The 56,633-nt window shown below is 68.3% G+C and carries 52 protein-coding genes (2 of these 52 only partly in view); 24 read left to right on the top strand and 28 right to left on the bottom strand.

Annotation, left to right across the window (positions count from 1 at the left end; genetic code table 11):
• The 3 genes from NF20_RS05730 to NF20_RS05720 all read right to left on the bottom strand — a co-directional run.
• Positions 1-370: the 5' portion of a nuclear transport factor 2 family protein gene (locus NF20_RS05730; protein WP_009975863.1), read on the bottom strand. 56 nt of this gene lie to the left of the window's left edge; the window shows 370 of its 426 coding nt (coding positions 1-370); its start codon is at positions 368-370; its stop codon lies beyond the left edge, outside the window.
• 61 nt (positions 371-431) lie between these two features.
• Positions 432-1,997, bottom strand: coding sequence for an AMP-binding protein (locus NF20_RS05725; protein WP_009975862.1), 1,566 nt, complete (start codon positions 1,995-1,997; stop codon positions 432-434).
• Positions 1,997-3,124 carry an aromatic ring-hydroxylating oxygenase subunit alpha gene (locus NF20_RS05720; protein WP_011724265.1) on the bottom strand — a complete coding sequence of 376 codons (1,128 nt, stop codon included), beginning with the start codon at positions 3,122-3,124 and terminating at the stop codon, positions 1,997-1,999. Before NF20_RS05720 ends, NF20_RS05725 begins: the two co-directional genes overlap by 1 nt.
• 96 nt (positions 3,125-3,220) lie before the next feature.
• Between NF20_RS05720 and NF20_RS05715 the strand changes: the two genes are divergently transcribed.
• Positions 3,221-4,516 (top strand): cytochrome P450, encoded by a 1,296-nt coding sequence (locus tag NF20_RS05715; protein ID WP_019732497.1) that lies wholly within the window; start codon positions 3,221-3,223, stop codon positions 4,514-4,516.
• A gap of 1 nt (position 4,517) precedes the next feature.
• Here the strand turns inward: NF20_RS05715 and NF20_RS05710 are convergent, their stop codons facing one another.
• Both NF20_RS05710 and NF20_RS05705 read right to left on the bottom strand, forming a co-directional pair.
• Positions 4,518-4,709: a ferredoxin gene (locus tag NF20_RS05710; protein ID WP_003877411.1), complete on the bottom strand. Its 192-nt coding sequence runs from the start codon at positions 4,707-4,709 to the stop codon at positions 4,518-4,520.
• A gap of 19 nt (positions 4,710-4,728) precedes the next feature.
• On the bottom strand, positions 4,729-7,149 hold the full coding sequence (locus NF20_RS05705; protein ID WP_011724263.1) for a CaiB/BaiF CoA-transferase family protein: 2,421 nt from the start codon (positions 7,147-7,149) through the stop codon (positions 4,729-4,731).
• Between the two features lie 95 nt (positions 7,150-7,244).
• Between NF20_RS05705 and NF20_RS05700 the strand changes: the two genes are divergently transcribed.
• On the top strand, positions 7,245-8,066 hold the full coding sequence (locus tag NF20_RS05700; RefSeq protein ID WP_003873121.1) for a FadR/GntR family transcriptional regulator: 822 nt from the start codon (positions 7,245-7,247) through the stop codon (positions 8,064-8,066).
• 19 nt (positions 8,067-8,085) lie between these two features.
• The gene (locus tag NF20_RS05695) at positions 8,086-8,802 is read left to right on the top strand and encodes an SDR family oxidoreductase (RefSeq protein ID WP_011724262.1); all 717 of its coding nucleotides are present in this window, start codon (positions 8,086-8,088) and stop codon (positions 8,800-8,802) included.
• Between the two features lie 3 nt (positions 8,803-8,805).
• Here the strand turns inward: NF20_RS05695 and NF20_RS05690 are convergent, their stop codons facing one another.
• Positions 8,806-9,657, bottom strand: coding sequence for an LLM class flavin-dependent oxidoreductase (locus NF20_RS05690; protein WP_011724261.1), 852 nt, complete (start codon positions 9,655-9,657; stop codon positions 8,806-8,808).
• Between the two features lie 79 nt (positions 9,658-9,736).
• Here NF20_RS05690 and NF20_RS05685 point away from each other — a divergent pair, with 79 nt between their 5' ends.
• The 8 genes from NF20_RS05685 (at position 9,737) to NF20_RS28015 (ending at position 18,375) form a co-directional block, all read left to right on the top strand.
• The gene (locus tag NF20_RS05685) at positions 9,737-10,807 is read left to right on the top strand and encodes an acyl-CoA dehydrogenase family protein (RefSeq protein ID WP_011724260.1); all 1,071 of its coding nucleotides are present in this window, start codon (positions 9,737-9,739) and stop codon (positions 10,805-10,807) included.
• A gap of 26 nt (positions 10,808-10,833) precedes the next feature.
• Positions 10,834-11,931: an acyl-CoA dehydrogenase family protein gene (locus tag NF20_RS05680; protein ID WP_011724259.1), complete on the top strand. Its 1,098-nt coding sequence runs from the start codon at positions 10,834-10,836 to the stop codon at positions 11,929-11,931.
• Positions 11,928-13,085, top strand: coding sequence for an acyl-CoA dehydrogenase family protein (locus tag NF20_RS05675; RefSeq protein WP_019733178.1), 1,158 nt, complete (start codon positions 11,928-11,930; stop codon positions 13,083-13,085). Before NF20_RS05680 ends, NF20_RS05675 begins: the two co-directional genes overlap by 4 nt.
• Entirely contained in the window at positions 13,082-14,017 is a 936-nt protein-coding gene (locus NF20_RS05670) for an acyl-CoA dehydrogenase family protein (RefSeq protein WP_019733179.1), read from the top strand. The genes NF20_RS05675 and NF20_RS05670 overlap by 4 nt, the downstream gene beginning before the upstream one ends.
• Complete coding sequence (locus NF20_RS05665) at positions 14,014-15,510, top strand: class I adenylate-forming enzyme family protein (RefSeq protein WP_011724256.1); 1,497 nt, start codon at positions 14,014-14,016, stop codon at positions 15,508-15,510. The genes NF20_RS05670 and NF20_RS05665 overlap by 4 nt, the downstream gene beginning before the upstream one ends.
• 92 nt (positions 15,511-15,602) lie before the next feature.
• Positions 15,603-16,634, top strand: coding sequence for a hotdog fold thioesterase (locus NF20_RS05660; RefSeq protein WP_019733180.1), 1,032 nt, complete (start codon positions 15,603-15,605; stop codon positions 16,632-16,634).
• A 99-nt stretch (positions 16,635-16,733) separates the two neighbouring features.
• Positions 16,734-17,942 carry an amidohydrolase family protein gene (locus NF20_RS05655; RefSeq protein WP_003873130.1) on the top strand — a complete coding sequence of 403 codons (1,209 nt, stop codon included), beginning with the start codon at positions 16,734-16,736 and terminating at the stop codon, positions 17,940-17,942.
• Between the two features lie 61 nt (positions 17,943-18,003).
• Positions 18,004-18,375 (top strand): hypothetical protein, encoded by a 372-nt coding sequence (locus tag NF20_RS28015; RefSeq protein ID WP_019733181.1) that lies wholly within the window; start codon positions 18,004-18,006, stop codon positions 18,373-18,375.
• Here the strand turns inward: NF20_RS28015 and NF20_RS05650 are convergent.
• The 3 genes from NF20_RS05650 to NF20_RS05640 are packed head-to-tail and all read right to left on the bottom strand — an operon-like array spanning position 18,320 to position 20,637.
• Entirely contained in the window at positions 18,320-18,622 is a 303-nt protein-coding gene (locus tag NF20_RS05650) for a hypothetical protein (RefSeq protein WP_019733182.1), read from the bottom strand. The two genes, NF20_RS28015 and NF20_RS05650, sit on opposite strands and share 56 nt — an antisense overlap.
• 1 nt (position 18,623) lies before the next feature.
• Positions 18,624-20,114, bottom strand: coding sequence for a molybdopterin-dependent oxidoreductase (locus tag NF20_RS05645; RefSeq protein ID WP_019733183.1), 1,491 nt, complete (start codon positions 20,112-20,114; stop codon positions 18,624-18,626).
• A 13-nt stretch (positions 20,115-20,127) separates the two neighbouring features.
• Positions 20,128-20,637: a hypothetical protein gene (locus tag NF20_RS05640; RefSeq protein WP_019733184.1), complete on the bottom strand. Its 510-nt coding sequence runs from the start codon at positions 20,635-20,637 to the stop codon at positions 20,128-20,130.
• Positions 20,638-20,883: 246 nt separating this feature from the next.
• Here NF20_RS05640 and NF20_RS05635 point away from each other — a divergent pair, with 246 nt between their 5' ends.
• A complete protein-coding gene (locus NF20_RS05635; protein WP_033712549.1) occupies positions 20,884-22,851 on the top strand; it encodes a SpoIIE family protein phosphatase in 1,968 nt (655 codons plus the stop codon).
• Here NF20_RS05635 and NF20_RS05630 read toward each other — a convergent pair.
• From NF20_RS05630 to NF20_RS05620, 3 genes are all read right to left on the bottom strand, one after another.
• The gene (locus NF20_RS05630; protein WP_009975825.1) at positions 22,848-24,089 is read right to left on the bottom strand and encodes an acyl-CoA dehydrogenase family protein; all 1,242 of its coding nucleotides are present in this window, start codon (positions 24,087-24,089) and stop codon (positions 22,848-22,850) included. The genes NF20_RS05635 and NF20_RS05630 overlap by 4 nt on opposite strands.
• The gene (locus NF20_RS05625; RefSeq protein ID WP_011724251.1) at positions 24,086-25,234 is read right to left on the bottom strand and encodes an acyl-CoA dehydrogenase family protein; all 1,149 of its coding nucleotides are present in this window, start codon (positions 25,232-25,234) and stop codon (positions 24,086-24,088) included. Before NF20_RS05625 ends, NF20_RS05630 begins: the two co-directional genes overlap by 4 nt.
• Before the next feature lie 213 nt (positions 25,235-25,447).
• Complete coding sequence (locus NF20_RS05620) at positions 25,448-26,407, bottom strand: alpha/beta hydrolase (RefSeq protein ID WP_009975823.1); 960 nt, start codon at positions 26,405-26,407, stop codon at positions 25,448-25,450.
• 293 nt (positions 26,408-26,700) lie between these two features.
• On the opposite strand from NF20_RS05620, the gene NF20_RS05615 reads away from it, so the two are divergent.
• Positions 26,701-27,933, top strand: coding sequence for a cytochrome P450 (locus NF20_RS05615; protein WP_009975822.1), 1,233 nt, complete (start codon positions 26,701-26,703; stop codon positions 27,931-27,933).
• Positions 27,930-29,087 (top strand): Zn-dependent alcohol dehydrogenase, encoded by a 1,158-nt coding sequence (locus NF20_RS05610; protein WP_009975821.1) that lies wholly within the window; start codon positions 27,930-27,932, stop codon positions 29,085-29,087. Before NF20_RS05615 ends, NF20_RS05610 begins: the two co-directional genes overlap by 4 nt.
• Positions 29,088-29,094: 7 nt before the next feature.
• On the opposite strand, the gene NF20_RS05605 is transcribed toward NF20_RS05610, so the two are convergent.
• The 5 genes from NF20_RS05605 to NF20_RS05585 all read right to left on the bottom strand — a co-directional run bounded on the left by NF20_RS05605 (position 29,095) and on the right by NF20_RS05585 (position 34,499).
• Positions 29,095-30,999: a YhgE/Pip domain-containing protein gene (locus tag NF20_RS05605; RefSeq protein ID WP_011724248.1), complete on the bottom strand. Its 1,905-nt coding sequence runs from the start codon at positions 30,997-30,999 to the stop codon at positions 29,095-29,097.
• A gap of 3 nt (positions 31,000-31,002) precedes the next feature.
• Positions 31,003-31,680, bottom strand: a complete 678-nt coding sequence (locus NF20_RS05600; RefSeq protein WP_019732717.1) for a hypothetical protein — start codon at positions 31,678-31,680, stop codon at positions 31,003-31,005.
• A 23-nt stretch (positions 31,681-31,703) separates the two neighbouring features.
• The gene (locus tag NF20_RS05595) at positions 31,704-32,321 is read right to left on the bottom strand and encodes a TetR/AcrR family transcriptional regulator (RefSeq protein WP_003873142.1); all 618 of its coding nucleotides are present in this window, start codon (positions 32,319-32,321) and stop codon (positions 31,704-31,706) included.
• Between the two features lie 75 nt (positions 32,322-32,396).
• Positions 32,397-33,221 carry an SDR family NAD(P)-dependent oxidoreductase gene (locus NF20_RS05590; protein ID WP_023897878.1) on the bottom strand — a complete coding sequence of 275 codons (825 nt, stop codon included), beginning with the start codon at positions 33,219-33,221 and terminating at the stop codon, positions 32,397-32,399.
• Between the two features lie 57 nt (positions 33,222-33,278).
• Positions 33,279-34,499 (bottom strand): cytochrome P450, encoded by a 1,221-nt coding sequence (locus tag NF20_RS05585; RefSeq protein ID WP_020371241.1) that lies wholly within the window; start codon positions 34,497-34,499, stop codon positions 33,279-33,281.
• Positions 34,500-34,680: 181 nt separating this feature from the next.
• On the opposite strand from NF20_RS05585, the gene NF20_RS05580 reads away from it, so the two are divergent.
• The gene (locus tag NF20_RS05580; RefSeq protein ID WP_009975813.1) at positions 34,681-36,177 is read left to right on the top strand and encodes an acyl-CoA carboxylase subunit beta; all 1,497 of its coding nucleotides are present in this window, start codon (positions 34,681-34,683) and stop codon (positions 36,175-36,177) included.
• Positions 36,178-36,249: 72 nt separating this feature from the next.
• Here the strand turns inward: NF20_RS05580 and NF20_RS05575 are convergent, their stop codons facing one another.
• The 4 genes from NF20_RS05575 to NF20_RS05560 are packed head-to-tail and all read right to left on the bottom strand — an operon-like array spanning position 36,250 to position 40,425.
• On the bottom strand, positions 36,250-37,290 hold the full coding sequence (locus NF20_RS05575; protein WP_019732716.1) for a TIGR03857 family LLM class F420-dependent oxidoreductase: 1,041 nt from the start codon (positions 37,288-37,290) through the stop codon (positions 36,250-36,252).
• A complete protein-coding gene (locus tag NF20_RS05570) occupies positions 37,287-37,667 on the bottom strand; it encodes a nuclear transport factor 2 family protein (protein ID WP_003873147.1) in 381 nt (126 codons plus the stop codon). The genes NF20_RS05575 and NF20_RS05570 overlap by 4 nt, the downstream gene beginning before the upstream one ends.
• Entirely contained in the window at positions 37,667-38,788 is a 1,122-nt protein-coding gene (locus tag NF20_RS05565) for a PHB depolymerase family esterase (protein ID WP_009975810.1), read from the bottom strand. Before NF20_RS05565 ends, NF20_RS05570 begins: the two co-directional genes overlap by 1 nt.
• 14 nt (positions 38,789-38,802) lie before the next feature.
• Positions 38,803-40,425 (bottom strand): flavin-containing monooxygenase, encoded by a 1,623-nt coding sequence (locus NF20_RS05560; protein WP_011724246.1) that lies wholly within the window; start codon positions 40,423-40,425, stop codon positions 38,803-38,805.
• A 116-nt stretch (positions 40,426-40,541) separates the two neighbouring features.
• Here NF20_RS05560 and NF20_RS05555 point away from each other — a divergent pair, with 116 nt between their 5' ends.
• The 8 genes from NF20_RS05555 (at position 40,542) to NF20_RS05520 (ending at position 49,123) form a co-directional block, all read left to right on the top strand.
• Positions 40,542-41,555: a Rieske 2Fe-2S domain-containing protein gene (locus tag NF20_RS05555; protein WP_011724245.1), complete on the top strand. Its 1,014-nt coding sequence runs from the start codon at positions 40,542-40,544 to the stop codon at positions 41,553-41,555.
• Positions 41,552-42,181 (top strand): cysteine hydrolase, encoded by a 630-nt coding sequence (locus NF20_RS05550; RefSeq protein ID WP_019732715.1) that lies wholly within the window; start codon positions 41,552-41,554, stop codon positions 42,179-42,181. The genes NF20_RS05555 and NF20_RS05550 overlap by 4 nt, the downstream gene beginning before the upstream one ends.
• Positions 42,178-42,810 (top strand): PaaI family thioesterase, encoded by a 633-nt coding sequence (locus NF20_RS05545; RefSeq protein ID WP_011724244.1) that lies wholly within the window; start codon positions 42,178-42,180, stop codon positions 42,808-42,810. The genes NF20_RS05550 and NF20_RS05545 overlap by 4 nt, the downstream gene beginning before the upstream one ends.
• Positions 42,811-42,818: 8 nt before the next feature.
• On the top strand, positions 42,819-44,471 hold the full coding sequence (locus NF20_RS05540; protein WP_011724243.1) for an acyl-CoA synthetase: 1,653 nt from the start codon (positions 42,819-42,821) through the stop codon (positions 44,469-44,471).
• Between the two features lie 41 nt (positions 44,472-44,512).
• A complete protein-coding gene (locus NF20_RS05535) occupies positions 44,513-45,355 on the top strand; it encodes an SDR family NAD(P)-dependent oxidoreductase (RefSeq protein ID WP_009975804.1) in 843 nt (280 codons plus the stop codon).
• Between the two features lie 128 nt (positions 45,356-45,483).
• The gene (locus NF20_RS05530) at positions 45,484-46,686 is read left to right on the top strand and encodes a cytochrome P450 (RefSeq protein ID WP_009975803.1); all 1,203 of its coding nucleotides are present in this window, start codon (positions 45,484-45,486) and stop codon (positions 46,684-46,686) included.
• Between the two features lie 22 nt (positions 46,687-46,708).
• Positions 46,709-47,923 (top strand): CaiB/BaiF CoA transferase family protein, encoded by a 1,215-nt coding sequence (locus tag NF20_RS05525; RefSeq protein ID WP_011724241.1) that lies wholly within the window; start codon positions 46,709-46,711, stop codon positions 47,921-47,923.
• A 54-nt stretch (positions 47,924-47,977) separates the two neighbouring features.
• Positions 47,978-49,123: a thiolase family protein gene (locus NF20_RS05520; protein WP_009975800.1), complete on the top strand. Its 1,146-nt coding sequence runs from the start codon at positions 47,978-47,980 to the stop codon at positions 49,121-49,123.
• A 116-nt stretch (positions 49,124-49,239) separates the two neighbouring features.
• Here NF20_RS05520 and NF20_RS05515 read toward each other — a convergent pair whose 3' ends face one another.
• Genes NF20_RS05515 through NF20_RS05490 form a run of 6 tightly spaced genes read right to left on the bottom strand, consistent with a single transcriptional unit; the run spans position 49,240 to position 56,016 of the window.
• Positions 49,240-50,433 (bottom strand): acyl-CoA dehydrogenase family protein, encoded by a 1,194-nt coding sequence (locus NF20_RS05515; protein ID WP_011724240.1) that lies wholly within the window; start codon positions 50,431-50,433, stop codon positions 49,240-49,242.
• On the bottom strand, positions 50,434-51,480 hold the full coding sequence (locus tag NF20_RS05510; RefSeq protein WP_003873159.1) for an acyl-CoA dehydrogenase family protein: 1,047 nt from the start codon (positions 51,478-51,480) through the stop codon (positions 50,434-50,436).
• Between the two features lie 2 nt (positions 51,481-51,482).
• Positions 51,483-52,313 carry an amidohydrolase family protein gene (locus NF20_RS05505; protein WP_009975797.1) on the bottom strand — a complete coding sequence of 277 codons (831 nt, stop codon included), beginning with the start codon at positions 52,311-52,313 and terminating at the stop codon, positions 51,483-51,485.
• Positions 52,310-53,947, bottom strand: coding sequence for an acyl-CoA synthetase (locus tag NF20_RS05500; RefSeq protein WP_009975796.1), 1,638 nt, complete (start codon positions 53,945-53,947; stop codon positions 52,310-52,312). The genes NF20_RS05505 and NF20_RS05500 overlap by 4 nt, the downstream gene beginning before the upstream one ends.
• A gap of 22 nt (positions 53,948-53,969) precedes the next feature.
• The gene (locus tag NF20_RS05495; RefSeq protein WP_003873162.1) at positions 53,970-55,172 is read right to left on the bottom strand and encodes an amidohydrolase family protein; all 1,203 of its coding nucleotides are present in this window, start codon (positions 55,170-55,172) and stop codon (positions 53,970-53,972) included.
• A 19-nt stretch (positions 55,173-55,191) separates the two neighbouring features.
• Positions 55,192-56,016, bottom strand: a complete 825-nt coding sequence (locus tag NF20_RS05490) for an enoyl-CoA hydratase (protein WP_009975795.1) — start codon at positions 56,014-56,016, stop codon at positions 55,192-55,194.
• A 311-nt stretch (positions 56,017-56,327) separates the two neighbouring features.
• Here NF20_RS05490 and NF20_RS05485 point away from each other — a divergent pair, with 311 nt between their 5' ends.
• The gene (locus NF20_RS05485; RefSeq protein ID WP_003873164.1) at positions 56,328-56,570 is read left to right on the top strand and encodes a hypothetical protein; all 243 of its coding nucleotides are present in this window, start codon (positions 56,328-56,330) and stop codon (positions 56,568-56,570) included.
• A 53-nt stretch (positions 56,571-56,623) separates the two neighbouring features.
• Here NF20_RS05485 and NF20_RS05480 read toward each other — a convergent pair whose 3' ends face one another.
• Positions 56,624-56,633, bottom strand: partial view of a dihydrodipicolinate synthase family protein gene (locus NF20_RS05480; RefSeq protein ID WP_011724239.1) — the 3' end only. Its footprint extends 1,007 nt past the window's final position; 10 of the gene's 1,017 nt are visible here — the last part of the coding sequence; its start codon lies off the right edge, out of view; the stop codon is at positions 56,624-56,626.

Here is a 56,633-nt window from a genome sequence, read left to right as displayed (position 1 = left end):
TGAAATACCAGCCGCCCCGCTCGTAGATCAGCTCGTCGCGGAACACCCCGGTGGCCCGCAGCGCCGCGTCACCGAACATGGCCGCGAACAACACGGCGACGCACTGCTGCGTCGCGGTCACCCCGTCGACGTGGATCTCGTGATCGACGGTGACCAGGCGCTGGTCGTCGCCGCCGTCGAACGCGGCGCGCAGATCGGTGAACGCCTCTCCGTCGCGGGTGTAGCTCGCGCCGGAGTGGCGGAAGGTGGCGATCCAGCCATCGCGGTCGCCGTCCGAATAGGCCCGATCGTGCCGGGCGTTCAGGTTCAGGATGGCGGCTCGGCTCGTCGCGGCCTGAAGAAACTGTTCTTGTTGATAGGTCAGGGACATCTGCTTGTGAACCCTCTCCGGGAAACCCGACGGCGAACTGCGCGGTTGACGCTAACTCTACTTAGCGCCGGACGACATAGCCATGCTTCTCCCGATCCCAGACGTTCGTCGTTAATCCTCGGGCGCGCAACAAATCTTTACGTATTCGGCCGATGGCGTTCTTCGGGAGTTCAGGCACCGTTTCCACATATCTCGGCACACAGAAGTACGGCATCCGGTCCGCGCAGAAGTCGAGCAACTCCGCGCAATCCAGGGTGGCGCCCGGCCGCAGGGTCACGACCACCAACACGTCGTCCTCGCCCAGTTCGCCGGGCACGCCGACGGCGGCGGCCTCGGCCACCGCGGGGTGACCCATGACCACCGTCTCCACCTCGACCGAGGAGATGTTCTCGCCGCGCCGGCGCAACGCGTCTTTGATGCGGTCCACGTATGTCAGGTTCTGGTCGCGATCCAGCCGACCGAGATCGCCGGTGCGAAACCATTCCGGGTGCGGCCGCACCGCCAGGTCGTCGCCGATGTACCCCTCGCTCATGACGTGCGGATGTCTGGGGCGACAAGCGATCTCACCCACCGTGTCGGGAGGCAGTGAATTCCCGTGCGCGTCGAGGATTCGCACCTCGAAATCGGGATTCGGCCGGCCCGAGGTGCCCGGGATGCCGGCGTCGGCCAGCGCCTTGACGGCGATCGGAAACGCCTCGGTCATCCCGTACATCGTGACAATGCGGCAGCCGTAACGCTTTTCGATGTCGCGGTAGGACCTCGCATCGATCGGCGCGGCGGAGATGAACCGCAAGGGCAGCCGCGCGTCGCCCGGATCGGCAGGCAGGTTCTGCAGCATCGACACCATCGCCCCGGCTCCGGCGAATCCGACGGCGCCGTGCGCGCGGATGTCGTCCCACACCTCGCGGGGATGAAAAGCCGCCGCCAGCACCGTGGTTGCGCCGACCAGCATGGGTGCCAGCACGCTGGGCGCCGCGCTGAGATGAAACAACGGCATCGCCGTCCACAGCACCTCGCCCTGGCGGAACTCCCAGGCCGCCGCGACGGTCGCCGCGACCGAGAACAGGTAGTGCCAGGTGGTGGCGACCGCCTTGGACGGGCCGGTGGTGCCCGAGGTGTAGAACAAGCAGCCCAGCTCGCCCGCGTCCCCGCGGTCCTCGGCCGGTGCGCGGTCGGCGGCTCGACTCAGCGTCGCCGTCAGCGAATCCCCTTGCACCACAATGCGTGCGGGGCCCTCGAGCGCGGCGGCCGCTCGTTCGGCACGGGACCGATGTTCGGGGTCGGTGAAGATCACCGCGGGCCGGCACAGCCGCAGGGCGTGCAGCAGGAAATCGCCCTTGTGCGCGGCGTTGATCGCCGCGCTGACCGCCCCGATCCGCGCCGCGCCCAGCCAGAAGTAGACCCACTCGGGGCAGGTGCCGGAGAACAGCGCCACCCGGTCGCCGCGCCCAACACCCAAGTCGCTCAACATGTTCGCCGCCGCGCAGGACCGCTGCCGCATCTGCGCGAAGGTCACATCGACACCGGCGATCGACATCATCACCCGGTCCGGATGCTGCTCGGCGCGCCGATCCAGCACGGCGGGCACGGTGAAACGGTCCACGCCGAAGTCGGCCGGTGCCCGCATCAGGCCTTCGCGGCTGCCGGGTCGGGCTCGCCGTCGGCGGTGTAACCGAAATCGGTCGGGGCGGGTTGGGGTCCCGGGTAGAACCGGTGCGCCCAACGGCGAAGCGCCGCATAGTCGTGCGCCTCTTCCGGCGCCAGATTCGGCTTCTCCAGGTACTTCATGTTCTCCCACGTGAAGAAGTCCTGCTTGATGACTTCCTTCTGAAGCGCCAGGAACCGGGCGGCACGTCCGGTGGGCACGTCACCGGTGTCGCCCGGTTCACGCACGGACGCCTGGGTGTAGAAGTAGTCGGTGTAGTCCTCGTCGACCGGCGTCTGACCGGTGACCTGGACGGTGGCCACCAGCTCGCTGGGGAAGCGCACCACGCCCAGGCCCAGCGAGTAGTTGTCGTAGATGATCTTGGCGTCGACCGGCCCGTTCGGCGTCAGCCAGGTCTGCGCCCGGCCCCCGCCGAAATGCGCGTTGACCGTCGCGTGCAGGTGGTAGCCGGACACCTCGAACGACGCGGTGGTGGCCGGATTGGCCGCCTTGTGCACGTACTGGACGTGGTAGGGGTCGGCGGCGTTCTCGATGATCATCTGCGGGTGCACCTTGACCCGGTTGACCATCTGGGTGTGCGGATGCAGCGGGTAGTACTCGCCGGTTTCCAGCTCCGGCAGCACCGGCGGCTGCCAGTACGGGGCCCGGCCGTGCCGCTCGTGCCAGGCCAGCACGAAGCCGTACCACTCCATGCTCGGGTAGGTGCGGATGCGGACGTTGTTCTTGCAGCCGATCTTGCTGTAGGGAATCAGCGCGTTGCTGCCGTCGCCGCGCCACTGCCACCCGTGCCAGGGGCAGACGATGTTCTCGCCCTCCACGGTGCCGCCGACGCCGAGGTTGGCGCCCAAATGCTGACAGTAGGCGTCCATCACGTGCACCCGCCCCGACGCGGTGCGGAACAGCACCAACTCCTCGCCGAAGTAGTGCGCGCGCTTGACCTGGCCGGGGGCCAGGTCGGATCCGAACGCCACGATGAACCAGCCCGTCGGGAACCGGTAGGTCGACAATGCGATGCCGGCCTGCCCGAACTCCCGCTCCGAAGGATCCTCGGCCGAATCGGGGGCCGAATCCGAAACTGTACGCGCCACTTGCACTCCGTATCCCGTCCGGACCAAAGGCTAGCCGGGCGCCGCCCGGCGCTCACCGCGGTTCGACGACCAGGTCTATTTTTACTATTTTAAGCATTGAACGTCAACGCGGCCACCGCCGCGTGCGGCGACGATCCGGCAGAACGGGGTTTGGCGATGACGACGGCAGCGGTCGACCTTTCGGATTTCTCCTTGTGGTGCAACGGCTTTCCCGACGAGCTCTTCACCGAGCTGCGCCGCACCCGGCCGCTTTTTCACCACGACCTCACCCCGGGCGTGGCGGCGACCGTGCACCGGGATTTCTGGGTGGCGACCAAGCACCGGCACGCGGTCCGCCTGCACCGCGACACCGAGTCGTTCACCGCGGCCGACGGCCCGCTCATCCAGCCGGTCGCCATGTTCTCGTCGTCGCCGACGATCATCACCATGGACCCGCCGGAGCTGAACAAGCGCCGCAAGCTCATCTCGAACGCGTTCAATCCGCGGGCGATCGCCAAGCTGGAGGACGGCATCCGGGCGCGTGCGGCGCGGATGATCGACAACCTGCTCGCCCACGGCGGCGGCGACTGGATCGAGGACGTCGCCGACGCGTTGCCGATGACGGTGATCGGCGACATCCTTGGCATCCCCGAGCGGGACCGACCGCGAATCTTCGACCTGTTCGACCGCATCCTCAAGGCGCTGGCACCCGAGGCGCACCCGCGCGGCGGGGTGGAGCTCGAGCTGTTCGCCTCGGTCTTCGACTATGCAATGCAGCTGACCGCCGACAAGCGGCGCAACCCCACCGGCGACATCTGGAGCACGCTCGCGACCGCGGTGATCACCGGGGAAGACGGCGAGGAATTCCGGCTGCCCGCCAATGAACTCGAATTCTTCTTCTTCGTCCTGGCTTTCGCCGGCAGCGACACCACCAAGAACGCCCTGGCCATCGGGCTGCAGGCGTTTCTGGCCAACCCCGGGCAGGTCGAGCGCTATCGCGCCGACGAGGCGCTGCGGCCGACGGCCATCGAGGAGGTGTTGCGCTGGGCGTCGCCGGTGGCGTACTGGACCCGCACCGCCAAGGTCGACGTCGAGATGGACGGCCAACGCATCGCCAAGGGCGAACGGGTGGTCTCGATGCTGCGGTCGGCCAACCGCGACGAGGAGGTCTTCGACGCCCCGTTCACGTTCGACATCGGCCGTCAGCCCAACCCGCACGTGGCGTTCGGCGGCGGCGGGCCGCACCACTGCCTGGGCGCCATGCTCGCACGCGCCGAGCTTCGCGCGGTGTTCGACGAGCTGTTGCTGCGCTGCGACGACATCGAGATCGGTCCGGCCAAGGCCGCCTATCCGAACCTGATCACCAACATGTCGATCTACGACGAGATGCCGATCTCGCTGCGGCGGCGATAGGTCAGTCGATCAGCCGCAACGCGGCCTTGGGACACTGGTCCACCGCGGCGCGCACGTCGATTTCCAGCCGCGGCGGCACCGGCCCGTCGGCGATCTGCACCACGTCGGCGTCCCCCAACTCGAACACGTCGGGCGCGAGCGATTCGCAGAAGCCGTTGGCCTCACAAAGGTTTTCGTCGACCGTCACGCGCATCAGCTACCCTCCACTTCTCTCAGAGGCCCTTGGGTCGGGTCCCGATCACCCCGCCGGCCGCGAGGTGGGTCAGTTCTTCGTCGGTCAGCCCGCACCGATCGCGCAGGATCTCTTCATTGTGCTCGCCCAGCTTCGGCGGGGGCCGCAGCAGCCACTTGTCCTGGCCGGTGAGCAGCGCGAAGGGCGGGCACGGATACAGGCCCACCCCGGTGCTGGGATGGTGCAGCGCTTCGAAGAACCCGCGCGCGAGCAGTTGCGGGTTGTCGGTGACCAGTGACGGCGACACCACCGGCGCGGCGGGAATGCCCGCGCCGGCCAGCAGCTCCACCGTCGAGTCGAGGTCCTGCCGGCCGAACCACTGCGCCAGCCGGGCGTCGATGTCGTCGGCGCGTTGCCGGCGCCCGTCCACGGTAGCCAGATCCGGATCCGCACACCACGCGGGCCGATCCATCACGTCCACCAGCGCCCGCCACTGCGCGTCGTCGCCGACGCTGACCGCGATCCAATCGTCTTTGCCCCGTTCGGCTCCGGCGCAGCGATAGATGTTCTGGATCGCCGCGCCGTGCCCGCGGTTGCCCCGGCGGCTCAGCGTGACGCCGAAGACTTCGGCCTCGATGGCCTGGATCGCGGTGGCGTTGAGCACCGTTTCGAGCATCGGCAGCTCGACCAGTTGTCCGGTGCCGGTGCGTTCGGCGAAATTGAGCGCCGCCAGCACGGCGAACGCGGCGTGCACACCGGCCAGCGGGTCGCACGCTCCGCGCGGTGTCACCGGCGGCCCCTCGGGCAGCCCGGTGATCCAGGCCAGGCCGGCGATCTGTTCCATGGTGGGAGCGAACCCGACCCGGTCCCGCCAGGGGCCCTCGACGCCGAACGCGGGCATCCGGGCGAACACCAGCCGGGGGTTGATGTCGAGCAGCACGTCGGCGGTCAGCCCGAACTGGTCCATCACCCGCGGCGAGAAGTTTTCGATCACCACGTCGGCGTCGGCGACCAGCCGGGTGAACAAACCGCGGCCTTGCTCGGAGCCCAAATCCAGTGTGACCGAACGCTTGTTGGTGTTCATCGCGTGGAACACCCAGCCGTACTCCCACCAGTCGTCCACATCGGTGCGCATGCCACCGGAGTACCGGATGCCGTCGGGGCGCTGGATCGATTCGATCTTGACCACGTCGGCGCCGAACGCGGCCAGCAGATGTGTTGCCGACGGCCCTGCCCAAAACGCGGTGAGGTCGACGATGCGCACCCCGGCCAGCGGCAGCGGCGGCAGCGTCGGGTCCGGAGCGGAACCGGAATCGTCTCGGCGCCAAGGTAATTCACGGTCTGCCTCGCCAACGGCGGGGGTGTCCCCGACGGGCGCGGGCGCACACGCCGACATCAGCCACGGCGGGCGGGGCTGGTGGAAACCCGCGGGATTCTCGACGAACACGTCGCGCTCGCGCACGTATTCCAGATCCCGGATGGTGGAACCGTTACCCAGCGCGGCGATCGGCAGCCGGAAAAGCTGCCCCAATTCCACGATTTCGGCGACGGTGCGTTCGGCCAACCAGGGATGGATCAGTTCGCGGATCAGGTCGCGGTATTGCCACCGGCCGATCTGGAACCGCAACTGTTCGATCTCCTCCAATTGCGGGCATTCGACCATCGCGGCGAAGTCGAGCCACTGCTGACCGGTGACCATGGTGATCCCGACGTAGCCGTCCTTGGCGGGTTCGATCGACGGGACTTCGGTGGTGCGACGGATCGGCGGGACGCGCAGCAGCTGCGAATGCAGCCATTCGCTGCTCTGCATCGCGGTCAACGCCTCCAGCATGGACAGGTCGAGGTGTTCGCCGGGGCCGCCGCGCTCGACGCGGCGGCGCAGCGCCAGCACGCCGAACGCGGCGAACACACCGCCCATGTACTCGCCCAGATCGCCCCCGATGGCGATCGGCGGCCCGGCCGGGTCGCCGCGGAACCCCGGCGAGCCCGCCCACGCCTGCAGCGTGAACTCGGTGGCGGCCCGCTGCGCGAAGGGGCCGGTCCAGCCGAAGTCGGAGATGGTGACGACGATGGCGCGCGGCGACTGCCGCAGCAGTCGGGACGGGTCGATGCCCAGCGCCGCGGCCCGCGACGGGCCGGCGGTGACGACGATGACGTCGGCGCCGGCCAGTTCGGCGCGAAACCGCGCCGCGTCGTCGCCGCCGGAGCCGAACGTCACGCTGCGTTTGCCCGCGTTGAGGTAGCTGAAAAACGGCGCGTCGGCGCCGGGGGCGACGGGCGAACCGCTCGCCGAATACCGGCGCAGCCAATCCCCTTGCGGCGGTTCGATTTTGCGCACCTGCGCGCCGGCGTCGAGCAGCAGCTTGCCGCAGTAGCTGCCGGCTATCCGGTCGCTGATCTCGACGACACGCAAATCCCGTAGCGGTGTCGGCCGGCTGTCGGACCGCTCGCTCAAGTGCACCCGCCCTTCCGATCGTCGCGCGATCAGGGAAGCTATTTATATCATTACTGTTAAAATAGCTAAGCCAGCGAGTTGCTGTTCGTTTCGAGGATCGGATGACCGCCTTGGGAATTGGCCCCGACGCCCGGCGCCGGTTGTCGGCGCCGCGGATCGCCGAAATCGTAGCCGACGAGCTGCGCCGTCAGATCATCAGCGGCGAGCTGGCCGACGGCGATTTGTTGCCGCGCCAGGAGGTCCTGGTCGAGCAATTCAACGTGAGCCTGGTGTCGCTGCGCGAGGCGTTGCGGATTTTGGAGACCGAGGGCCTGGTTTCGGTGCGACGGGGCAACCGCGGCGGCGCCGTCGTGCATGCCCCGGCGAAGACCAGCGCCGCCTACATGCTGGGCCTGCTGCTGCAGAGTGAATCCGTGGCGGTGGCCGACCTGGGTATGGCGCTGCAGGAACTGGAGCCCGCCTGCGCCGCGTTGGCCGCGCGGCGACCCGACCGGGCGGACACGCTGGTGCCCGAGCTGACGAAGATCAACGAGTCGATGGCCACCCACCTCGACGACGGCCGGCTGTTCACCGAAATCGGCCGCCAATTCCACGATCTCGTGGTCCGCGGCTGCGGAAACCACACCATCATCGCGGTGGTCGGCAGCCTGGAGACGCTGTGGACCAGTCACGAACGGCAGTGGGCCGACGAGAGCTCCTCCCGCGGCACCTACCCCTCGCTCGCGCAGCGCCGCGCGGTGCTCAACACCCACGTCAAGCTGACCGAGACCATCGCCGAGGGCAACGTCGACCGCGCCCGCCGGATCGCCGGCCGACATCTGGCCGACACCCAGACCTACGTGCTCTCCGGTCAGCCCGATCAACGGATTCACGCGTTCTCCCCGCAGGCGCTGGCGCGGCCGCGGGACCTCCGGCGCTCCTGAAGGGCGGCCTGCGATCCTCATGCGAACCGCATTGGTCACCGGTGGCAGCGGCGGGATCGGTAAGGGGTGCGCTCGCAAGCTGGTCGAACGCGGCTACGACGTGTTGCTGTGCGCCCGCCGCGAAGCCCCGTTGCGCGCGGCGGCCGAGGAGATCGGTGCCCGCTACATGGTGGCCGATGCCTCCGATCCGATCGGATTCCCCGCTGCCCTAAGCACATTGGAGACGGTCGACCTCGTCGTCCACGCGGCGGGCGCGCTGGGCGGAACCTACGCGCGCAAGCAGACCTTCGAGCAGTGGCGGGCCATCATCTCGGCCAACCTGGATTCGTGCTTTGTGGTGACCTCGGCGGTGCTGCCCAAGATGAAAGCCGGCTCCCGGCTGGTGTTCATCTCGTCCTCGGCGGCGCACGAACCGATGCCGGCCCGCACCGCCTACTCCGCGTCGAAGGCCGGCATGAATGCGTTCGCGCGGGCGCTGGCGCTCGAGGTCGACCGCGACGGGATCAGCGTGCACCTCGTCACGCCGGGCCCGGTGGCCACCGAGATGCTGCAGGACGTGCCGTTCGAGATGTATGCGATCGCGGTGTCCGACGTCGCCGAGGCGGTCGTCTTTCTGGACACCGTCGACCCGTCGGTCGATCTGCCCGAGATCCGGTTGTCCGCCGTCCAGCGCGGCCCGTTCGCCCGCCCGCCGGTGGTGCCCACCGAGGCCCGCCGCCGCGCCCAACGGGGTTGACGCTCACCGGGCCGGAAAGGCCGTGATCACCGATTCGCCGAACTCGCGCAGCGAATCCGGGGCGGCGAAGTCGGCGAACCACACGTAGAACCGCTCGACGCGTTGGGCGGCCAGGCCGCTGAAGTGCCCGATGAGTTCGTCGGCGTCCCCGCAGACCAAACCGGACCCCAAGTTGCCGAAGCGCCGGGTGCTCACCTCGCGCACCTTTTCGGGATCCTGGCCGGCACGGACGAAGCCCACCATCTGCTGAATGGACAGCCGGGCGCTGCCCGCGGCCGGCGCCAGCGCCGGCAACTTGTCGAGCTTGTTGGCCGGCAGATTCCACCAATCCGCATGAGTGCGAACAAGTTCCATCATCCGCGGGCCGCTTCCGCCCAGCACCAGCGGTATCGGATGCGAGCGTCGCGGGGCCTGCGCCTCGCCGCGCCCGTCGTCGCCCCAGTACCGCTTGATGAGTTCGAGGTGCCGCGCGAGCTGGGCCACCCTGGCCTTCGGATCCTGCTGGCCGACATCGAATCTGGCGAATTCGGCCGGCCAGGATCCGGCGCCCAGGCCCAACTCGAATCTGCCCTCCGACGCCTCGGACAGCGTGACCGCCTGTTTGGCCAGCACCGCGGGATGCCGGAACGCGTCGCACAGCACCAGGTGGCCGATCCGCAGCCGCTCGGTCTTGGCCGCCACCCAGGTGGCGATGCCCATTGCCTCCCAGATGTTTTCGTCCCGAAGTCCGGGCGCTTCCAGGTGATCGATGAAGACGATGCCGTCGAAACCACTGGCCTCGGCGCGGCGCGCCCGTTCCGCGATGTCGGCGGCCGACAACCGGACCTGGGGCAGGAACAGATACCACTCGACCATGCGCGCCACCTCAAGCGTGAGATTCGGTGCGATTGCACCCGCCCGGCTAGTTTATTATTTTTACTATGTTAGAGGTCTTATGGATGTCGGACTGAACTCGGAGCAGTTGTCGCTGCGCGACGCCGTGCGCGACATATTACGGACGGAATGTCCGCCCGACGCCGCCCGGCAAGCGATCACCGATCCGGAGCGCTGGCGCGCCCTGTGGAAGACGGTCGTCGACCTGGGCTGGACCGAGCTGGCCGCCGCGAACACCGGCGACTACGGACCGATGGAACTGGTCGTGGTTCTCGAGGAGTGTGGTGCCGCCATCGCGCCGATCCCGTTGTTGTGCAGCGTCGGTCTGGCCGCCGGGCTGTTGCGCGGCAGCGGCCTCGACGCTGTCCTGGCCGACATCGCCGGCGGCGCCGTCGCCACCGTGGCCGTCCACGCCGAAAAGTCCCGGCTGCCCGGGGCGCCGATGACGCTGCGCCAGGGGCGGCTGCGCGGTCGCGCGGTCGCGGTGCCCAACCTGGCCCGCGCGGAGCTTCTCGTCACGCTGGCCCGAACCGACGACGGCGGCACGGTGGCCGCGGTCGCCCGGTGCGGCGACGGGGTCACCGCGCTGCCCGCGGCCGAGTGCACCGATCCCGCCCAGCCGTTGGCCTGGGTGGAGATCGACGCCGAGCCGGTCGCGGTGGCGCCGGTCGACCTCGAGTCGGCGCTGCCGGCGCCGTGGGTGGCGTGCGCCGCCGACCTGGTGGGGGTGGCCGGCGCGGCGCTGCGCCGCTCCGTCGAGCACGCCAAGACGCGCCGCCAATTCGGCAAGCCGATCGGCGCGTTCCAGGGCGTCAAACATGCGCTGGCCGACAACTACGTCAGCGTGGAACGCGCCCGCAGCCTTACCTACGCCGCGGCGGCCCGGCTCGCCGATCCCGGCACGGCGCCCGGCGATGCGTGGACCGCCGCGGCCCTGGCCAAGGCGGCGGCCGGTGAGGCGGCCACCGGTTGCGCGCGCACCGCGGTCCAGGTGCACGGCGCGCTCGGGCAGACCTGGGAGCACGACGCGCATCTCTATGTCCGGCACGCCTGGCAGACCGCCGCCCTGCTGGGCGACAGCCGCGCGCTCTACCACGAGGTGGGCCGCCGGTTCTGCGGAGGCGCGGCGTGACGAGCGGGGTAAGCACTCGATCCGAGGTGGTCGCCGAGTTCGCGGCCTGGCTGGCGGCGTTCCTGCCGAATGACTATTACGAGAACTACCGGCGGTACCGCTGGGACCTCACGCTGCGCCGCGATTACCAGCGGGCCGCGTTCGAGGCCGGGTGGATCCAGCCGACCTGGCCGCGCGAGCACGGCGGCCGGTCGCTGGGCCTGCGCGACGCGATGGAGGTCCGGCTGGAGGCGGCCCTGCGCTCGGCGCCCAAGCTGCCCAACATCGCCGGCCCCAACGTCGCCGCCCCCGGCATCCGCCAGTTCGGCACGCCCGCCCAGATCGAGCGGCTGCTGGTGCCGCTGCTGCGCGGTGACGAGTGGTGGGCGCTGGGCATGTCCGAACCGGAAGCCGGCTCGGACTTCGCCGGTCTGCGCACCCGCGCCGTGCGGGACGGCGACGTGTTCCGGGTCAACGGCCACAAGATCTGGACCACCCAGGCTCACGAGTCGCGCTGGTGCACGCTGTATGCCCGCACCGATCCCGAGGCGCCCAAGCACCGCGGCATCTCCTGCCTCATCCTGGATCTGCATTCGCCCGGGGTGCGGATCGAACCCATCCGGATGGCGTCGATCTCCGACGAAACATTCTGCGAGGTGTTCCTCGACGACGTCGAGGTGCCGACGGAAAACCTGTTGGGGCCGCTGCACGGCGGCTGGGACGTCGCGCTGTCGTCGCTGCACCATGAACGCCAGATGATCTGGATCATGAACTGGGTCGAGATCAACCGCGGACTCGACGCGGTGCGAACCGCCAACGGCGCGGGGCCGGGCCACGACATCCACACCGAGCTCGGTTCCCTGCTGGCCGACGCCGAAGCCCTGCGCGCCACCGGGTATCGGGCCCTGGCCAACGAACTCGCGGGCCGGCCCAGCCCCGAAGCCGACACCATGAAGCTGCTGGGATCGCTTACCCTGCAACGTGTTTGGGAACTCGCGGCGGCCGCCGCGGGCCCCGATTCGGCCACCGACCCCGATCTGCTGTTCGAACGTCAGGACGCGCTGGCCGCGACCATCTACGGCGGAACGTCGGAGGTGCAGCGCAACATCATCGCCGAGCGGCTGCTCGGGCTGCCGAAGGGATGACGACCATGGACTACGACCTCGGCGACGACGCCGCCCAACTGCGAAGCCACCTGCGCGAGCTGGTCGCCAACCACATTCCCGCCGACTTCCTGGGCGCCTGCACGGAGAACCCGCAGGACCTCGCCACCACCGAGACGTTCTGCAAACTGCTGGCCGCCGAGGGGCTGCTGGCGCTTGCGTGGCCGAAAGAGCATGGCGGCGGCGGTGGTTCGGTCTGGCAGCAGACCGTGCTGCGCGAGGAGATGTGGGCCCAGCACGAGCCGCGCGGCCCGCAGTACATGGGCATCAACTGGGTCGGGCCGGCCCTGATGCGGTACGGCACCGAGGAACAGAAGACCAAGCACCTGGCGGCCATCGCCGCCGGCGACGTGATCTGGTGCCAGGGATTCTCCGAGCCGGAGGCCGGCACCGATCTGGTGTCGTTGCGCACCCGCGCCGTCGCCGACGGTGACGGTTGGCGGATCACCGGCCAGAAGGTGTGGACGTCGTACGCGCTGATGGCATCGTGGTGCGTGCTGGCGGCCTGCACCGACCCCGACGCGCCAAAACACAAGCGGCTCACGCTTTTTCTGATACCGATGGACCGGCCCGGGTTCACCGTCCGGCCGATCCCGTCCATGCTGGGGCCGCATCACCTCAACGAGATGTTCCTCGACGACGTCCCGGCGTATCCCGGCGACGTGCTGGGCGAGGTCGGCGACGGGTGGCGGGTGATGCGCGAGGCGCTGGCCTACGAACGGGTGGGGATCGCGCGCTACGCGCGCTGCGAGTCACTGCTGGAGCGGATGCGCGGCCGGCTCGGTGACGAGTGGGAGCAACTGCCCGAATCGATCCGGGCCCGCTGGGTGCGCGCGCTCGTCGACCTGCGGGTCGCCCGGCTGCTGGCCTATCGCGCCGTGTCGCTGCAGGACGACCCGGCCGCCGGGGCAGCGGCCAGCGCCGCCCGCATCGCCACCACCACGTGCGATCAGCAGGTCGCCGAGCTGTTGTTCGACGTGCTGGGCCCGACCGCGCTGGATGCCGGGTCCGGCGCGCCGCTGCACGGGGCCATCGAAGATCATTGGCGTTACGCACAGGCAGCCACCGTCGCATCGGGCACCATCGAGGTGCAGAAGATGTTGGTGGCCCGAGACGTACTGGGAGGGCACCGGTGAAAACCGATCTGCCGCAAGATATCAGCGACTTCGCCACGGTCGCCGCCAAACGGTTCACCCGATTGGGCGGGCCGCCGGCGGCGCTGCGCGCCGAGACCGACGACACCGTGCGAGAGGCGGCCCGCACCGCGCTGGCCGAGGTGGGCGCCTTCGATCTCGACGTGCGCACGGCGCCCGACGATCTGCTGGCCGCCGCGGTGCTGTGCCAGGCCGCGGGGGCCGCCGCGCTGCCCTACCCGCTGGTCGAGGAGCTGCTGGCGATCGACGGCGCGCGACTGACCCTGGTGAACCCCGCCGCCCCCCGCATCGACCACGGCGACCTGGCCGGCGACTGGATCGCCGCCGACATCGACGGCAATCGCTACCGTCCGCGGCCGGGATCGCGGACGGGCGCCAAACTCGGCCCCTTCCTGGTGCCGGCCACCGTGAGCGCCCCGGAGGGGACCGTGCCCGGCGCCGACGTCAATCTGCACCTGGTGCTGGGGGCGTGGCGCATCCTGGGCGCGGTGCAACAGTCGCTGCGCATTGTCACCGACCACGTGCAGGCCCGCATCCAGTTCGGCAAGCCGCTGGCGGACTTTCAGGCCGTCAGGTTCGCCGTCGCCGATGCCGCCGTCATGGTCCGCGGCCTGCACGAACTCGCGAAGTACACCATCTGTCGACCGGAATCGCTGCCGGCGCAAGTCCATTCGGCCGACGCGCTGGTGCTTCGGCTCAAGGCCGCCGACACCGCGCGGCAGGTCATGCGCACCTCCCACCAGTTGCTCGGAGCGTTGGGATTCTGCGACGAGTCCGACGTCAGCGTGCTCGACCGGCACACCCAGCCGCTGATCCGGCTGCCGCTGAGCACCGAGGAACTCGCGCTGCGGCTGATCCCAAGCGTGGCCGACGGCGCCTTCGAGACGCTGTTCAGCGAGCCGGTGTCGGCATGACCGAGTCGGCTCCGGCCGAACTGGCGGCCAACCCGTTAGCCGACGGAATCCCGTTCGGCGCCAAGCTGCAACAGCTCGCCGGGCAACGCGGCGACGACACGGCGGTGACCGTCGTCGCGCTCGACGGCACCGCCACCTCGCTGACGTTCGCCGAGCTCGACGCCCGCGCCAACCAGTGGGGCCGGGCCCTGGCCGCCACCGGCGCCCAAACGGGTTCGCTTGTCGCACTTGCCATTCCCAACTCGCAGCATCTGGTGCTGGCCACGCTGGGGTGCTGGAAGATCGGCGCGGTGCCCGTGCCCATGCATTGGGATCTTCCCGAGTGGGAACGCGACCGGGTGCGCGAGGTGATCAACCCCGCCGTCGTCGTCGACGAAACGAACCGCTGGGGGCTCGAGGCGCGCGCGGCCGGCGAGTCCGAGGCCGCCCTGCCGGTCGCCGTCTCCCCCACCGCCAACGGCATCTGCAGCAGCGGTTCCACCGGGGTGCCCAAGGTGATCCTCAACCTGGCGCCCTCGCTGTGGATCCCGCAGCACGGTGAGCCGTTCCTGTCGAACTGGACGCCGGTGGCCCAGCCGCAGACCATCATGGTGCCCGCACCGATGTATCACACCAACGGCTTCGCCCCGCTGCTCATGCTGCTGGGCGGCGACCATCTGGTGATCCTCGAAAAGTTCGATGCCGCATTGGTTCTCGACGTGATCGAGCGCTTCCGGATCACCAACTTCACCGCCACACCCACCATGCTGGCCCGCATCGCAGCCCGGCCCGATGTCCGGCAGCGCGACCTGTCCAGCATCGTGTTCATTCTGCAGGGGGCCGCGGTGATGCCGCCATCGCTGCTGCACACCTGGTTCGAGCTGCTGTCCCCCGAGCAGATCGTGATGGCCTACGGCATGACCGAAAACCTGGGGCTGACCGCGCTGCGCGGCGACGAGTGGCTCGAACACCCGGGCAGCGTCGGGCGTGGTTTCCGGGACACCGAGATCCGCATCCTCGACTCCCAGCAGCGACCGCTGGGCCCCGGCGAGGACGGCGACGTGTACCTGCGGGCGCCGATGAGCGCGGGGTACCGCTACCTGGGTGGGGCGCCCCCGCTGCCGTCGACCGAGGACGGCTTCCGCTCCGCCGGGGACATCGGCCACCTCGACGAGGACGGCTACCTCTACATCGTCGACCGCCGGGTCGACATGATCATCAGCGGCGGCGCCAACGTGTTTCCGGCCGAAGTCGAGTCCGCCCTGGCCGGCCATCCCGCAATCGCCGACGTCGTCGTGATCGGGCTGGCCGACCCGCAGTGGGGACGCCGGGTGCATGCGGTGGTCCAGCGCGCCGACGGCGCGTCGCTGACCGAGCAGCAGGTGATCGACTACGCCAAGGGCCGGCTGGCCCCCTACAAGGCGCCCAAGACCGTCGAATTCGTCGACGCCATCCCGCGCACGGCGGCGACCAAGGTCAACCGCTCGGCGATGATCGCGGCCCGGGGCGGCTGACCGGCGTCGACGGGCTCCGCGGTTCCGCCGCCCAGCGCGGTAACCTCATTCTCAGAGCGCCGGCAGCGCGCGACGGAAGGGACCAACCGCTCATGGCCGAGCCCAACGAGGACGTCGAGATCACCCGCGGCGACCGCTTCATCAAGACGGCCGTGGCGATACTGGGCGAAACCGGGCGCACCGACTTCACCGTGCAAGAGGTGGTCGCGCGCTCCAAGACGTCGTTGCGCGCCTTCTACCAACACTTCAGCAGCAAGGACGAACTGCTGCTGGCGCTGTTCGACCGGACCATCGCCCAGTCGGCGCAGACCTGGCGCGCCGAGACCGCCGGGCTGGACAGCACCGCGGCGCTGAAGTTGGTGATCGACCGGGTCAGCCAGCAACCGGAATCGAGCACCCAGGACAGCCTCAATCGGGCGTTGACCCTCTACAACCAGCACCTGGCCGAAACACGTCCGCGCGAATACGCCCGGGTGCTCTCCCCGCTGCACCGGCTGATCCGCGACATCGTCGGCCAGGGCATCACCGAGGGAGTGTTCAACCCCGGATTGGACGTCGGGGCGGCGGCCGCCATCGTCATGCAGACCATGATGGGTGCGCAGCGATTGCACTGGCTGGGTGCGGAATTGAACGGCACCCCCGTCGACGCCGGCCAGCTCTACGACTTCTGCAGCCGGGCGCTGGGCATCCGGGACACCGACGAGGACTCGAGCGCGCCGTCGCTGGCGGAGTTGTTCGGGCAGATCGGCATGCGCCCCGGCACCCGCAACGGTCAGTTCGCGATGACCATGCCGGTCAGCCCCGCGGTGGTCAACACCTCCGGGGCGCTGCAGGGCGGCCTGATCGCCACGCTGGTCGACGTGGCGGGCGGGCAGTTCGGGCTGGACTATCTGCGGCCCGGCACCACGATGACCACCGCGGACCTGTTCGTCCGCTACCTGCGGCCGGTGCGGCAGGGTTCGGCCTTCGCGGTGCCCAGGATGCTGCGCTCGGGACGGCGGGCGATGGTGATGCAGGTGGACATCTTCGGCGACGGCGACGACGAGCTGCTCGCCACCGCCACCGTGAACTTCGCCATCATCAACGGCGACACGCCGAGCTCCGGGCTACCCCCGGCCGAATAGCGACGAATAAGGCCGAACGGGCAGGTACACCTTGTTCCGCACAAGTGGTAACGTCATTACCACACAGTGAGAATTACAGCCTTCTGCAAGGAGATCGCCATGCCGTCTCGCGAGCTTCCCTTCCCGGTGTTCGATGCCGACAACCACATGTACGAGCCGCAGGAAGCGCTGACCAAGTTCCTGCCGGACCACCGCAAGCACGTCATCGACTACGTCCAGATCCGCGGCCGGACCAAGATCGTGGTGCGCGGCCACATCAGCGAATACATCCCCAACCCGACGTTCGAAGTGGTGGCCCGTCCCGGCGCCCAGGAGGAGTACTTCCGAAACGGCTCGGGTGGCAAGAGCTACCGCGAAATCCTCGGCGAGCCGATGAAGGCCATTCCGGCCTTCCGCGAACCCGGCGCCCGGCTGGAGGTGATGGACGAACTCGGCATCGACTACGCGCTGATGTTCCCCACCCTGGCTAGCCTGGTCGAGGAGCGCATGAAAGACGACCCGGAGATGACGCACGACGTCATCCACGCGCTCAACCAGTGGATGTACGAGCAGTGGTCGTTCAACTACAAGGACCGCATCTTCGCCACCCCGGTGATCACGTTGCCGATCGTCGACCGCGCGCTCGAGGAGCTCGAGTGGTGCCTCGAGCGCGGCGCCCGCACCGTGCTGGTCCGGCCCGCGCCGGTGCCCGGCTATCGCGGCAGCCGCTCGTTCGGCTTCGAGGAGTTCGACCCGTTCTGGCAGGCCTGTGTGCGGGCCGAGATCCCCGTCTCGATGCACGCCTCGGACAGCGGCTACTCCGAGCTGCTCAACATCTGGGAACCCGGCGACGAGTTCCTGCCGTTCAAGCCCACCGCCTTCCGCAGCCTGGCCATGGGGCACCGGCCCGTCGAGGACGCGTTCGGCGCGTTGATCTGCCACGGCGCGCTGTCCCGCAACCCCGACCTGCGCATCCTGTCCATCGAGAACGGCGCCGACTGGGTGCCGCACCTGTTCAAGGGCCTCAAGGGCGTGTACAAGAAGATGCCGCAGGCGTTCGCCGAGGATCCGATCGAGACGTTCAAGCGGTGCGTCTACGTCAGCCCGTTCTGGGAGGACCGGTTCGCCGAGATCGTCAACATGGTGGGCACCGACCGGGTGGTGTTCGGATCGGACTGGCCGCACCCCGAGGGTTTGAAGGACCCGATCAGCTTCGTCGACGAGCTGGCCGATTTCAGCGACGAGGACAAGGCGAAGATCATGGGCGGCAACCTGATGAAGCTGATGAAGGTGTCCGCGCCGGCCGCCAAGAAGCCCGTCTCGGCCTGATCTCGCGCCCCTGCCGCGGCGCGGCGTGTAACCGAGGCCGCGGCAGGGTATCCGCCGCAGCGTGGCATCCCCCGGCCGGGAACGGATCGACATCACTGACGACCTTGCGTTCGTCGGTGAGCAGATCGAGGCGCTCGAACGACTCGGGGGGCGCGAGGACGTCGATGACGAACGGGTTTACGACCTGAGCATCAGGTGGGGCGCCGCGCTCGCCGGGCGGCTGCCGCGCATGGCGCACTACAGCGCGCTGGGACAACTCGTCGAACAAGACGAGCGCCGATTCCAAGCGTTGTGCGATCGGCTGCGCGAATTGTCGCCCCTGATCGACAGATTCGGCTTGGCCCGGCCCCGACTCCCGGGAGCGGCGGACGCCTCGGCTAACGGCCGGCGGCGCCGCGGCCGCTGGTCAAAAACTCGTTCTCGGACAGCCTGATCGCGGTCCGCGGCGCGGGGCATTGCGGATTGGCACAGGTCAACGCCACCAGGTAGGCGTCGGCCTCCTCGTTCAGAAAGAGGAAACCCAGGTAGAGGGCGTCGCCGACCACGAAATCCGTTGCGCCGCACGCCTCGCAGTGCCCACCCTTGGCCGCGACCTGCTCGCGCACCCGATGGGCGGCCGCCGCGTCCAAGCTGATCAGCTCGGGCCGCACCCCGATGCCGTTGGCCGCCGCGTCGGACATCTCAGATCTCCACGTCCTTGTCGTAGTACACGCGGTCCTCACGCCAACCGCCGGTGCCCATGCCGATCCCGGCGAAGTCGTCGACGAACTCGATCTGGTTGATCCACTTGGCCATCTTGAAACCCACCTGCGTTTCCACCCGCAGCCGCAACGGTGCGCCGTGCTGGATCGGCAGTGGGGCGCCGTTCATTTCATAGGCCAGCAGGGTCTGCGGCTTGTCGGCGAATCCCAGGTCGAGCACTTCGTAGAACTGGCCGCCGCCGTGCGAGGCCGGCTCGTCGGTGCTGTTGTCCTGCATGGTCAGAAAGCAGATGTAACGCGCCTGCGGCAGCGGCCGCACCAGATCGACCAGCTGGCGCAGGTGAACTCCGGTCCACTCCCCGATGCTGGTCCAGCCCTGCACGCAATTGTGCATCACCCGTTGGGTTTCCGGCTCGGCCAGCGAACGCAGCGCGGCAAGGTCGAGGATCACCGGGTTTTCCACCAGTCCGCCCACCCGCAGCCGCCAGTCGACGAAGTTGTGCACCGCCATCACCTTGTATTCCGTGCTGGTGGGCGGCTTTCCGTTGATGCGATGCCGCGGGGTGATCTTGCTCGCCGGGTAGTTCTGCCGCGAATTAAGCGGGCGCAGCAGCATCAGCCGGGCCGCGGTGACCACCCGACCCAGCACCCGCTGCACGGAGCGTGGATGCCGCAGACTCCACAGCGTGGCCGCCACATGGATCCCGACGATCGCGGCGATGATCAGCAGCGAGATCGCCGTCGCCCAGTAGGTGTTGCGCACCGAGCCGAAAATCATTGCGGCGGTGAGCCTTCCCCAGCCCCAGAAGAAGATCATCGACAGGTGGATCACGATGAATACGACAAAGGCGACCAGCCCCAGGAAATGCAGGCTGCGGGCCCATTGCCGACCGCCCCACATCCGCACGTACCACGGGAAGCGCGCCTCGATCGCCGGGGACTGCGCGGCGCCGGTGAGGATCTGGAACGGCGCCAGCACGAACACCACCCCCGCGTACGTCAGCTTCTGCATGGCGTCCAGGGGCTCACCGGGCAGCACCGGCGGCAGATTGAACGTCAGATAGGTGACGATGTCGTTGAACGCCTCGGGGAAGATCGACCAGGAATAGGGCCAGTAGCGGTGCCATTGGCCGGTGGCGAACAGCAGGACGTAATAGGAAAGCCCCACCAGCACCCAGCCGATCACCGCGAAGAAATGCCAGTGCCGGCCCATGCCCAGCTGCGCGTGGCCGGGCAGGGAAATCAACGGGTGATAATCCTCCTCCTCATCGAGGGTGTCGTAGATCCGGTCGCGGGGCATCACCTTTCGGGTAAAGCGCGCCCACTCGGTGCCCGGCTTGCTGTCGTCGTGCCAGTACAACTTCGGGTGGGTGGAAAGTATCTCGATGCCGCTGCGAATTATCAGCGTCACAAACAGCACGTTGAGCCAATGATCGACGCGCAGCCATACCGGATAGTCCAATACCGTCATCGCCTGCGCTTCGTCAGTCGTACCACTGCTGACGCTGCGGATAGGCCACGTTGATGCCCGACAACACCGTGGTATGCACCGCGAGGAAGGCGCCCGCGAACGCGATGCCCAACGTTCCCGGCGCGAAGTCCCATCGGGTGGTCACCCCGATCAGCCCGGGCAGCTGGACCCACCGGGTTACCAGATACGCGCAAAGGAACGCCGAGCAGACCAGGCTGCCGAAATACCAACCAGCCTGGGGCACAATCGGTTTGAGAGCGAACACCATGGCGCCGGCCGCCAGCGCGCAGGCCGCGCTCAGCCCCAGCACGTAGGCGGCGAAATATCGCGGCAGACCCGGTTCGGTGGTCAGCACGTAGATGTGCACCAGCACCAGTCCGGTCAGCAGCGCGCCACCCAGCGCGGTCACCGTGCGCGGCAGGTTGAACGCCACCCAGCCGTTGAGGGTGAGTACCCGCGAAGACAGCAGGCGCCGCCGCAATCCCTTCGCGCCCTTCGTGCTTTGCGCCAGCGGATCGGCCACGCCAGCGACATACCCGACCGTCACATCCGCAAACGCGCTTTCAGGGAGTCCACAGCAGCGTTTTTCGGCGGCGTCAATTGCGCTGCGTCGACGAATCGGGCGACGATTAACGGGCCGGTATCAAAGCCGTTGCAATGCCGGGCCGGCAACCATTGCTAATCTGAACAACTACGTGTGCAAATTGGTCAATCGATTGACCCGGTTTTCGCCACGGTCGCACCGGACGGAGACCGCTAGGAGGGCCAAATGGTGGCCGAAAAGGACTGGGACAGAATCGTCGGCGCGGCCGATGACGTGCGCCGCGTCTTCGACAACGTCCCCGCGCTGTTGGTCGGCCTGGAAGGGCCAGACCATCGATTCGTCGCGGTCAACGCCGCCTACCGCGCGCTCAGTCCGCCGGTCGACCCGATCGGGCTGCTCGCCCGCGAGGTGTATCCCGAGCTGGAGAGCCAGCAGATCTTCCAGATGTTCGACCGGGTTTACCAGACCGGTGAGCCGCAGTCGGGAACGGAATGGCGGGTACAGGCCGACTTCGAAGGCGTGGGGAAGGCCCAGGAGCACTTCTTCGATTTCATCGTCACGCCGCGCCGCGGCGACGACGGCTCGATCGAGGGCGTGCAGCTCGCCTTCGTCGACGTCACCGACCGGGTGCGCAACCGGATGGCCGCCGAAGCGCGCCTCGAGGAGCTGTCCGAGCGGTACCGCAACGTGCGCGACTCCGCCACCGTCATGCAGCAGGCGCTGCTGGCGCCGTCGGTGCCGGTGACCCCCGGCGCGGATGTGACCGCGGAGTATCTGGTGGCCGCGCAGGACACCGCGGCCGGCGGCGACTGGTTCGATGCGATCCCGCTCGGGGATCGGTTGGTGCTCATCGTCGGTGACGTCGTCGGCCATGGGGTGGAAGCGGCCGCGGTGATGTCCCAGCTGCGCACCGCGCTGCGGATGCAGATCCTGGCGGGATACCCGATCGCCGAAGCGCTCGAGGCGGTCGACCGCTTCCACAAGCACGTCCCGGGGTCCAGCTCGGCCACCATGTGCGTCGGCTCGCTGGACTTCGGCAGCGGCGAATTCAGTTACTGCACAGCCGGACACCCGCCGCCGCTGCTGGTGACGGCGGACGCGACCGCGCGCTACGTCGAGCCGTCCGGCGCGGGCCCGCTGGGCAGCGGCACCGGCTTTCCGGTCCGCACCGAATTCCTCGACGTGGGCGACTCGATCCTGCTCTACACCGACGGCTTGATCGAACGGCCGGGCCGGCCCTTGGGCGCCAGCACCGCCGAATTCGCGGACCTGGCCGCCAACATCGTCTCCGGTCAGGGCGGCTTCGTCATCGAATCGTCGGTGCGAACGGTCGACCGGCTCTGCGCGGAGACGCTGGAGCTGCTGCTGCGCTCGACCGGCTACAGCGACGACGTGACTCTGCTTGCGGCGCAACGCCGCACACCGCCACCCCCACTGAACTTGACGCTGGACGCGACGATTCACGCCGCGCGCACGGTGCGCACCCGGTTGCGGCAGTGGTTGTCCGACGTCGGCGCCGACGCCGACGACATCTCCGACATCGTGCACGCCATCTCGGAGTTCGTCGAGAACGCGGTCGAGCACGGCTACGCCACCGAGGTTCCCGACGGCGTGGTCGTCGAAGCGATGCTGGCCGGCGACGGCAACCTGCACGCCTCGGTGATCGACCGGGGACGGTGGAAGGATCACCGGGAAGGCGAGACCGGCCGTGGCCGAGGCCTGGCCATGGCCGAGGCCCTGGTGTCAGAGGCGCACGTCAGTCACGGCCCCGAGGGGACGACCGCCAGCGTGACGCACCGGCTTTCGCGCCCGGCCAACTTCGTCGCCGACTCACTGGTCAGCCGGGCCGGCGACCACGGGGTGCGCAGCGCCGAATTCGTCTCCACGGTCACCGAGCCGGGCCGCATCGTCGTCAGCGGCGACGTCGACTCCAACACCGCGTCCACCCTGGACCGGCAGATCGCCGTCGAAAGCCGTTCCGGCGTAGCGCCTTTGACGGTCGATCTGAGCGCGGTCACCCACCTCGCGTCGGCGGGCGTCAGCGCGCTGGCCGCCGCACGGGAGCGGGCGCTGCGCCAAGGCAGCGACTACGTGCTGGTGGCCCCGCCGGGAAGCCCGGCCCACCATGTCCTGTCGCTGGTGCAGATCCCGGTGGTCAGCGGCCTCGCCGAGAACGTCGTCGCCGAAGGTTAGGACCGATCCGAGCGCTGCCCGTGCCGCACCTGGTTGAACGGCACCCCGCGGTCGGCGGCGTATTCGCGGGGGAAGCCCAGCACCCGCTCGCCGATGACGTTGCGCGCCATTTCCGTTGTGCCACCGCCGATGGCGACGGTCTGCCGAGAAAGGTAGCGCAGCCCGGTTTCCAGTCCGGCGCCCGGCTCCCCGACCACACCGGCGCTGCCCGCGATCGCCAGCGCGGTGTCGACGTCGGTAGTGACGGTTTCGGAGTGGAACAGCCGGATCAGCGTTCCGGCGGCCGGCGGCAGTGCGCCGTCCCGGACGCTGCGGTACACGTGGCCGATCAGCTGCTCGGCCACCGCGCGGTGCACCAGGACGCGACCGGCCATCTCCTGCACGCGCGGGTCGTCGGCCTGTCCGGTCTTCTCGGCCAGGCTCACGTAGTCGACCGGGATCGTGTGGCCGCCCTCGCTGCCGCCGCCGCTGGCGAATTCGGAACCCTGCCCCACGGCCCGGCGTTCGTGGTAGAGCTGGCGTGAGGCCACCGCCCAGCCGCCGTTGACCTCCCCGACGACGGCGTCATCCCCCACGTCGACACCGTCCAGGAACTCCTCGCAGAACTCGGTGGAGCCGCTGAGCATGGTGATGCGCCGCAACGTGATTCCGGGATGGTTGATGGGCACCAGGAACATGGTCAGGCCTTCGTGCTTGGGCACGTCCCAGTTGGTGCGGGCCAGGCACAGGCCGTAGTCGGCGGCGAACGCGCTCGTGCTCCAGGTCTTGGCGCCGTTGATGATCCACCGGTCGCCGCGCCGCTCGGCCCGGGTGAGCACACCGGCCAGATCCGACCCGCCGCTGGGTTCGCTCAACAGCTGCACCAGGATTTCCTCGCCGCGCAGTGCCGCGGCGATGTGCTGTTTCTTCTGCTGCTCGCTGCCGGTGTCGAGCAGCGTCGCGCAGCAGATGGTGAAGGTCGGGGTGTTGAGGATCAACGGCATTTCATAGTCGAGGCTTTCGGCGTCGAATGCCTTCTGGTATTCGTAGTCCAGCCCCAGGCCGCCGTACTCGCGGGGAAAGCAGATGCCCGCGAAACCGCCGTCGTACAGCCTCTTCTGCAGTTCGCGGGCCCTGCGCCAGGCCCGCTCGTCGTCGCGCGGGGCCGGTGGTGGGGACTCGCGGTCGATGGCGGGCATGTTGTCGGCCAACCAGGCTCGGGCCCGGGCCGCGAATTGCGCGACGGATTCGGTCGTCATTTCGCCGCACCCCCCGCCTTCTCGAACTGGTAGACGCGCAGGTTGTGTTCCTCCGGCGTGCCGAACATGCCGCGGTACAACGTAACCCGGCGCAGGTACAGGTGCAGGTCGTGTTCCCAGGTGACGCCGATACCGCCGTGCATCTGCACGCAGGCCTGCACGATCTGCCCGGCCATCTCGCCCACATAGGACTTGGCGATGCTGGCCGACAGCCCCGCCTGCGGCGAGCGGGCGGCCACCTCGGCGACCGCCGCCCAGGTGGTGGCCCGGCATGCCTCCAGCCACAGCTTCATGTCGGCGAACTTGTGTTTGAGGGCCTGATACGACGCCAGCGGACGACCGAAGGTGTGCCGGTCCAGCGCCCATTGGGTGGTGAAGTCGAACACCGTCTGCACCACCCCGACCACCTCGGCGCATTGCAGCACCTGGGCGAGCTGGCTTTGTCGCTCGATCAGGGTGGCGGTCTCGGCGGCGGTGCCGACCGCGGCGGACCGCGGCACGACGACACCGTCGAAGTGCACCCGGGCGTACTGCTTGACCAGGTCCACCGACTGCTGGGGCTCGATCCGCACCCCCGGCGCGTCCGTCGGGACCAGGAACTGGCGGATCTGCCCGTCGGCGCCGCAGCGCGCGACCACCAGCAGCAGCGCGCTCTGGGCGCCCGCCTCCACGCGGTCCTTGACGCCGTCGATGCGGTAGCCGGAATCGGTTTCGGTGGCCGTCACCGACGGATTCAGCGGCGCCCAGCCCTGACCCGGCTCATACACCGCCCAGGACGCGACGGTTTCACCGGAGATCAGCGCCTCGATGACGTCACGATGCGTTTCGGCGCCGGAACATTCGGCCAGCGCCGACAGCACGATGCTGACCGGGTACAGCGGGCCGGGCGCGACGGTCTTGCCGAGTTGTTCGGCGACCGTCGCCAGATCGGCCAGGCCGCTCTCCGAGACGCTGCCGCCGCCCAACTCCTCGGGAACCAGCAGGCCCGTCCAGCCGAGCTCGGCGGCGCGCCGCCACCAGCCGGGGTCGAACGCGGTGCCGGCGGCATGCAGCTCCCGCACCCGCCGCAGCGGCGCCTCCTTTTCCAGGAAAGCTTGGGTGGTCGAGGTGAAGAGGATCTTTTCCGGGGAGTCGACGGTGCTCATGGTGCCGAGGGGATCCTTCGTGACATTCGATCGCTGCGGGTGCAACGGAATCGGTTTGAGTGTTTGATCATCCGCCCGATCGGTCCTCGGTTGGCTGCCGATTCCGATGTTAGCAACGCGCACTACGGTAAGAGATACCGGAGTTCAGTCGGTAAGCGGCGGCCCGCGCCGCCGCTCCGGCTGCGGCGGCCGCCGGCAGACACCCGGCCCGTCCTACATGGCAAACACGCGGCGTAACGCCTGCGCGTGCAGCGCCCGGTTCTCTTGGGCAACAATCCAATCCGGGACCATCGAGTCGAAACCGTTGAAGGTTGCTGCGATCACATGCAATTCGGTGTGCACGTAGGCGTGCAGCAGCCGATTGGCATAGTCGATGGCCTCGTCGCGGCACGGATCGATCTCCGAGCAGCTGATGAACGTGGGCGGCAGGCCCTCGAGGTTGGCCCGGTGGGCGGGGACGTGCTGACCGCTGGCGCTGGCGTGACCGAGGTAGTGGTTCCAGGCCCGGCTCACGGCCGGACCGTTCAGACCCGGCGTGCGCTGGAATTCGCGACGCGACGGCGTGGCGTCGGAATCCAGCATCGGCTGGTGCAGGATCTGCATCAGGATCGTCGGCCCCTCCTGGTCGAACATGCGCTGGGTCAGGCCCGCCACCAGGGCCGCGCCGGCGTCCCGGCCCATCACGGCGATGCGGTTGGCGTCGGCGTTTAGCGCCGCGCTGTTGTCGACGACGTACCGGAAGGCGGCTTCGACGTCGTCCAGCGCCGCGGGACAGGGATTTTCGGGCGCCAGCCGGTAGTCGACCGACACCACCAGACACCCGCCGTCACGGGCCAGCTCCACGCAGTGCGCGTGGTCGGTGGCGAGGTTGCCGGTGACGAACGCGCCGCCGTGGGCGTACACCAGCAGCGGCGCCGCGGATTCGGTGTGGCCGCGATACAAGCGAAGCTCCAGCGGCTGACCGTCCGGCCCGGCGATCGACACCGAATCGATCGCCACGCCGCGGGTGTCGGCGGATGCGGCGCGCTGGGCGGCCAACCGGTTGGCGTGTTCCCGCTCGGCGGCCAGGGTTTCGGCGCGGAACTCCACCACCCCCAACTGGGCGGCGGTATCCCGCAGCACCGGGTCGATGCGGGTAAGGCCTTGCGGCCGGGCCAGGTTCGTCTGTGTCATACCTACTCGTTTTCGTCGGCTGATCAGCGGGCTCGTCGACGGTCCCGGCGGACGGTGGTGCCGGACACCACCTTCAAAGTAGACCTGCGCTTTTGGGCGGGCGGAAAGGAGGGGCGACTCCCGGTGGGCCGGGGATCGCGGTTCGCCGACCGGAGGCCGCGGGCGGCGAACAGGCTGCGGCCATTGGGCTTCGTTGCTATTTATACTATGATAGCGATATTCCGCTCGGTACCGACCCGCCGTGGACCCGCGCGCGGCCCGCGCCACCGGTCCGTTTTCGCGTAAGGAGCGCTATGCCGCTGAGCACTGGCCCGACCGGTCAACCCGTCGTACCGACGCTCGACTTCACCGGCGAGACCAGCCCGTACCCGTTCTTCGAACACATGCGGCGCACCGACCCGGTCTGGCACGGCTCGCTGGCCGACGCCAGCCAGCTGCCCGAGGAACTGCGCCCCGAGGACGAGTGGGTGCTGTTCGACTACGAGAGCGTGTCGCAGGCCTTCCGCGACGACCGGATCTTCAGCTCGCACAAGTACGACGAGACCATCGGCCTGGTGATGGGCCACACCATCCTCGCGATGGGCGGCCGGGAACACCACGACCACCGCAACTTGGTGGCCAAGGCCTTTCGCGCCACCGCGCTGGAGCGCTGGGAGCCGTCGGTCATCGGGCCGGTCTGCGAGCAACTGGTCGACGAGATCAAGAACGACGGCCACGCCGATTTGGTGAAGGCGGTGACATTCGAGTTCCCCACGCGGATCATCTCGACGCTGCTCGGTCTGCCCGCCGAGGATCTCGACCTGTTCCGCCGGCTGTCGCTGGACCTGATCTCCATCCCCACCGACATCGAGGCCGGCCTGAACGCCGCGACCGAGCTCTACGACTACTTCCTCAAACAGGTCGAGCAGCGCCGGCGCAAACCCACCGACGACATCATCGGCGACCTGGTGGCCGCGGAGATCGACGGCGAAAAGCTCACCGATGAGGCCATCATCGCGTTCCTGCGGTTGCTGCTGCCCGCCGGGCTGGAGACCACCTACCGCTCCTCGGGCAACCTGCTGTACCTGTTGCTGACCCACCCCGAGCAGTTGGCGATGGTCTATCGGGACCGGTCGTTGATACCGATGGCGATCGAGGAGGCCCTGCGGTTCGAGACACCGCTGACCATGGTCACCCGGACCACCACCGAGGAGGTCGAAATCGGCGGCAAGACCATCCCGGCCAACGCCCAGATCGACATGTGCATGGGCTCGGCCAATCGCGACGAGACCCGCTGGACCGATCCCAACGCCTTCGACATCCGCCGGCCCCGCCAGGCCCACATCGCCTTCGCCGGGGGCATCCACATGTGCCTGGGCATGCATTTGGCGCGACTGGAAACCCGGGTGATGTTGAACAGCCTGTTCGACCGGGTGCGGGATTTGGCGTTCGTGCCCGACGACGGAACCGGCGAGGAGTCCAAGATCGTCGGGCTCACCTTCCGCTCCCCCAACAAGCTTCCCGTCACGTTCGCGCCCGCCGCATGAAAAGCCGGGCAGCGATCCTGCATGACGTCGGCGGCCCTTGGTCGGTCGAGGAGTTCGAGCTGGACCCGCCGCGCGCCGGGGAGGTCCTGGTGCAGATGGCCGCCGCCGGTTTGTGCCACTCCGACGACCACATCCTCAAGGGCGACATGTCGGCGCCCAACGAGGTGATGCGATCGCTGGGGCTGCCCACCATGTTCCCCACCATCGGCGGCCACGAGGGTTCGGGCATCGTGCGCGAGGTGGGTGAGGGCGTCACCGATTTCGCGCCGGGCGATCACGTGGTGATGTCGTTCGTCGCCGTGTGCGGCCAATGCCGTTGGTGCGCAAGCGGAATGGAGTACCTCTGCGACGTGGGCATCGGCACCATGATCCCTGGGATGCCCACCGACGGCACCTTCCGCCACCACACGGCCGGCGGCGGCAACCTCGGCCACATCGCGAAGATCGGCGCCTTCGCCGAACACACTGTGGTGTCGACGAATTCGCTGGTGAAGATCGAGCAGCAGTTGCCGCTGGCGCCGAGCGCGCTGCTGTCCTGCGCCATCCCGACCGGCTACGGCTCGGCCGCCAACCGGGCCGGGGTGTGCGGCGGGGACGCCGTGGTGGTGATCGGCGCCGGCGGCATCGGCACCGGAGCCATCCAGGGCGCCCGGATCAGCGGTGCCGCGCAGATCGTCGCGGTCGACCCGGTGGAGTTCAAGCAGAAGTCGGCGCTGCGGTTCGGCGCCACGCACAGCGTGGCGACCATCGCCGAGGCCCTGGACCTGGTGCGGGACTTGACTTATGGGGTGATGGCCGACGCGGTGGTGGTCTCGCCGTCGTTGATCACCGCCGACGACGTGCGCGACGCGCTGAAGCTGACCCGCAAGGGCGGAACCTGTGTGCTCACCGGCATGACGTCGCAGTTGACCCGGTCGGTCAACATCGAGCTGCAGGACTTCATCCTGATGAACAAGACACTGGCGGGCACCATCTTCGGCTCGTGCAACCCCAGGGCCGACATCGCCCGGCTGGCCAGGCTCTATCAGACCGGTCAGCTGCAGCTCGACGAGATGATCACCAAGCGCTATCGTCTGGACGAGGTCAACGACGCCTACGACGACCTGCTCAACGGCAAAATCGTGCGGGGCATCATCGATTTCGGGATCGCCTGAGCGCGGCCTAAATCTTGATCGCGGGGAACAGCCTGCTGAGGTTCCACAGCCGGTCTCTGCGCGCCGACAGACACGAGATCGCCAGTGCGACGGCCGTTATCGCGGCCAGCACGATGATCGCCTGCCACAGTCGGGCGTCGATGCCGCCGAGGATGAGCTGCCGGAGTCCGTTGACACCGTACGTCATCGGGTCGAAGCGGTGCAGGACCTGGAACGGCCGAGACGTGGTTTCCACGGGATACATCCCGCCCGCGCTGACGAGCTGCAGCATGAGCAGGGCCATGATCAGCACCCGGCCCACCGCCGGACCGACAAGAGCGTTGATCGCCTGCGTCGCGGCCACGAACGCGGCGGAAATCAGCACCATGAACCCCAGCATCGCCACCGGGTGGACGGCGTGCATGCCGAGGGCGAACCGGACCACACAGTAGAGAACGACGGCCTGGAACAGCGCGATCGCAGCGGCGGGCAGGTAGCTGGCGAGCACCACGCGGATCGCGATCACCTCCGCGGCGATCGCACGATATTGCAAGGGCCGCAACACCATCCACAGCACCAAGGCGCCGAAGAACAGGGCGAGGGTGAGGAAGAACGGGGCCATACCGGTGCCGAAGTTGGGCGCGGCGTTCTCATGGGAAGCCTCGAGTTGCACCGGGCCGCCGATGGTGTCGGCGACCGCTTCCTTTTGCTGGGTGGTCCAGTTCGGCACCTGCCTGGCGCCCTCGGCGAGTTTCGTCGCCAGCTCGGCCGATCCCGCTTTGAGTTGGCCGGCGCCGTCGTCGAGCTTGGCGATGCCGCCGGCCAATTCGGCGTTACCGGTGGCGACTTGCTGCGCCCCGTCGCGCAGCTGGGTGAGCTTGTTGGTCAGCTCCTGGCCCTTGCCGCCGAGCTGATCGAGCGCCGACGCGAGCGGACTGCCCGGGGTCCGCAACCCCGAAGTCATGGCGATCGCCGCGTTCTGCGCATCGGTGAGCTGCTGGCGGATCTGGGGCGTGAACTGGTGACCCCGGAGTTGATCCTGGATGCCGCGCAGGTTGTTCGCCAGCGGATCCGCTCGCGCGGAGAGCTGGTCGATCACCGACGTCAGCGAGCTCGCGGCGGCGTCCTGCGCCGCGGCGATGGCGCCGAGCTGATCGTTGGCCTGCGCGAGCGCGGTGGCGCCCTGCTGCAATTGCTCTGTGCTGCCGCCGATCTGCGATACCGCCTTGGTCACCGCGAGCAGCGGGTCGGTGGCCTGGTTGATTCCGTCGGACAGTTGCTTGGCGCCGGCGGCGAGCGTCGCCGAGCCGGTCCGCGCGCTGTCCAGGCCGGCTGCCAGCTGACCGGCGCCGTCGTCGAGTCGGGCCGCCCCGTCTGCGGCCTGCTTGATACCCGATCCGGACGAAACCACCACCGACAGCATCTGATTGACGGCCTGTCCCGAGATCCGGCTGGAGACGGCGTTGAGTACCTGCTCGATGGCGGTACGACCGATGCTCGTCGAGATGTAGTTGTTGGCGTCGTTGTAGACGGCAATCAGGTTGGCCTTCTTGGGCTGCCCGGTCACCGGCGACGCGATCGCCGCGCTGAAGTCCGGCGGCAGCTCGACCATGAAGTAGTACTTGCCGTGGTCGACTCCGTTGCGTGCCTCCGGTAAGTCCACGACGTGCCAGTCCAGGCTGCCGTCGGCGGTCAGACTCTTGGCGATCTCCGCACCGGCGTTGAACTGCTGGCCGGACACGACGGCGCCCCGGTCGGAGTTGACCAGCGCCACCGGCATCTTGTTGGTGTGGCCGAAGGGATCCCAGAAGGCCCACAGGTACAGCGCCCCGTACACCAGGGGAAGCAGCATCAGCACGACGATGGCCGCGCGCGTCAATCGGCTACGCCGGAAGCGTTTGATCTCTGAGCCAAAGGCGAGTCCAGCCAGCATCTTTCAGTCCTCCCCGGTCGGGATGCGGTGATCGTGGAGTTCGTGGTCGGGCGCGTCGGCGCCGAGCGGGTTGGTCACCCCGACGACGACGGTGCGCTGCCTCGCGATCGCGCCGAGCCGCTCGGCCGCGATCGCTCGTCGGGAGTTGTCACGAACCTGTTCGAGGTCGCCGACCACCAGAATCGGACGGTTCGACAGCAACGCCAGCGTGATCCGCAGCAGGAACAGTTCGAGGTCCGACAGTTCGACGACGTAGGTGTTGTCGGATGGCGGGGCCATGTCGCCGAAGACCTCGGTGAGCTCGGCCGGGCGCGATTGCAGCGGCACCGACGAGTACCAGGGCGCCAGCCACCGGCGTTGCTCGGCGAGCACGGTCCCCACGGTCACCGAATCCTCCAGATCGTCGATGCCTTCGAACGCCGCGATGGAGCAGTGCCGGCGGATCGCGCGCGGAGTTGTTTCGCCGAGGACGGTGAGCGTGCCGTGGCTGGGCTTGAACCGTCCCGCGAGCGTCAACAGCAGTGTGGTCTGCCCCGGTCCGCCGGGCATCTGAATCGCGTGAAAGCCCGGCGTCAGGGCCAGGTCGACCCCCGAGAACAGGGGCCCGTGCTCGCCGTCGACCCCCAATCCGGCGGCGGTGATCACCGGTGCGACGTCGTCCGGTTCGTTGTTGGCATCCATGGTGTGGCTTTCCCTCATCACCGTCAGACCGGTATCGATTCCAGCAGCGCGGTGATTAGCTGGGCGAGCAGGTCGGGGTTGATGGTTCCCGGGCGCAGCACCTCTTCCATCGCCACGCCCAGGTTGAGGGTGACGACGAGCTGGGCGATGTCGGTCAGCCGCCGGTCGCCCGGCACCGTGTCGGTCGACTCGACGATGTGCAGGGCCTGGTCGGCCGCGGCGCGGCGGCGCTCGATCAGGCGTTCCCGAAGCTGCGGATCGCGCTGGGCGCGCAGCCAGTACTCGACGAGCAGCACGTAGTAGTCGGAATGGTCGCGGACCGAGTCGAGCACCGACCGGCTCACCTCGCGCGCGGCCGCGGTGGTGTCGCCGGCGCTGCGGTCCAGCGCTATCGCGATCTGCTGCCCGCGCAGCTCGAACTCGCGGTCGAGCAGGGCCAGGAACAGCTCGTCCTTGGACTCGAAGTTGGAATAGACCGCTCCCTTGGTGAACCCCGCGGCCTGACCGATCGCGTCGATGGTGGCCCCGGCGAAGCCCTCGGCCGCGAACACCTTCGCCGCCGCATCCAGGATCCGGTCGCGAACCTCGCCGCGGGTGGGGCGGCTGCGAAGCGGTTTGACGGGCGACATGCCCAGCAGCATACCGGCCAGTATCGGACAGATACCAGCGAGTATCGAAGATCACCCGGGCGGTCCTCCGCCGACCCCGGGAGTTCGTCAGCCGAGCCTGGCCGCGGTGCGCTCCCACAGTTCGGCGGCCAATCGCGGATCGTCCGCCAGGCGAGTGGTTTTGCCGATCTTGCGCTTGGCGTAGTACGCGCCGGACGTCCACTCCGAATCGGGCGGGCTCGACGCCAGCCGCACCAAGGGGTCGGCGCCCTGGTCCGGGCTCGAGATGAACAGCGCCGCCGGGGTGTACCGCTGCATGAACACCAGAAATCGCGAACCCGAGGCGATGCCGATGTTGGAGTTGACGTTGCCGGGATGCACGGCCGCAACGGAAAGGCCGCGCGCGTGGTAGCGCCGGTGTAATTCCTTGGTGAACAACACGATTGCCAGCTTCGAGTACGCGTAAGCGACGGCGGGCCTGCGGTTGGCGGTGTTCTCCAGGTCGTCGACGGTGGCACGGAGGATCAGCTTGTGCGAGGAGCTGGTCGTGTTGACGACCGTGGCCCGGGACTCCAGCAGCACATCCAGCAACTGGGTGGTCAACAGGAACGGCGCCAGGTAGTTGACCTGATAGGTGCGTTCGTAGCCGTCGGCCGTCAGCTCGATCCTGCTGGCCACCCCGCCCGCGTTGTTGAGCAACACGTCGATGCGCGGGTATTGCGCACGCATCTTGTCCGCCAGCGCCCGCACCTGGGACAGGTCGGCGTAATCGACGACGAAGTGATCGGCGCCCAATTCGGCGGCCACCACGGCGGTCTTGGTTTGGGAGCGGCCGACCACGACGATCCGGTCGCCGGCGCGGCTGAGGCGACGAGCCGCGGCCGCGCCGATGCCGTCGCTGGCGCCCGTGATGACAATCGTCCTGCGCGTCATTGCCAGACCTCCACGGGGAGTGTAGCGATCACGCAGAGGTGGCGGCCTGACCCCGGCTCAGGCCAGCGAATACCGCACCGGCAGGTGCTTGAGGCCGCCGACGAAGGTGGTGGCCACTAGCTCCGGATCACCGGTCAGCTCAATGGATTTCAGCCGGGGAAGCAGCTCGGTGAAGAAACTGTTGACCTCCATGCGGGCCAGCGCCGCACCCATGCAGAAGTGCACGCCGTAGCCGAAGGCCAGATGCTTGTTGGGGTCGCGCCCGACGTCGAAGCGGAACGGCTCGTCGAACACGTCCTCGTCGCGGTTCGCCGAGACGTAGGACAGCAGCACGGATTCGCCCGCGGCGATGGGCACTCCACGCACCACGGTGTCTTTGGCGGCGGTGCGCATGAACTCCTTGACCGGGGTGACCCAGCGGATCATCTCCTCGGTGGCCAGCGGCATCAGGTCGAGGTTGTCGCGCAGCCGCTGCAGCTGGTCGGGGTTCTCGATGAGTGCCTGCAGGCCACCGGAGATGGTGGCGCTGGTGGTGTCGTGGCCGGCGGTGGCGACGATCAGGTAGTAGGAGACGGTGTCGATGTCCGAGAGCGGTTCGCCGTCAACCCGGGCGTTGGCGATCGCCGACGCGAGATCCTCGGTCGGATGCTCGCGGCGCGCGGCGGTGACACCGTTGAAGTAGCCGAACATGTCCAGCAGCGCCGGCAGCTGATCCTCGTTGGAGCTGCCGCGCTTGAATTCCGAGTCGTCGCTGCCGAACAGCTCCTGGGTCAGTTTGAGCATCCGGGGGAAGTCGGCCTCCGGCAGGCCCAGCAGCGACATGATCACGTAGAGGGGGTAATTGACCGCGACCTCCTGGACGAAGTCGCATTCCGGTCCGGCCGCCAGCATCTTGTCGACGTAGATCTTGGCCAGCTCGTCGACGCGAACCTTCAACGCCCGCATCGCCTTTGGCCGGAACCAGTCCGAGCCGATGGCGCGCACCACCCGGTGCTGGGGGTCGTCCATGTGGATCAGGGTGCGCACCCCCGCGGCGGCCTGCATCTCGTCGCCCTCGGCGGTCGTCAGCACCGGGCGCGGCCAGTTGGTGAACAGCATGTTCTCCCGCTCGATGTCCATGACGTCGGCGTGTTTGGTGATCGCCCAGAACGGCTTGTAGTTCGGCACCTCCACCCAGGACACCGGGGCGTTGGCGCGCAGGTGGGTCAGTGCCGCATGCAGTCGCTGCTCGTCGGTGTAGGCCATCGGATCGGCCAGCAACTTGGCGGCCTCGTCCATCGTGGTTGTGCTCACTGGTGCAACTCCTCGATCCGGGATGCTCGGTGCCGCCGACCTCGAGACGGCCGGGGTCAGGCATGCGGGTAACTTTACAGTAAGCAATCCAGTATGTGACCCTGCAGATCTGCGGCCCGCCCCCGACTGGTCGCGCGACGAATCCTCCATGAGGTAGGACATAGGCATGCCGAAAGCCCAGGACTGGGAAGAAACGCTCGCCGATCTCCAGCGGCGCCGTCAGCACGCGTTCGACATGGGCGGCCCGGAGCGGCTGGACAAGCACCGCAACAAGGGCAAACTCGACGCCCGCGCCCGCATCGAATACCTGCTCGACCCGGGCACGTTCCGTGAACTCGGCACCCTGGTCGGTGGCGAGATCGCCGCCGATGGCCTGGTGGTCGGCTCCGGCGAGATCAACGGCACGCCGGTGATGCTGGGCGCCGAGGATTTCACCACCCTGGCGGGCAGCATCGGGCCCGGCGGCAACTCGAAGCGCTACCGCATCGCCGAACTGGCGTTGCGGGACAAGATTCCGTTGGTCATGCTGCTCGAGGGCGCGGGCTTTCGCCCCACCGGCGGGCATTACGGCCGCACCCCGACCGACCTGCTGGCCCAGGCGCAGTGCTCTGGTCGCGTCCCGACCGTCGCCGCCGTGCTCGGCCCGTCGGCCGGACACGGCGCGCTGGTGGCCCCGGTCTGCGACTTCCGGATCATGAGCAGGCAGGGGGCGATCTTCACCGCCGGGCCTCCCGTCGTCAAAGAGTCCACCGGAGAAGACATTTCGAAAGAGGACCTGGGCGGGCCGGATGTCGCGCTGCCCAGCGGCGTGATCCACAACGTCGCCGAAAACGACGAAGCGGTGCTCGACGACGTCCGCCGCTACCTGTCCTACTTCCCGCCCAGCGCCTGGTCGTACCCGCCGTCGCTGCCCGCCGGCGACGCCGCCATGCCGCGGCCGACGCCGGAGCTGCTCGACATCGTCTCCCGGGACAACCGCCGCGTCTACGACATGCGCGCCGTGCTCGACGTGGTGTTCGACAGCCCCGACTGGTTCGAGGTGCAACCCCAGTTCGGCAAGGCGATCATCTGCGCGCTCGCCCACCTCGGCGGCCACCCCGTCGCGGTGGTGGCCAACCAGCCTCAGGTGCTGGCCGGCTCCATCGACGCCGACGCCGCCGACAAGGCGGCACACTTCATCATGGTGGCCGACTCGTTCCACCTGCCGATCGTCTTCCTCGCCGATAACCCGGGCATGCTGCCCGGCAGCCGGTCCGAACGCAGCGGTGTGCTGCGCGCCGGCGCGCGGATGTTCGCCGCCCAGACCGCGGCGACCACGTTGAAGCTGCACGTCACGCTGCGCAAGGCGTACGGGTTCGGGTCGATGGTCATGTCGCTGTTGGGATTCGACCATCAGGTCGCGACGTTCGCCTACCCGGGTGCAACCATGGGCGCGATGAGCGCGGCGGCGCTGAGCCGCGCCTCGCACGCCGGTGAGGACCTCTCCACCAAGCTGCGCAACGCCGAGCTGCAGGCCTCCTACCGGTCGGCCGAGCACATGGGGTTCGACGAACTCATCGACCCGCGTGAGACGCGGGACGCGTTGCTGGCGTCGTTGCGGCGCGGCCTGTCCAGCCGGCAGGCCGCCGCCGAACCGGTGAGCCGGACCGTCATCATGCCCTGAACCGGTACGCCGCGAGAGTGCAACTACCGACGGCACCTCTCGGGAAACGCGTCGCTAGTTGCACTTTCGCGGTCAGCCGGCTCGGTAGGCGGCGACGATCGGCTCGAGCTCGTCGGGTGTGGCGCCGTGCAGGATGACCGCGTCGGCGCCGTAGTCGAATTCCTGGCGGATGCGGGCCACACACTGCTGCGCAGACCCGGTGGCCGAGGGTTCCAGCCATTCGTCGGGGATCAGCGTCGCGATGTGCTCGATCTGCTCCGGGGTGGCCTTGTGGTCGATCCCGCCGGCGATCGACGTCACCACCGGGTCGTCGCGGAACCGTTGCAGCACAGCGGAATCCCAGTCGTTGGTGCGCACCAGCAGGTCTCCGTAGCCCTGCAGGTAGGTGGCCAGCCGGGCGACCGTCTTCTTCAGCCGCAGCTGTTCGGGCAGATGGTCGCCGACGGTGGCGAAGCACGACCACACCCGCACGCTGTCGGGGTCGCGGCCCGCCTTCTCCGCGGCCGACTTGACGGTCTTGACGCTGCGCTGCAAGGTCTCCGGGGTGAAGTAGGTGTGCAGTATGACGTCGTCGAATACCCGCCCGCCGAGCGCGAGCGTGTTGGGCCCGAACGCCACCAGGGCCAGCCGGATGTCCTCGTTGAAGTCCGGATCGAGAAACAGGATGGGGTACTTACCCATCGGTCCGTCGTGGTTGAAGATCAGCTCGCCGTGCCACAGGCGGCGCATCACCCCGGCCCAGTCCTCCATCTGCGCGGTCGTCACCGCCGGTATGCCGAACGCCCCATAGATCGCGGCGATCCCCCGTCCCACGCCGAGGGTGAACCGGCCGCCGGACAGTCGATGCATCGTGGTCGCCCACGACCCGGTGATCAGCGGATGACGGGTGTTGTGATTGGTTGCGGCGGTGGCGATCTGCATCCGGTGGGTGACCGCGCACGCCGCCCCGACCAGAGACGACGCCTCTTTGACGTTCCACCGCTCGGAGATGAAGGCGGTGCCGAAGCCGAGTTCCTCGCCGCGGCGGGCCTCGTCCATCAGGGTCGCGGGGCCCTCACCTCCTGCCCCGGCCAGCAGATAGAAGCCCAACTCGTCAAGCACCCGGTCGCTCAATTCCAAACCCCTTGCTGGTAGCCGCAGTTCCAAACCTCGGTGATCTTGCCATCGACGACCCGGAAAACCTCGATGCCGGCGATGTTGGTTTCCGCGCCGTCCTTGGTCCTGATCGTCGAGTCGTAGACGATCGCCACGTGCTCGCCGTCGTCGCCCTCGACGACGACGTTGAGGTCGAAGTGCAGCGAGTCGGCCATCTCCCACATGTCCACCACCCGCTGTACCGCCTCGGCGTGTGTCAGCGTGTGCGCCGCGCCGACCTCATGCCGGATAACCGTGTCGCCCAACAACTCCCGGGCCAGTTCGATGTTGCGTTCGTTCCACACCACCAGGTTGTACAGCTCGACCACGGTGCGAGCGGTCCAGGTGGGCCGCATCAGGCAAGCACCGCGTCGCGCAGGAACCGGTCGGTGATGCGCTGTACCCGCCGGGAGAAGATGTGCCCGACGTGGCTGCCGTCGTACCAGTACAACTGGCCGGCCCAGCGGTCCTGTAAGGCGTTCGCGGGCTCGCGCATCGCCATCCGGTCGTGCCAGGCCCCCACGATGAGCCGGCGCTCCGGCGGCGGCGCCGGGGTCACCGCCAGCGGGTCGATCACCGAGGTGAGCCGGGTGACCACCGGGGATTGCAGCAGTTCGCGGAATCCGTCCCGGGCCGGCCCCCAGCGCTGCAGGTGCCGGGCGATCATCGCGTTGAGTCCCAGGATGGGCGTGTACAGCGCGACGGCGTCGACCTGCCTCTCCAGGTGGGAGACCAGTGCGGCCACCGGGCTGCCCATCGAAATGCCCGCCACCACAAGGGTGCTGGCCTGCGACCGGGCCCAGCGCACCACGGCGCGCACCTCCGACACCGCGCGCATCATGCCCGCGACGTTGCCCAGCGGATCCATGTCGGGGTAGACCGGCCACTGCCGGCGCCGGCACCCGTGTCCGGGCTGTACCGGCATCGCGATGTTGAACCCCAGCTCGCGATGTATTCGGCCGATGCCGGACAGCAGCAGGTCTTCGGTGCCGCCCTGGCCGGCGCCGTGCACCCAGACCAGCCAGGGTCTGGGCCCGTCACGGTGCCGGCGCAGGTGCACCACCGCCCGGGCCGGGCCGCCCAAGCCGTCGGCCACCAGCGTCGCCGGCAGCGCGGGGTCGTGCTCGAAGGCCATCCGTTCGTAGTCGAGACCGGCGATGCTGCGCCGCCGAATCGAGGTCGGCCGCAACGGGTTCGGCGCGGCGTGCGCGCCGTCGATGCCCAGCGCGGCGAGTTCCTCGGCGGCAGCGGCGCAGGCGTCGACCGGGCGCAGCGCCGCCGGGCTGCCACCCAGCAGCGAAAAGGCGCTCAGCACAAGCTCGTCCAGCATGACCTCACCGAACTGGCGTGCACCGCGGGGCGACAGCGGAGCCCAACCGGTCGACTCCTGCAGGCCCGCCACCGTCCGCGGCACCAGCATGGCCAGTTCCCGGGCGGCGTCTCTGGCCAGGCTGAGCCCGCTCAATGCCTTCGCCATCCGCTCACCTTCAACTAAGCCAGCTTGAAACCGGTGTAGCCGCCGGCCGCGATTTCGTCGCACCTGCGCCGGTATTCGGGGATCCCGCCGGTATAGCCCATGTACATCCGTTTCTTGCCGGGCACGTTGCCACCGTTGTACCAGGAGTTGCACGACGGGTGGACCAGAACCGTGGGCGCGACGAGCGCGGTGGTGTGCTCGATCCACTCCTGCTGGGCGGTGCTCAGCGCCTCGATGGTGCGAATGTGGTTGGCGCGCAGGTATGCGATGCAGTCGCCGATCCATTCCACGTGCTGTTCGAGGGCGGCGACGAAGTTGGTGGCGGCACTGGGGCTGCCCGGGCCCTGGACGGTGAACAGGTTCGGAAAGCCGGCGACCGCCAGGCCCAGATACGACAGCGGCCCCTGGGTGGCCCAGAACTCGGCCAGCCCGATGCCGCCGCGGCCCCGGATGTCGATCCGGCTGAGCGCACCGGTCATGGCGTCGAAGCCGGTGGCGTAGACGATGACGTCGAGCTCGTGGAATCGGTCGTCGGTGCGAATGCCGGCCGGGGTGACCTCCCGGATCGGCGCCTTGCGCAGGTCGACGAGGGTGACGTTGTCGCGATTGAAGGTCTCGTAGTAGCCCTGGTCGATGATCGGCCGCTTGCAGGCGAAGGGATGCACCGGCACCAACGACGCCGCGGTCTCGGGGTCTTTGACGATCCGCGCGACCGCCTCGCCGTACAGTTCGGCGGCCATCCGGTTGGCTTCGATGTCGAAGAAGACGTCACCCCAGTTCAACGCCCCCAGGACGCCGTGCTCCTCGATGGCGCGCAGTTGTTCTTCGCGGGTGGCCGATTTCAGCGGCGGCCGCCCGAGCATTTCCAGCAGGACGGAAAAGGCGCTCAGCCGGGCCGCGCCGATCGGGTGGGCGCGTTGAGCGGCGCGGATTTCGCCGTAGCGCGCCTTCATCTCGTCCAGCTCGCCGGGTTGGAATCGGTGCACCCGCCAGGGCAGGGTGTATGCGGGTGAACGCTGAAACACCGAGAGGTGCAACGCTTCTCGGGCAACCACGGGGATGAGCTGGACACCGGTCGAGCCGGTGCCGATGACGCCGACGCGCTTGCCGGTCAGGTCGACGCCCGCGGCCGGCCAGCGGCTGGTGAACAGCGACGTCCCGGCGAAGGTGTCCATCCCGGGGATGTCGGGCTGCAGCGGCACGGACAGGATGCCGGAGGCGGCGACCACGAACGGAACGCGGAAGGTGTCGCCGGACCGGGTGCGCACCGACCACCTCGCGGCGTCTTCGTCGAAGGTCATCGCGACGACCTCGGCGCCGAATTGGATGTCGCGGCGCAGGTCGAGCCGGTCGGCGACGTAGTTGAGGTAGGCCAAGATCTCGGGCTGCGCCGGCATCGACTCCGTCCACACCCACTCCTGCTGGATCTCCTCGGAGAAGCTGTAGGAGTATTCGATGCTCTCGATGTCGCACCGTGCGCCCGGATAGCGGTTGAAAAGCCAGGTGCCACCGACGTTTTCGGCCATCTCCAGCACCCGGGCGGGGATGCCGAGTTGGCGCAGCCGGTGCAGCATGTACAGCCCGGAGAATCCCGCGCCGATGACGAGTACGTCGAACGGGGTGTCGGCTTCGGTCATCCTCACCGCCCTGGCTGGTCAGCCGCTGTCGTCATGTCACTCCTTGCCGCGCGACGGCCGGACTGCTGAAATCTATACTGTAATGGACTTAGTATCAACGTATCGGAGGCGCTGGCGTGAAAGTCCCCTTCACCTGGAAGGTCACCGGCTGGTTCATGGTCGGCTGGTCACCGGAGTTCCCCATCGGAGAGGTGCGCCCGTTGCACTATTTCGGCGAGGACCTGGTGGCCTACCGCGACGAGTCCGGCGAACTGCACATCTTGGAGGCGCACTGCAAACACCTGGGCGCCCATCTCGGGCACGGTGGCACGGTGGTCGGCGACTGCGTGCAGTGCCCCTTCCACGGCTGGCGCTGGGGGCCCGACGGCACCAACCGCTACATCCCCTACCAACCCGATCGGCCCAACCGCGGGTTGCGGCTGAAGGTGTACCCGGTGCGCGAGCAGTACGACTGCGTGTTCGTCTGGCACCAGCCGCACGGCAAGGAGCCGCAGTGGGAGATGCCGGACATCTTCGGTAAGTTCCCGCAATTCGAGACCGACCCGGCGGCCTACTACCGGGCCTACCCCGAGTTTTCCCGGCGCGCCGAGCGTGAGCCGGTGCATCCGCAGATCGTGGCCGAAAACGCGCCCGACAGCGCCCATTTCGAGTACGTGCACCACGCCACGGTGACGCCGCGGGTGCTGGACTGGAAGATCGTCGAGCAGGAATGGCAGTTCGTCGCCGGCTGGCCCGATGCCAACAGCGACGACCCCGAGGCCCTCGCGCTGCGCTTCCACAGCCACCTGTTCGGCCTGGGCGGGGCGATCAGCGTCTTCGAAGGCGCGCAGAACCATCGGCTGATCTTCACCTGCACACCGGTCGACGACGAGTGCTCGGACCTGTTCTATTCGATCTGGTGGCCCCGCCTCCCCGGCGACACCGCCGACGTGCCCGAGGGCAAGCTGCGCGAGGTCATCGAAAAGCAGTTCCTGTCCACCGTCTTCGACGATCTGCAGATCTGGCGCTACCAGAAATACGTCGAGCACCCGCCGCTGTCCAAGGTCGACGCCAAAGGCTATATGGCACTGCGCAAATGGGCCACCCAATTCTATGAGTTGCCGCCGGCCGGAACGTCGTCACCGGCATGACGGACCTGGCAGAGCTGGTGGCGCCGGCGCACACCGCCGTCATCACGCAAGAAGTCCAGGGCGCGGTCGTCGGTCCCGACGCCGGCCTGGGCGCGCTGGCCGCGGAAGCCCGCCGGGTCGCGCTGCCGAACATCGTGCGGCTGTTGCCGCCGGCCCGCGCAGCCGGTGTGCGAATCGTGCACTGCCTGGTGCAGCGGCGCCCGGACGGACTGGGCTCCAATCACAACGCCAAGATCTTCGCGCTGGGTCGCCGCTCCGGGCAAGGCCGGGTGGACATCTCCCCCGGCACCCCGGGGGCCACGCTGTTGCCCGAATTAGGCTCCGCGCCAAGCGATTTGGTGCTGAGCCGGTGGCATGGCGTGGGCCCGATGGGCGGTACCGACCTCGACGCGGTGTTGCGCAACCTGGGCGTGTCCACCCTGGTGGTGGTCGGCGTCTCGTTGAACATCGCGATTCCCAACGTCGTCATGGATGCGGTCAACGCCGCCTACCGCGTCGTCGTCCCGCGCGACGCCGTCGCCGGCGTCCCCGCCGAGTACGGCGAGGCGGTCATCGCGAACACGTTGTCGCTGCTGGCCACCATCACCACCACCGACGAGCTGCTGCGCGCCTGGAGCCGGCCATGACCGACACCGCACCCGGCACGCTGGACGGGTCTGCCGGCGGATTCCCCGAGATCAAGCCCGCCGAGTCGGCGCCGCCGGGTCTGGGCCGGCTGGTCGCCGCGCTGCGCCGGCTGCAGGACCTGACCGTCGCCACCAACCCGGCGGATCCGCTGTGGACCGTCGCCGCCCGGCACGTCGAGGACGCCTGCGCGGTGCTGGACGGCCACCAGGTTCCCGAAGGCGTGTCGCCGGCCGGGCGGGTCATCGAACTGCCCGGCCTCGGCCACCCGCTGCTGCCGCCGTGGACCGTCGTCGACTCCGGCGCGCACGGCGTCACCATGCAGGGGCATTTCACCCGATCGCACGTGGGCGGCAACAACGCCGTGCACGGCGGCATGATCCCGCTCTACTACGACTGGCTGTTCGGCATGGTGGTGTCCGGCGCGAACTGTCCACCCACGCGCACCGCCTTCCTACACGTGGATTACCGCAACGTCACCCCGATCGACGCGCCGCTGACGGCGCACGGCCGCATCACCGACGTCGACGGCCGCAAGATCTTCATCTCCGCTAGCATGACGGCGGCCGACGGCACGCTGCTCAGTGAGGCCACCGGCCTGATGGTCCGCCTGCTACCCCACCAGCCGTGAGAGGCAAAATGTCCGACACCACAACAGCATTCACGGTACCGGCGGTCGCGAAGGCCGTCGCGGCCGCGATTCCCGACCGCGAGCTGATCATCCAGGGCGACCGTCGCTACAGCTACCGGCAGGTGATCGAACGGTCGAACCGGCTCGCCGCGTATCTGCACTCCCAGGGTCTGGGATGCCACACCGAGCGCGAGGCGCTGGCCGGCCACGAGGTGGGCCAGGACCTGCTCGGCCTCTACGCGTACAACGGGAACGAATTCGTCGAAGCGCTGCTGGGCGCCTTCGCGGCGCGCGTCGCCCCGTTCAACGTCAACTTCCGCTACGTCAAAAGCGAACTGCACTACCTGCTCGCGGACTCCGAGGCGACCGCGCTGATCTACCACGCGGCGTTCGCGCCCCGGGTGGCCGAGATCCTGCCCGACCTGCCGCGGCTTCGGGTGCTCATCCAGATCGCCGACGAGTCGGGCAACGAATTACTCGACGGCGCAGTGGATTACGAGGACGCGCTGGCGTCGGTGTCCGCGGAGCCACCGCCGGTGCGGCACTGTCCGGACGACCTGTACGTGCTGTACACCGGCGGCACCACGGGAATGCCCAAGGGCGTGTTGTGGCGTCAGCACGACATCTTCATGACGTCCTTCGGGGGGCGCAACCTGATGACCGGCGAGCCCTCGTCGTCGATCGACGAGATCGTGCAGCGCGCCGCGTCGGGGCCGGGAACCAAGCTGATGATCCTGCCGCCGCTGATCCACGGCGCGGCCCAGTGGAGCGTGATGACGGCGATCACGACCGGCCAGACGGTCGTCTTCCCCACTGTCGTCGACCATTTGGACGCCGAGGACGTGGTGCGCACCATCGAGCGGGAAAAGGTCATGGTGGTGACGGTGGTGGGTGACGCGATGGCGCGCCCGTTGGTCGCGGCCATCGAGAAGGGGATCGCCGACGTGTCGTCGCTGGCCGTGGTGGCCAACGGCGGCGCGTTGCTGACCCCGTTCGTCAAGCAGCGCTTGATCGAGGTACTGCCGAACGCGGTGGTCGTCGACGGCGTCGGGTCGTCGGAGACCGGGGCGCAGATGCACCACATGTCGACGCCCGGGGCGGTGGCGACCGGCACCTTCAACGCCGGCCCGGACACCTTCGTGGCGGCCGAGGACCTGTCGGCGATCCTGCCGCCCGGGCACGAGGGGATGGGCTGGTTGGCCCAGCGCGGCTATGTCCCGCTCGGGTACAAGGGCGATGCCGCCAAGACCGCCAAGACCTTTCCGGTCATCGACGGGGTGCGCTACGCGGTGCCGGGCGACCGGGCACGCCACCACGCCGACGGCCATATCGAGCTGCTGGGCCGCGACTCCGTGTGCATCAATTCCGGCGGCGAGAAGATTTTCGTCGAGGAGGTCGAGACGGCCATCGCGTCGCATCCCGCGGTGGCCGACGTGGTGGTGGCCGGACGGCCGAGTGAACGGTGGGGCCAGGAAGTCGTCGCGGTGGTCGCGCTGTCCGACGGCGCCGCCGTCGACGCCGGAGAATTGATCGCCCACGCATCGAATTCGCTGGCGCGCTACAAGCTTCCCAAGGCGATCGTGTTCCGTCCGGTGATCGAGCGCAGCCCGTCGGGCAAGGCCGATTACCGGTGGGCGCGCGAGCAGGCGGTGGACGGATGAAACCCGCTGGGGCCGAGCGCTTTTAGGCTAGGAGCACACCGATGAAGTACCAAGGGCGGGTCGTGGTGGTCACAGGCGCCGGCTCGGGCATCGGCCGGGCGCTGACGCAGGCGCTCACCGCGGGCGGCGCGCATGTCGCGGCGTCCGACATCGACGACAACGGCCTGGCCGAAACCCAGGCGTCGTGCGGGCCCGGACAGGTCACGCCGTATCGCATCGACGTGGCGGACCGGGATGCGGTGCTGGGCTTCGCCGATGAGGTGCGCCGCAAGCACGGACCCGCCTCGATGGTGTTCAACAACGCCGGCGTCGACCTGTTCGCCAGCGTGGCCGACATGTCCTGGGAGGACTTCGACTGGCTGATGGGCATCAACGTCGGCGGTGTGGTCAACGGGACCAAAGCCTTTCTGCCGCAACTCATCGAAGCCGGCTCCGACCGGCGGCCGTCGCGGTTGGTCAACCTGTCCAGCGCCTTCGGTCTCATCGCGGTCCCCTACCAAGGGGCCTACAGCACGTCGAAGTTCGCGGTGCGCGGTTTCACGGAGGCCCTGCGCCAGGAGATGATCATCGAACGCCATCCGGTGACGGTGCACTGCGTGCACCCCGGAGTCGTGCGTACCAACTTCGGCGCCAACATGCGCACCTCGGACACCGAGGATCCCGACCTGGCCGCCCAGCTCTTCGACCGGGCGGCGCTCACCACCCCCGCCAGGGCCGCCCGGCTCATCCTGCGCGGCGCCGAGAAGAACCGGGCCCGGATCCTGATCGGGGCCGACGGACGGGCGATGGCGGCGCTGCCCCGGCTGCTCGGCGTGGCTTATGCGGGCCTGCTGGCGCGTGCCGCGCGGTTGACCGACTCCCGCGCGGCCCACTCCGGACGCTGACCACACCTGCGGCGCCGCAGCCGGTGGCGATCGGGGCATGGCCCCGCCATATTGTCTACTGTAATAATTACAGTATGATCTTACGAAGAAGTGTTCGATCGTGCTGAGATCAAGATGCTGGAGATCAGGTGACGACCAACGTTCCCACCGCCGCCGGAGGCGAGACCGTCAGCCTGCGTGACCCCTACCCGTTCTTCGCCCGCAAACGCCGCGAGGCCGGCGTGTTCGCCGGCACGGTGATGGACTACTCCAAGACGCCGGAGTCCCTGATGCCCAAGCAGGAATACTCCGCGGTGTCCTTCGACGCGGTCAACACCGTGTTCCGCGACGGCCGGGTGTTCAGTTCCAAGCCGTACGACAAGACCATCGGGCTGTTCATGGGGCCGACGATCCTGGCGATGGAGGGCAAGAAGCACCGGGACCACCGCAACCTGGTGTCTGCGGCGTTCAAGTCCAAGGCGCTGGCCCGGTGGGAGCCCACCATCGTGCGCCCGATCTGCAACGCGCTGATCGACGAGTTCATCGATGCCGGAACCGCCGACCTGGTAAGGCAATTCACCTTCGAGTTCCCCACCCGGGTGATCGCCCGGCTGCTCGGGCTGCCCGATGAAGACCTGCCGATGTTCCACACCCGCGCGGTGCAGTTGATCAGCTACCACGTCGACTACGAACGGGCCTTCGAGGCGTCGGCGGCGCTCAAGGACTACTTCCTCGAGCAGATCGAACAACGTAAGTCCCAGCCCACCGAGGACATTATCGGCGACCTGGTCACCGCGGAGATCGACGGCGAAAAGCTCAGCGACGAGGCCATCTACTCGTTCCTGCGGCTGCTGTTGCCGGCCGGGCTGGAAACCACCTACCGGTCGTCGGGAAACCTGCTGTATCTGCTGCTGACCCACCCGGACCAGTTCGCCGCGCTGCAGGCCGATCGCGAGCTGCTGGCGCCGGCGATCGAGGAGGGGTTGCGCTTCGAGACGCCGCTGACCACCGTGCAGCGGTTCACCACCGAAGACACCGAACTGCAAGGCGTGCGGATTCCGGCGCGTTCGGTGATCGGCGTGTGCATCGGTTCGGCGAACCGCGACGAGCGGCGCTGGGAGCGTTCCGAGGAATTCGACATCTTCCGTAAACACGTGCCGCACATCTCCTTCGCCGCCGGCGAGCACACCTGCCTGGGCCTGCATCTGGCGCGGCTGGAGACGCGCGTCGCGATGGAATGCCTGCTGAATCGGCTGACCAACGTCACCCTGCTCAGCGACGACGACCCGCACATCCACGGTCAGCCGTTTCGGTCTCCGACGGCACTTCCGGTTACCTTCGACGCCAAGTAGGGTCCCGGGAATGGTGAAGGTAATGCAGGGCTTTCGGGTCCTCGAGGTTGCGCAGTTCACGTTCGTCCCGGCCGCCGGCGCGATCCTGGCGGACTGGGGAGCCGACGTCATCAAGGTCGAGCACCCGGTGCGCGGCGACACCCAGCGCGGCTTCGTGAACATGGGTGGCATCCAGGTTGATCCGGAGCGTCACCCGCTGATGGAGCACCCCAACCGGGGCAAGCGCAGCGTCGGGGTCGACGTGTCCACGCCGGGCGGCCAGGAGGTGATCTACGAACTGGCCAAGACTTCCGATGTGTTCCTCACCAATTACATGCCCGCGCAGCGTCGCAAGCACAAGTTCGACGTGGAGCACATCCGGGCGGTCAACCCGAACATCGTGTACGCCCGCGGTTCGGCGTACGGGGACAAGGGCGCCGAGCGTGACGTCGGCGGTTACGACGGGACGGCGTTCTGGACGCGCAGCGGGATCGGCTACGCGCTGACGCCGGAGGAGTTGGGCGGCGCACTGGGACAAGGCATTCCCGCATTCGGCGATTCCATCGGCGGCATGTTCATCGCCGGCGGGATCTCGGCGGCGTTGCTGCACCGTGAACGCACCGGCGAGGCCGTCGAGCTCGACGTGTCGCTGCTGAGCACGGCATGGTGGGCGGCGGGCGCCAGCGTGACGCAGGGCATGGAGACCGGCGAAGTGATGCGCACCCCGATGCCGGGTGCCGGGGCGCCGTCGGTGAATCCGTTCATGGGCAACTATGAGACTTCCGACGGCGGCACCATCAACCTGTGCATCATCAGCCCGACCGGGCTGATCCGCGACACGTTCGAGCACCTCGGCATCCCCGAGGCGGCCGACGATCCCCGGTTCTGTGATGTGCTGCCGCTGATCCAGAACGCCGACGCGGCCGCCGAGCTGATCGCAAAGGCGTTCGCCGCCAAGCCCTTTGACTATTGGCGCCAGCATCTGAAGACGATGAAGGGCCAGTGGGCACCGTTCCAGAGCCTGCTCGACCTGATCGACGACGAGCAGGCCATTGCCAACGACATGATCGCGGAGGTCGAACTCGCCGGCGGCGGAAAGCCTTTCCGCGTGGTGCGCGGTCCGGTGCAGTTCAATCACGAGCCGCTCGCCACGACGAGGGCACCCCAGGCCAGTGAGCACACCGAGCTGGTGCTGATGGAGTTGGGGATGGACTGGGACCGCATCGAGGAGCTCAAGAATGCAGGAGCCATTGCGTGAGTGCGAGTCGCGCCGCGACGATGCAGAGCGAAGCGATGAGGAGGAGCGGCGCCAATGAATGACGTCGCCATCATCGGCGTCGGCCTGCACCCGTTCGGCCGCTTCGAGGGCAAGTCCGCGATGGAGATGGCCGTCGACGCCATCCAGCTCGCGGTGGCCGACGCGGGTGTCGAATGGAAGGACATCCAGGCCGCCACCGGGGGCAGCTGGACGGTGGCCAACCCGGACGCGATCGTCGGCATGGTGGGGCTTTCGGGCATTCCGTTCACCAACGTGTTCAATGCCTGCGCGACCGCGGCCAGTGCCGCCAAGGCGTGCGCCGACGGAATCCGGCTCGGTGACTACGACATCGGCATCGCCATCGGCCTGGACAAGCACCCGCGGGGTGCGTTCACCGAGGACCCGGCCCTGGTGGGGATGCCGCGCTGGTATGCCGAGAATGGGCAGTACCTCACCACACAGTTCTTCGGCATGAAGGCCAACCGCTACCTGCACCAGCACGGCATCTCGCAGCGGACCCTGGCCAAGGTCGCGGCCAAGAACTTCCGCAACGGCGCCCGCAACCCGAATGCCTTCCGGCGCAAGCCGATCCCGGAGGATGAGATCCTCAACTCGCCGATGCTGAACTACCCGCTCACCCAGTACATGTTCTGCGCGCCCGACGAGGGCGCGGCGGCGGTGGTGATGTGCCGGGCCGACATCGCGCACCGGTACAGCGCCAAGCCCGTCTATCTGCGCGCGGTCGAGGTGCGCACCCGCCGCTACGGCGCCTACGAGGTGAACACCACCTTCGCCCCGGTCGACGAGGATGTGGCGCCCACCGTGTACGCGGCGCGGGCCGCGTTCGAAAAGGCCGGTGTGGCACCGCAAGACGTCGACGTGATCCAGCTGCAGGACACCGACGCCGGGGCGGAGATCATCCACATGGCGGAGTGCGGGTTCTGCGCCGACGGCGAGCAGGAGAAGCTGCTCGCCGACGGAGTCACCGAGATCACCGGCGCGATGCCGATCAACACCGACGGCGGGCTGATCGCCAACGGCGAACCGATCGGCGCGTCCGGCCTGCGCCAAATCCACGAGCTGGTGCGGCAATTGCGTGGCGAAGCCGGCGATCGGCAGGTGGCCGGTGAGCCGCGCGTCGGGTTCGCTCAGCTCTACGGTGCCCCGGGTACCGCGGCGGCCACCATCCTCACCACCTGACCGTCGCCGAGCGTGCACCCAGCGCGAAAAAGTGCGCGGAATTTCGCGGCCAGTGCACGTTCGGCGCGCAGGAGGCGCGGCAGGAGGCGCGGCAGGAGGCGCGCCGGCACCCGCCGTCAGCTGGCGCGCTGGGCCACCGGCGCGTAGGCCGGCTTGCCCAGGCCGAGCATGTACTGCGCGATCATGTTGCGGAACACCTCGAGGGTGCCGCCGTAGATGCCGACCAGCGGGGCGAACCGGAAGACGTATTCGGAGGCGCCGTCGTCGGCCGCGCCGTCGGTGCCGACCGGCAGCGCGGACGCCGTGCCCAGGATGTCCATCAGGTCCGGGGAGATGTCGCGCATCGTCTGGGCGAGGGCGACGCGTCCGTAGATGCTGGGCGCGCTCAGCGCCGCCTCCATCCGCGCGGCGTTGCGGCCCAACCGATACGCGATCGCCGAATCGTCAATGAGCCTGCGCCCGTGCGGGTCTGGCAGCGTGACCTTGGCCGCGACCTTGTCCAGGGCGTCGGCCATGAACCCGGCCTGGTGCATCATGATCGACACGTCCTGCAGCCCGTCCGGGGCCGCCGCCACCGCCCCGTGCTCGACGTTGAGCGGCTCGCGCAACACGGTCCAGCCGGCGTTCACGTCGCCCAGCCGATACTTGTCGTCGACCCGCACGTCGCTGTAGTAGACGATGTTGGTGCGGTCCCCGTCGACGGTGCGGATGCCCTGGATGTCGATGCCCGGCGAGTCCAGCGGCACCAGGAACATGGTCAGGCTCTTGTGCTTCGGCGCATCGGGGTCGGTGTTGGTGATCAGGAAAACGTATTGGCAGTTGTGCGCCCCGGTGGTGAACATCTTGGAGCCGTTGATGATCCAGCCGTTGCCGTCCCGGACCGCCCTGGTCTTGCAGGTGGCCACATCGGATCCGCCCTCGGGTTCGGTATAGCCCAGGCACAGCCGCACGTGCCCGCTGAACACGCCGGGCAGCACTTCCCGCTGTAACTCCTCGGACCCGAACTTGGCCACCGAGCGGGCCACCATGGCGGTGGTCCCCCAGGTCACCCAGGGCACGTGGGCGCGTCGTTTCTCCAGCTCCCAGATGCGACGTTGCACCCGGCTGAAACCGCCCTCGGCCTCGGGCTTCCATTCGCGTTCCAGATAGCCGGCCGCACCCAACGCCAGGTGCACGCCCTCGTCGAAGTTGTCGCCGGTTTCCCGGTCCCGGCGCCTGACCTCGTCGGTCACATGGGTGCGCAGGAACTCGCGAGCCTCGTCCAGGAATCGCTGGTCCTCGTCGGACAGCGTGACACGTGAGAAGTCCACCTATGCGCCCTTTCCGCTTTCCCGTGCGGCGACGAGCTCGCCGATGTACTTCGCGCTGGCCCCGGGATCCCCGCCGGCCAGCGCCCAGCCGCGGGCCCGCACCAGATACGCCGTCGCCGCCGCCTCCGCCGAAACACCAAGCCCGCCTTGCACATGCACCGCCATGGTGGCCGCCTTCGCCGCTTCCTCGGCCATGAACACGAACGCCGAGGGCGCCAGCTCCGGCCGCTCGTCGGGCTCGTTGTCCAGGAACCAGGCCGCGCGCCGGGCCAGGTTGCGGCCGCCCTGCACGGTGATCGCGATGTTGGCCAGCGGGTGCGAGATGCCCTGCAGCGTCGAGATCGGCACCCCCAGCGTGTAGCGGGTCTTGGCGAACTCGGCCGCGATCGTCATGGTCTCCTCCACCAGGCCGACCAGCGCCGCGGCGGTGAGCACGCGCCACTCGTCAAGTGCGCGTTGATATTCCGCGAGTGCATCCGATCCGCCGGCCAGCACGGTGCGGGTGTCGGCCGCCGCCGGATCCACCCAGGCCATGGGCAGCCGGCCGATGTTGTCCACCTTCGCGGGGCGGGTGCCGAAGCTCAGCGCGACGACGTCGTCGCCGTCGCGCACGATGATCGCGTCGGCGATCGACCCGGTCGGGATGAGCCGGGGCCCCGACAGGCTGTCGTGCTGCGGATCGAACCCCGCGAGCCGCTTGCCGTGAACGACATCGGGTTCCACCGCACCGAGCCGGGCCAGCAGCCGGGCGGTGCAGACCTGGTCGATCCACGGCACCGGCGCCAGCGACCTGCCGATCTCCTCGGCCACCAACGTCAGGTCGACCAGCGTCGCCCCGTCGCCGCCGGCGGATTCCGGGACGGCCATGCTCGTTGCGCCCATGGCGCACAACCGCTCCCACAGGTTCTTGTCGAAGCCGGTCTCCTCCGCGGCGCGTACCGTCTCGATCGGGCAGTGCGTCGTGAAGAAATCGCGGTAGGCCGCCTGCAACGCCTGGTGATCGTCGGTCAGGCTGTAGTCGAGCCTGCGCAGTTCATAGCGGTCCATACTCAGCCTTCCTTGTGGCCACCGAAGAAGAATTCGTGCGCGTTGTTGTAGAGGTAGTTTTCCAGCACGTCGGCGGGCAGATCCAACCCGGCCGCCTCGGGGACGACGCGATGCATTTTGAGCACCGGCCAGTCGGACGCGAAGATGACCTTGTCCTGCCCGCGGGTACGCATGTAGTGCAACAGGCTCTCCGGCAACCGCTTTGGCGACCAGGCCGACGTCATCAGGCGCAGGTTGGCGTATTTGAGCAACAGCCTGATGGCGACGTCCCACCAAGGGTCCGCGCCGTGGATCATGCACAGCTTGAGTTCCGGGAAGCGCACGCAGACCCGGTCGAGGTGGATCGGATTCTGCACCTCCCCCGGGATCGGGGGCCCGGGAATGCCGGTGTTGACGCACAGCGGCAGCTCGAGCTCGGCGCACTTGGTGTAGAGCGGATAGTAGACGGCGTCGCTGGGCGGATACTGGCCATCCCCCCAAAAGCTCGGTCCTACAGCGGCATACGCGACGGGCAGGTCGGCGACGACGGCGCCGAGCTCGCGCAGGGACGGGATCGGCCGCAGCAGGTTCACCCCACCCATCGCCAGGGCGAAACGCTCGGGCTTGTCCTCGACGAACTTGCGCGCGGTCACCGACGGCTTGGCCAGGTTGTCCATCAGGATGGCTTTGCGCACCCCCTGGGCGTCCATCTCGTCGATCAGCTCGGACAACTCGACGGGCGCGAACATCGACGCCGGTCCCTTGAAGTAGTCGTCGCGCACCTTGAGCATCCACGTCGGCTGCTTCTCGGTCTCGCCGAAGTGCACGTTGACCAGACAATCGATTGCTTTCATGTCGACATCGGCGCCTTCTCGCTAGCTTCGGTGACAGCGTGACGTTTGGCCCAACGGTAATCCGCCTTACCGTTGCCCAGGCGCTGAACCGCAGCGACGAACAGAAATTCCTTGGGCGCCTTGAACCGCGCCAGCCGCGACGTGCAGTGCGCGTGCAACTCGTCGGCGGCGGCACCGGTTCCGGCACGAAGTTCCACCAGCGCGACGATTTCCTCGCCCCAACGCCCGCTGGGCCGCCCGACCACCAGCGCGTCGGCGACGGCCGGGTGGGCGCGCAGCACCTCCTCGACCTCCTCGACGAAGACCTTCTCCCCACCGGTGTTGACCACCAGCGAGTCCCGCCCGAACAACCGCAGTGTTCCGTCGGGTTCCAGGGCGGCGCGGTCTCCGGAGATCACCACTTGTTTGCCGTCGATCACCGGAAAGGTCTTGCGGGTGGCGTCGGGATCGTCGAAGTACCCCAACGGGATTCGTCCCTCGCGGGCGACCCAGCCCAGCTGCGGCTCGCCGGGGGAAAGGAAGCGGCTGTAGTCCTCGGCGAGCACCAGCCCACCCTCGCGCAGTGTGAAGGTGTCGGTTCGGGTGCCGGTTCGGCTGTGGCCGAATCCCATGTTGCCGGTCTCCGACGACCCGTAACCGTTGATGAGAGTGATGTGGGGAAGCAGCTCCAGCAGGGCCTGCTGGTATTTGGCGTTGGTTGCCGCTCCCCCGGTGCCGATGGCGTACAGCGACGACAAATCATATGAGCCGCGCCGCAATTCGGCGACCAGCGGTGCCGCGTAGGCGTCGCCGACCATGGTCATCATCCCGACCCGCTCACGCTGGGCGGTCTCCCACACCGATCGCGGGTCGAGCTTCTTGCCGGTGTCGTAGAGCACCACGGTGGTCCCCGACATGATCGCCGCGAACGCCGTCCACATGCCGGCCGCGTGCATCAGCGGCGAGACGGCGAACCACGGCGCCCCGGCGGCGCCGCTGACCTTGTCGCGGATCTCCTGAGCGCAGGCGTGATCCGCCCCCACCATCGACGACACGTAGATGTCGGACTGGCGCCACAGCACCCCCTTGGGCCGGCCCGTCGTCCCGCCGGTGCAGATCATCAGCAGATCGTCAGGCGATCCCGGCACCGGGTGACCGGTATCGCCTTGGGCCAGAGCATCATTTAGCGACACCGCGCCCGGCAGTTGCGGGGCCTCGCTGCCGTCGTCGACCGCGATGAGCAGGTCGACGTCGCCGCGGCCGAGGACGTCGGCGAACTTCGGCCCCAGCCCGCGGTGGTAGATGACCGCCCGCGGTCTCAGGTAGTCGAAGAGCTCACCGACCTCACGCGGCGTGTAGTGGTAGTTGACGTTCACCGGCACGGTGCGCGCCTTGAGGCAGCCGACGACCATGTCCGGGTACAGATCGTTGTGCATGACCAGGGCGACCCGGTCCTGCCCGCACTCCCAGTTCTGCAGGACCGCGCGTTCCCGGTGCACGCCCAATCCGTTGCCGGACAGGAAGTTCGCCAACCGGCGGGTGCGGTCCGCCGACTCGGCGAACGTGCTGCGGCGGTCGCCGCACACCGTCATCGTGCGGTCGGGGATGACGTCGGCGATTTCGTCGAGAACCGCCCCTATGGTCCATTCGCTCACGGGCGTCGTCGGTTCCGGATACTCAGGCGGCCGAGCCAACTTGCACGCCGAGCAGATCGAGGGCGTTGTCCCGCATGATCTTTCGAATGTCGGACTCGCTGAATCCCTTCAGTTCCGCGGTGAACGACACCGGCGATGCGAGGCCTTCGCCGTGCGGCCAGTCGGAACCGAACAGGATCTTGTCGACGCCGATGACCCGCGCCAGCTCCGGCAGGTCGTCCTCGTAGTAGGGGGCGATCCACACGTTGTTGCGCAGCTGTTCCACCGGGTCCTCGGGGAAGTACTGGGGCTGGGTGTTGGCCGCCTTCTTCAGCCGCTTGATCAGCCGATGCACGAAGTACGAACCGTTTTCGATGCTGACCGCCTTGAGTTTGGGGTGCCGGGTGAACACGCCGTGCACGATCATCGAGGCCATCGTGTCGTGGATCGCCCGGTCGTCGAGCAGCACCTGATCCAGCGGGTCCTTCGCGCCGAAGCCCTCGAACGTCGACTTGCCGCCCCAGGCCGCCGCGATGTGCAGATAGCCGCTGTCGGACAGGTGAAATCCCACCGGCACCCCGGCTTCGGCCAGCCGGGCCCACACCGGGTCGTGGCTGCGATCGCCCAGCGACCGCGGCTTGACCAGGCCGGGCACCGGCGCCGGGCGCACCAGCACCAGCTTGGCGCCGCGGGCCAGCACGAAGTCGACCTCTTCGACCGCCCTGGTCGGATCGGCCAGCGAGACGATGGGCGCGGCGATGATCCGGTGATCGGGCCGGTCGAAGCCCCAGTCCTCGTCGAGCCACAGGTTGAACGCGTGCACGGACGCCATCGTCGCCTCGATGTCGTGCTTGAGCGCCTCCTCGACCCCGCAACCGAACGTCGGCAACATGAACGCCGTCTCGATGTCCTGCTCGTCCATCACCGCGATCCGGGCGTCGCGGTTCTGGTACTCGGGGTGATCGGCCAGCCGCTCGACCTTCATCAGCGACGCCGGGTCGACGCCGTCGGGGATCTCGCCGCGGAACAACAGGTCCAGGCAGCCCGGCACGATGATCGGGTCGAAGGTGGGGTTGGGGATGAAGTGGTTGACCCGGTCGCCGATCACCGCCCAGGTGCGCTTGCCGTCGCTGAGCATCTGGACGCCGCGGCGTTTGAACTTCTTGTCGAGGTGGCGGGTGAACGAGTCCAGCGGCTCGTAATAGTGGTTGTCGACGTCGATCACGCGATAGTTCAGGGCGGTCATGATGATCCTTTCCGGCGGGTCAGGTGGCCAGGGGTGGGAACCGCGGCGGCCGCTTCTCCAGGAAGCTGGTGATGCCCTCGATGACGTCGGGGCGCTGCAGCGACTCGTGCATGAGGGTTTCGGCGCGGGCGCTGACGTCGACGACGTCGCGCAGCGCGTCGTCGTAGGCCTGCCGCTTGATCACCGCCAGCGACGCCGGCGAACAGTTGCGGGCGATGTCGTCGGCGTAGGTCAGGGCGCGGGCCATCAGCTCGTCGGGTGCGACGATCTCGTTGACCAGCCCGAGTTTTGCGGCCTCCTCGGCGAAGAAGGTGCGCCCGCTCAACAGCAGGTCCATCGCCGCGCCCCAGCCGGCCAGCCGCGGCAGGATCCAGGTGATGCCGTACTCGGCGATCAGTCCCCGGCGGGTGAACGCGGTGGCGAACTTGGCGCCGGCGGCCGCGAACCGCACGTCGCACATCAGGGCGTGGGTCAGCCCGATGCCGACGCAGGCGCCGTTGATCGCGGCGATGATCGGTTTGCGCAGTGCGGTCAGGAAGTGGGGATGGCGATCGCCGACCAACGCGGTGACGTCGGTGTCGCCGTCGCCCAGCTTCGCATCGATGGATCCCGCGCCGCCCAGGTTGGCGCCCGCGCAGAACCCCCGACCGGCGCCCGTCAACACGATCACCCGGACCGCGGGGTCCGCCTCGGCGCGGTCGATGCACGCGTAGAAGCCGCTCGAGATGTCGGGTCCCCAGGCGTTGAGCCGCTCGGGCCGGTTGAACGTCACGACCGCAACGCCGGTTTCCGTGGTCTGGTACAGCACCGCCTCGTCGGTGACCACATGGTCGGCGGCACTCATCAAGGCGTCCCCTCACAGCTGACCCGGCAGGGCTGACCCGGCAGGCAAGTTTGTACCCATACTGTATACCTATCGGTAGCGCATTCCACAACTGCGGTATGGCGCGCGTGAACCGGGACTAATCTGCGATTTTCGCCGCGCCGCCTGCCGCGCCGGCCACGTGGCTGCCGTGGGTACCGCCGGGTGCTGACGGCCCGGCCGCGCGGAGCGCAGTCGTTGTGGCGAGGGCCACGCCGGCGCCATGTTTGCCCCCGGCGGGACGACGGGAACGTCCGTGGAAAGAACCGACCATCATGGGGGAAGGAGACGCAATGGTTGACGTCAAGAGCGGCCCGGTCGAGCTGGTGCAGGGCATCGTCGACGACGTGCTGGGCAGGGCCAAGCAGGTCATCGGCATCATCATCGGCCACAACGGCCTGATCGAGCAGGGCAAGGCCCAGCAGGACAAGGCGGATGCTCAGCGCAGCGCCGGCAAGAAGGAAGCCGCCGCCGAGAAGGCCCGGGGCAAGGCCAAGGCCTACGAGCAGCGCGAACGGGCCGAACAGCAACAGTGAGTGACGCGAGGCGGGCCCGGTCGACGACCGGGCCCGTTTCCGTGTAACCGCTTCTACCGCAAC

Source organism: Mycobacterium sp. MAC_080597_8934 (assembly GCF_000523975.1).
In the GTDB taxonomy this organism is placed as follows: Bacteria; Actinomycetota; Actinomycetes; order Mycobacteriales; family Mycobacteriaceae; genus Mycobacterium; species Mycobacterium avium.
This window is presented reverse-complemented; position numbering and strand designations above follow the sequence as displayed.

What these genes read in the sequence shown, in the direction of transcription:
- NF20_RS05620 (WP_009975823.1), bottom strand. Translation starts at nt 26,407, where the DNA reads ATGACACAGACGAACCTGGCCCGGCCGCAAGGCCTTACCCGCATCGAC.
- NF20_RS05600 (WP_019732717.1), bottom strand. Translation starts at nt 31,680, where the DNA reads ATGGATGCCAACAACGAACCGGACGACGTCGCACCGGTGATCACCGCC.
- NF20_RS05550 (WP_019732715.1), top strand. Translation starts at nt 41,552, where the DNA reads ATGACGGACCTGGCAGAGCTGGTGGCGCCGGCGCACACCGCCGTCATC.
- NF20_RS05510 (WP_003873159.1), bottom strand. Translation starts at nt 51,480, where the DNA reads ATGGACCGCTATGAACTGCGCAGGCTCGACTACAGCCTGACCGACGAT.
- NF20_RS05490 (WP_009975795.1), bottom strand. Translation starts at nt 56,016, where the DNA reads ATGAGTGCCGCCGACCATGTGGTCACCGACGAGGCGGTGCTGTACCAG.
- NF20_RS05655 (WP_003873130.1), top strand. Translation starts at nt 16,734, where the DNA reads ATGCCGTCTCGCGAGCTTCCCTTCCCGGTGTTCGATGCCGACAACCAC.
- NF20_RS05645 (WP_019733183.1), bottom strand. Translation starts at nt 20,114, where the DNA reads ATGACGGTATTGGACTATCCGGTATGGCTGCGCGTCGATCATTGGCTC.
- NF20_RS05635 (WP_033712549.1), top strand. Translation starts at nt 20,884, where the DNA reads ATGGTGGCCGAAAAGGACTGGGACAGAATCGTCGGCGCGGCCGATGAC.
- NF20_RS05625 (WP_011724251.1), bottom strand. Translation starts at nt 25,234, where the DNA reads ATGAGCACCGTCGACTCCCCGGAAAAGATCCTCTTCACCTCGACCACC.
- NF20_RS05710 (WP_003877411.1), bottom strand. Translation starts at nt 4,709, where the DNA reads ATGCGCGTGACGGTCGACGAAAACCTTTGTGAGGCCAACGGCTTCTGC.
- NF20_RS05520 (WP_009975800.1), top strand. Translation starts at nt 47,978, where the DNA reads ATGAATGACGTCGCCATCATCGGCGTCGGCCTGCACCCGTTCGGCCGC.
- NF20_RS05685 (WP_011724260.1), top strand. Translation starts at nt 9,737, where the DNA reads ATGGATGTCGGACTGAACTCGGAGCAGTTGTCGCTGCGCGACGCCGTG.
- NF20_RS05605 (WP_011724248.1), bottom strand. Translation starts at nt 30,999, where the DNA reads ATGCTGGCTGGACTCGCCTTTGGCTCAGAGATCAAACGCTTCCGGCGT.
- NF20_RS05700 (WP_003873121.1), top strand. Translation starts at nt 7,245, where the DNA reads ATGACCGCCTTGGGAATTGGCCCCGACGCCCGGCGCCGGTTGTCGGCG.
- NF20_RS05595 (WP_003873142.1), bottom strand. Translation starts at nt 32,321, where the DNA reads ATGCTGCTGGGCATGTCGCCCGTCAAACCGCTTCGCAGCCGCCCCACC.
- NF20_RS05570 (WP_003873147.1), bottom strand. Translation starts at nt 37,667, where the DNA reads ATGCGGCCCACCTGGACCGCTCGCACCGTGGTCGAGCTGTACAACCTG.
- NF20_RS05525 (WP_011724241.1), top strand. Translation starts at nt 46,709, where the DNA reads ATGCAGGGCTTTCGGGTCCTCGAGGTTGCGCAGTTCACGTTCGTCCCG.
- NF20_RS05725 (WP_009975862.1), bottom strand. Translation starts at nt 1,997, where the DNA reads ATGCGGGCACCGGCCGACTTCGGCGTGGACCGTTTCACCGTGCCCGCC.
- NF20_RS05660 (WP_019733180.1), top strand. Translation starts at nt 15,603, where the DNA reads ATGGCCGAGCCCAACGAGGACGTCGAGATCACCCGCGGCGACCGCTTC.
- NF20_RS05690 (WP_011724261.1), bottom strand. Translation starts at nt 9,657, where the DNA reads ATGGTCGAGTGGTATCTGTTCCTGCCCCAGGTCCGGTTGTCGGCCGCC.
- NF20_RS05665 (WP_011724256.1), top strand. Translation starts at nt 14,014, where the DNA reads ATGACCGAGTCGGCTCCGGCCGAACTGGCGGCCAACCCGTTAGCCGAC.
- NF20_RS05630 (WP_009975825.1), bottom strand. Translation starts at nt 24,089, where the DNA reads ATGACGACCGAATCCGTCGCGCAATTCGCGGCCCGGGCCCGAGCCTGG.
- NF20_RS05560 (WP_011724246.1), bottom strand. Translation starts at nt 40,425, where the DNA reads ATGACCGAAGCCGACACCCCGTTCGACGTACTCGTCATCGGCGCGGGA.
- NF20_RS05505 (WP_009975797.1), bottom strand. Translation starts at nt 52,313, where the DNA reads ATGAAAGCAATCGATTGTCTGGTCAACGTGCACTTCGGCGAGACCGAG.
- NF20_RS05545 (WP_011724244.1), top strand. Translation starts at nt 42,178, where the DNA reads ATGACCGACACCGCACCCGGCACGCTGGACGGGTCTGCCGGCGGATTC.
- NF20_RS05610 (WP_009975821.1), top strand. Translation starts at nt 27,930, where the DNA reads ATGAAAAGCCGGGCAGCGATCCTGCATGACGTCGGCGGCCCTTGGTCG.
- NF20_RS05650 (WP_019733182.1), bottom strand. Translation starts at nt 18,622, where the DNA reads ATGTCCGACGCGGCGGCCAACGGCATCGGGGTGCGGCCCGAGCTGATC.
- NF20_RS05495 (WP_003873162.1), bottom strand. Translation starts at nt 55,172, where the DNA reads ATGACCGCCCTGAACTATCGCGTGATCGACGTCGACAACCACTATTAC.
- NF20_RS05590 (WP_023897878.1), bottom strand. Translation starts at nt 33,221, where the DNA reads ATGACGCGCAGGACGATTGTCATCACGGGCGCCAGCGACGGCATCGGC.
- NF20_RS05535 (WP_009975804.1), top strand. Translation starts at nt 44,513, where the DNA reads ATGAAGTACCAAGGGCGGGTCGTGGTGGTCACAGGCGCCGGCTCGGGC.
- NF20_RS05615 (WP_009975822.1), top strand. Translation starts at nt 26,701, where the DNA reads ATGCCGCTGAGCACTGGCCCGACCGGTCAACCCGTCGTACCGACGCTC.
- NF20_RS05585 (WP_020371241.1), bottom strand. Translation starts at nt 34,499, where the DNA reads ATGGACGAGGCCGCCAAGTTGCTGGCCGATCCGATGGCCTACACCGAC.
- NF20_RS05695 (WP_011724262.1), top strand. Translation starts at nt 8,086, where the DNA reads ATGCGAACCGCATTGGTCACCGGTGGCAGCGGCGGGATCGGTAAGGGG.
- NF20_RS05675 (WP_019733178.1), top strand. Translation starts at nt 11,928, where the DNA reads ATGACGACCATGGACTACGACCTCGGCGACGACGCCGCCCAACTGCGA.
- NF20_RS05540 (WP_011724243.1), top strand. Translation starts at nt 42,819, where the DNA reads ATGTCCGACACCACAACAGCATTCACGGTACCGGCGGTCGCGAAGGCC.
- NF20_RS05580 (WP_009975813.1), top strand. Translation starts at nt 34,681, where the DNA reads ATGCCGAAAGCCCAGGACTGGGAAGAAACGCTCGCCGATCTCCAGCGG.
- NF20_RS05485 (WP_003873164.1), top strand. Translation starts at nt 56,328, where the DNA reads ATGGTTGACGTCAAGAGCGGCCCGGTCGAGCTGGTGCAGGGCATCGTC.
- NF20_RS05565 (WP_009975810.1), bottom strand. Translation starts at nt 38,788, where the DNA reads ATGGCGAAGGCATTGAGCGGGCTCAGCCTGGCCAGAGACGCCGCCCGG.